Annotated in this window: 49 protein-coding genes, 1 pseudogene and 1 other annotated feature (2 of these 51 running past the window's edge); of the genes and pseudogenes, 26 read left to right on the forward strand and 24 right to left on the reverse strand. The window is 38.9% G+C overall.

The window, feature by feature from the left end:
• The 6 genes from PSE83_RS04805 to oppF all read left to right on the forward strand — a co-directional run.
• A protein-coding gene (locus PSE83_RS04805) for an ABC transporter substrate-binding protein (RefSeq protein ID WP_197932659.1) crosses the window boundary here: on the forward strand, nt 1–531 show its final stretch. The gene continues 1,083 nt to the left of window position 1, outside the view; the window shows 531 of its 1,614 coding nt (coding positions 1,084–1,614); its start codon lies off the left edge, out of view; its stop codon occupies nt 529–531.
• Between the two features lie 93 nt (nt 532–624).
• Entirely contained in the window at nt 625–2,265 is a 1,641-nt protein-coding gene (gene oppA / locus PSE83_RS04810) for an oligopeptide ABC transporter substrate-binding protein OppA (RefSeq protein WP_036957693.1), read from the forward strand.
• 71 nt (nt 2,266–2,336) lie between these two features.
• Nucleotides 2,337–3,257: an oligopeptide ABC transporter permease OppB gene (gene oppB, locus PSE83_RS04815; RefSeq protein WP_094960523.1), complete on the forward strand. Its 921-nt coding sequence runs from the start codon at nt 2,337–2,339 to the stop codon at nt 3,255–3,257.
• Nucleotides 3,258–3,271: 14 nt separating this feature from the next.
• Nucleotides 3,272–4,180, forward strand: a complete 909-nt coding sequence (gene oppC / locus PSE83_RS04820) for an oligopeptide ABC transporter permease OppC (protein ID WP_004254117.1) — start codon at nt 3,272–3,274, stop codon at nt 4,178–4,180.
• 10 nt (nt 4,181–4,190) lie between these two features.
• A complete protein-coding gene (locus PSE83_RS04825; protein ID WP_036957694.1) occupies nt 4,191–5,180 on the forward strand; it encodes an ABC transporter ATP-binding protein in 990 nt (329 codons plus the stop codon).
• A complete protein-coding gene (oppF, locus tag PSE83_RS04830) occupies nt 5,177–6,178 on the forward strand; it encodes a murein tripeptide/oligopeptide ABC transporter ATP binding protein OppF (protein ID WP_004254119.1) in 1,002 nt (333 codons plus the stop codon). The genes PSE83_RS04825 and oppF overlap by 4 nt, the downstream gene beginning before the upstream one ends.
• A gap of 101 nt (nt 6,179–6,279) precedes the next feature.
• On the opposite strand, the gene PSE83_RS04835 is transcribed toward oppF, so the two are convergent.
• Both PSE83_RS04835 and cls read right to left on the reverse strand, forming a co-directional pair.
• Nucleotides 6,280–6,612 carry an HI1450 family dsDNA-mimic protein gene (locus PSE83_RS04835; RefSeq protein ID WP_004254123.1) on the reverse strand — a complete coding sequence of 111 codons (333 nt, stop codon included), beginning with the start codon at nt 6,610–6,612 and terminating at the stop codon, nt 6,280–6,282.
• 22 nt (nt 6,613–6,634) lie between these two features.
• On the reverse strand, nt 6,635–8,095 hold the full coding sequence (gene cls, locus PSE83_RS04840; protein WP_094960524.1) for a cardiolipin synthase: 1,461 nt from the start codon (nt 8,093–8,095) through the stop codon (nt 6,635–6,637).
• 287 nt (nt 8,096–8,382) lie between these two features.
• Between cls and PSE83_RS04845 the strand changes: the two genes are divergently transcribed.
• Complete coding sequence (locus tag PSE83_RS04845) at nt 8,383–8,556, forward strand: YciY family protein (protein WP_004254127.1); 174 nt, start codon at nt 8,383–8,385, stop codon at nt 8,554–8,556.
• A 127-nt stretch (nt 8,557–8,683) separates the two neighbouring features.
• A complete protein-coding gene (locus PSE83_RS04850; protein WP_036957695.1) occupies nt 8,684–9,403 on the forward strand; it encodes a TonB family protein in 720 nt (239 codons plus the stop codon).
• A gap of 82 nt (nt 9,404–9,485) precedes the next feature.
• Here PSE83_RS04850 and yciA read toward each other — a convergent pair whose 3' ends face one another.
• Nucleotides 9,486–9,920, reverse strand: a complete 435-nt coding sequence (yciA, locus tag PSE83_RS04855; protein WP_004254136.1) for an acyl-CoA thioester hydrolase YciA — start codon at nt 9,918–9,920, stop codon at nt 9,486–9,488.
• Between the two features lie 290 nt (nt 9,921–10,210).
• On the opposite strand from yciA, the gene PSE83_RS04860 reads away from it, so the two are divergent.
• Nucleotides 10,211–10,408, forward strand: a complete 198-nt coding sequence (locus PSE83_RS04860) for a YqaE/Pmp3 family membrane protein (RefSeq protein ID WP_004254139.1) — start codon at nt 10,211–10,213, stop codon at nt 10,406–10,408.
• Nucleotides 10,409–10,467: 59 nt separating this feature from the next.
• Here the strand turns inward: PSE83_RS04860 and PSE83_RS04865 are convergent, their stop codons facing one another.
• Nucleotides 10,468–11,025: a septation protein A gene (locus tag PSE83_RS04865; protein WP_004254142.1), complete on the reverse strand. Its 558-nt coding sequence runs from the start codon at nt 11,023–11,025 to the stop codon at nt 10,468–10,470.
• A gap of 225 nt (nt 11,026–11,250) precedes the next feature.
• Here PSE83_RS04865 and PSE83_RS04870 point away from each other — a divergent pair, with 225 nt between their 5' ends.
• Nucleotides 11,251–13,053, forward strand: a complete 1,803-nt coding sequence (locus PSE83_RS04870) for a SulP family inorganic anion transporter (RefSeq protein WP_272660683.1) — start codon at nt 11,251–11,253, stop codon at nt 13,051–13,053.
• A 49-nt stretch (nt 13,054–13,102) separates the two neighbouring features.
• Here PSE83_RS04870 and PSE83_RS04875 read toward each other — a convergent pair whose 3' ends face one another.
• The gene (locus tag PSE83_RS04875; protein WP_096863786.1) at nt 13,103–13,855 is read right to left on the reverse strand and encodes a YciC family protein; all 753 of its coding nucleotides are present in this window, start codon (nt 13,853–13,855) and stop codon (nt 13,103–13,105) included.
• A gap of 404 nt (nt 13,856–14,259) precedes the next feature.
• Here PSE83_RS04875 and ompW point away from each other — a divergent pair, with 404 nt between their 5' ends.
• Nucleotides 14,260–14,898 carry an outer membrane protein OmpW gene (ompW, locus tag PSE83_RS04880; RefSeq protein WP_036957697.1) on the forward strand — a complete coding sequence of 213 codons (639 nt, stop codon included), beginning with the start codon at nt 14,260–14,262 and terminating at the stop codon, nt 14,896–14,898.
• 341 nt (nt 14,899–15,239) lie between these two features.
• Here the strand turns inward: ompW and PSE83_RS04885 are convergent, their stop codons facing one another.
• From PSE83_RS04885 to PSE83_RS04920, 7 genes and pseudogenes are all read right to left on the reverse strand, one after another.
• Nucleotides 15,240–16,922: a ShlB/FhaC/HecB family hemolysin secretion/activation protein gene (locus PSE83_RS04885; protein ID WP_004254154.1), complete on the reverse strand. Its 1,683-nt coding sequence runs from the start codon at nt 16,920–16,922 to the stop codon at nt 15,240–15,242.
• Nucleotides 16,923–17,456: 534 nt separating this feature from the next.
• Nucleotides 17,457–19,604, reverse strand: a complete 2,148-nt coding sequence (locus PSE83_RS04890) for a two-partner secretion domain-containing protein (protein ID WP_164455600.1) — start codon at nt 19,602–19,604, stop codon at nt 17,457–17,459.
• A 493-nt stretch (nt 19,605–20,097) separates the two neighbouring features.
• The gene (trpA, locus tag PSE83_RS04895; protein ID WP_272660684.1) at nt 20,098–20,904 is read right to left on the reverse strand and encodes a tryptophan synthase subunit alpha; all 807 of its coding nucleotides are present in this window, start codon (nt 20,902–20,904) and stop codon (nt 20,098–20,100) included.
• On the reverse strand, nt 20,904–22,094 hold the full coding sequence (gene trpB, locus PSE83_RS04900; RefSeq protein ID WP_094960531.1) for a tryptophan synthase subunit beta: 1,191 nt from the start codon (nt 22,092–22,094) through the stop codon (nt 20,904–20,906). The genes trpA and trpB overlap by 1 nt, the downstream gene beginning before the upstream one ends.
• A gap of 47 nt (nt 22,095–22,141) precedes the next feature.
• The gene (gene trpCF, locus PSE83_RS04905) at nt 22,142–23,533 is read right to left on the reverse strand and encodes a bifunctional indole-3-glycerol-phosphate synthase TrpC/phosphoribosylanthranilate isomerase TrpF (protein ID WP_172767168.1); all 1,392 of its coding nucleotides are present in this window, start codon (nt 23,531–23,533) and stop codon (nt 22,142–22,144) included.
• A 1-nt stretch (nt 23,534) separates the two neighbouring features.
• A pseudogene (gene trpD, locus PSE83_RS20405) lies at nt 23,535–25,169 on the reverse strand (bifunctional anthranilate synthase glutamate amidotransferase component TrpG/anthranilate phosphoribosyltransferase TrpD).
• Nucleotides 25,169–26,743, reverse strand: coding sequence for an anthranilate synthase component 1 (locus tag PSE83_RS04920; protein WP_004254166.1), 1,575 nt, complete (start codon nt 26,741–26,743; stop codon nt 25,169–25,171). The pseudogene trpD and the gene PSE83_RS04920 overlap by 1 nt, the downstream one beginning before the upstream one ends.
• 26 nt (nt 26,744–26,769) lie before the next feature.
• Nucleotides 26,770–26,871: a sequence feature (Trp leader region), on the reverse strand.
• Nucleotides 26,872–27,034: 163 nt separating this feature from the next.
• Here PSE83_RS04920 and rnm point away from each other — a divergent pair.
• The 4 genes from rnm (at nt 27,035) to aphA (ending at nt 30,902) form a co-directional block, all read left to right on the forward strand.
• Nucleotides 27,035–27,910 (forward strand): RNase RNM, encoded by an 876-nt coding sequence (gene rnm, locus PSE83_RS04925; RefSeq protein ID WP_198633359.1) that lies wholly within the window; start codon nt 27,035–27,037, stop codon nt 27,908–27,910.
• A gap of 146 nt (nt 27,911–28,056) precedes the next feature.
• Nucleotides 28,057–28,677 (forward strand): L-threonylcarbamoyladenylate synthase, encoded by a 621-nt coding sequence (locus PSE83_RS04930; RefSeq protein WP_036957701.1) that lies wholly within the window; start codon nt 28,057–28,059, stop codon nt 28,675–28,677.
• 200 nt (nt 28,678–28,877) lie between these two features.
• Nucleotides 28,878–29,795 carry a 23S rRNA pseudouridine(2605) synthase RluB gene (gene rluB, locus PSE83_RS04935; RefSeq protein ID WP_272660685.1) on the forward strand — a complete coding sequence of 306 codons (918 nt, stop codon included), beginning with the start codon at nt 28,878–28,880 and terminating at the stop codon, nt 29,793–29,795.
• A 393-nt stretch (nt 29,796–30,188) separates the two neighbouring features.
• On the forward strand, nt 30,189–30,902 hold the full coding sequence (gene aphA, locus PSE83_RS04940) for an acid phosphatase AphA (RefSeq protein ID WP_004254174.1): 714 nt from the start codon (nt 30,189–30,191) through the stop codon (nt 30,900–30,902).
• 270 nt (nt 30,903–31,172) lie between these two features.
• On the opposite strand, the gene PSE83_RS04945 is transcribed toward aphA, so the two are convergent.
• The 4 genes from PSE83_RS04945 to PSE83_RS04960 all read right to left on the reverse strand — a co-directional run bounded on the left by PSE83_RS04945 (nt 31,173) and on the right by PSE83_RS04960 (nt 37,844).
• Nucleotides 31,173–33,281, reverse strand: a complete 2,109-nt coding sequence (locus PSE83_RS04945; RefSeq protein ID WP_272660686.1) for a filamentous hemagglutinin N-terminal domain-containing protein — start codon at nt 33,279–33,281, stop codon at nt 31,173–31,175.
• Between the two features lie 498 nt (nt 33,282–33,779).
• On the reverse strand, nt 33,780–35,927 hold the full coding sequence (locus tag PSE83_RS04950; RefSeq protein ID WP_272660687.1) for a two-partner secretion domain-containing protein: 2,148 nt from the start codon (nt 35,925–35,927) through the stop codon (nt 33,780–33,782).
• A gap of 556 nt (nt 35,928–36,483) precedes the next feature.
• Complete coding sequence (gene cobO / locus PSE83_RS04955; RefSeq protein ID WP_036958117.1) at nt 36,484–37,074, reverse strand: cob(I)yrinic acid a,c-diamide adenosyltransferase; 591 nt, start codon at nt 37,072–37,074, stop codon at nt 36,484–36,486.
• Nucleotides 37,075–37,079: 5 nt separating this feature from the next.
• A complete protein-coding gene (locus tag PSE83_RS04960; protein WP_036957702.1) occupies nt 37,080–37,844 on the reverse strand; it encodes a YciK family oxidoreductase in 765 nt (254 codons plus the stop codon).
• A 177-nt stretch (nt 37,845–38,021) separates the two neighbouring features.
• Between PSE83_RS04960 and sohB the strand changes: the two genes are divergently transcribed.
• Complete coding sequence (gene sohB, locus PSE83_RS04965; protein ID WP_004254182.1) at nt 38,022–39,068, forward strand: protease SohB; 1,047 nt, start codon at nt 38,022–38,024, stop codon at nt 39,066–39,068.
• A 96-nt stretch (nt 39,069–39,164) separates the two neighbouring features.
• Here the strand turns inward: sohB and PSE83_RS04970 are convergent, their stop codons facing one another.
• A complete protein-coding gene (locus tag PSE83_RS04970; protein WP_004254193.1) occupies nt 39,165–39,422 on the reverse strand; it encodes a DUF2498 family protein in 258 nt (85 codons plus the stop codon).
• 290 nt (nt 39,423–39,712) lie between these two features.
• Between PSE83_RS04970 and topA the strand changes: the two genes are divergently transcribed.
• The gene (topA, locus tag PSE83_RS04975) at nt 39,713–42,319 is read left to right on the forward strand and encodes a type I DNA topoisomerase (RefSeq protein ID WP_004254195.1); all 2,607 of its coding nucleotides are present in this window, start codon (nt 39,713–39,715) and stop codon (nt 42,317–42,319) included.
• Between the two features lie 318 nt (nt 42,320–42,637).
• A complete protein-coding gene (sodC, locus tag PSE83_RS04980; protein WP_004254197.1) occupies nt 42,638–43,162 on the forward strand; it encodes a superoxide dismutase family protein in 525 nt (174 codons plus the stop codon).
• A 319-nt stretch (nt 43,163–43,481) separates the two neighbouring features.
• Here the strand turns inward: sodC and PSE83_RS04985 are convergent, their stop codons facing one another.
• Complete coding sequence (locus PSE83_RS04985; RefSeq protein ID WP_136135095.1) at nt 43,482–45,515, reverse strand: M13 family metallopeptidase; 2,034 nt, start codon at nt 45,513–45,515, stop codon at nt 43,482–43,484.
• Between the two features lie 315 nt (nt 45,516–45,830).
• On the opposite strand from PSE83_RS04985, the gene cysB reads away from it, so the two are divergent.
• The 3 genes from cysB to PSE83_RS05000 all read left to right on the forward strand — a co-directional run bounded on the left by cysB (nt 45,831) and on the right by PSE83_RS05000 (nt 50,503).
• The gene (gene cysB, locus PSE83_RS04990; RefSeq protein ID WP_004254202.1) at nt 45,831–46,805 is read left to right on the forward strand and encodes an HTH-type transcriptional regulator CysB; all 975 of its coding nucleotides are present in this window, start codon (nt 45,831–45,833) and stop codon (nt 46,803–46,805) included.
• Between the two features lie 275 nt (nt 46,806–47,080).
• Entirely contained in the window at nt 47,081–49,753 is a 2,673-nt protein-coding gene (gene acnA, locus PSE83_RS04995) for an aconitate hydratase AcnA (RefSeq protein WP_004254205.1), read from the forward strand.
• 306 nt (nt 49,754–50,059) lie between these two features.
• Nucleotides 50,060–50,503: a hypothetical protein gene (locus tag PSE83_RS05000; RefSeq protein WP_036957705.1), complete on the forward strand. Its 444-nt coding sequence runs from the start codon at nt 50,060–50,062 to the stop codon at nt 50,501–50,503.
• A 110-nt stretch (nt 50,504–50,613) separates the two neighbouring features.
• Here PSE83_RS05000 and hemB read toward each other — a convergent pair whose 3' ends face one another.
• Complete coding sequence (gene hemB / locus PSE83_RS05005) at nt 50,614–51,591, reverse strand: porphobilinogen synthase (RefSeq protein WP_036957706.1); 978 nt, start codon at nt 51,589–51,591, stop codon at nt 50,614–50,616.
• Between the two features lie 189 nt (nt 51,592–51,780).
• Nucleotides 51,781–52,377 (reverse strand): GTP cyclohydrolase II, encoded by a 597-nt coding sequence (ribA, locus tag PSE83_RS05010; RefSeq protein ID WP_272660688.1) that lies wholly within the window; start codon nt 52,375–52,377, stop codon nt 51,781–51,783.
• A 213-nt stretch (nt 52,378–52,590) separates the two neighbouring features.
• On the opposite strand from ribA, the gene PSE83_RS05015 reads away from it, so the two are divergent.
• From PSE83_RS05015 to yciH, 5 genes are all read left to right on the forward strand, one after another.
• Nucleotides 52,591–53,313, forward strand: coding sequence for a phosphatase PAP2 family protein (locus tag PSE83_RS05015; protein WP_164565274.1), 723 nt, complete (start codon nt 52,591–52,593; stop codon nt 53,311–53,313).
• 145 nt (nt 53,314–53,458) lie between these two features.
• Nucleotides 53,459–53,776: a LapA family protein gene (locus PSE83_RS05020; RefSeq protein ID WP_004254219.1), complete on the forward strand. Its 318-nt coding sequence runs from the start codon at nt 53,459–53,461 to the stop codon at nt 53,774–53,776.
• Nucleotides 53,777–53,782: 6 nt separating this feature from the next.
• Nucleotides 53,783–54,955 carry a lipopolysaccharide assembly protein LapB gene (lapB, locus tag PSE83_RS05025; RefSeq protein WP_004254221.1) on the forward strand — a complete coding sequence of 391 codons (1,173 nt, stop codon included), beginning with the start codon at nt 53,783–53,785 and terminating at the stop codon, nt 54,953–54,955.
• 44 nt (nt 54,956–54,999) lie between these two features.
• Nucleotides 55,000–55,725: an orotidine-5'-phosphate decarboxylase gene (gene pyrF / locus PSE83_RS05030; RefSeq protein ID WP_036957709.1), complete on the forward strand. Its 726-nt coding sequence runs from the start codon at nt 55,000–55,002 to the stop codon at nt 55,723–55,725.
• A complete protein-coding gene (yciH, locus tag PSE83_RS05035; RefSeq protein ID WP_004254225.1) occupies nt 55,722–56,048 on the forward strand; it encodes a stress response translation initiation inhibitor YciH in 327 nt (108 codons plus the stop codon). Before pyrF ends, yciH begins: the two co-directional genes overlap by 4 nt.
• A 72-nt stretch (nt 56,049–56,120) precedes the next feature.
• On the opposite strand, the gene nadS is transcribed toward yciH, so the two are convergent.
• The 4 genes from nadS to PSE83_RS05055 form a co-directional block, all read right to left on the reverse strand.
• Nucleotides 56,121–56,405 (reverse strand): NadS family protein, encoded by a 285-nt coding sequence (gene nadS / locus PSE83_RS05040; protein WP_096863771.1) that lies wholly within the window; start codon nt 56,403–56,405, stop codon nt 56,121–56,123.
• A 1-nt stretch (nt 56,406) separates the two neighbouring features.
• Nucleotides 56,407–56,739 (reverse strand): type II toxin-antitoxin system RelE/ParE family toxin, encoded by a 333-nt coding sequence (locus PSE83_RS05045; protein WP_036957715.1) that lies wholly within the window; start codon nt 56,737–56,739, stop codon nt 56,407–56,409.
• A 151-nt stretch (nt 56,740–56,890) separates the two neighbouring features.
• Nucleotides 56,891–57,109 carry an osmotically-inducible lipoprotein OsmB gene (osmB, locus tag PSE83_RS05050; RefSeq protein ID WP_036957717.1) on the reverse strand — a complete coding sequence of 73 codons (219 nt, stop codon included), beginning with the start codon at nt 57,107–57,109 and terminating at the stop codon, nt 56,891–56,893.
• Between the two features lie 201 nt (nt 57,110–57,310).
• Nucleotides 57,311–57,671, reverse strand: partial view of an exoribonuclease II gene (locus PSE83_RS05055; protein WP_272660689.1) — the 3' end only. Its footprint extends 1,583 nt past the window's final position; only the last 361 of its 1,944 coding nucleotides appear in the window; its start codon lies beyond the right edge, outside the window; the stop codon is at nt 57,311–57,313.

Below are 57,671 nucleotides of genomic sequence, written 5' to 3' on the forward strand. Positions count from 1 at the left end.
CGTGCTAAAGATTTGCTTGCTGAGGCCGGATATACTAAAGAAAACCCATTGAAATTTGCTTTACTGTACAACACATCAGATCAAAATAAGCAGCAAGCTATTGTTGCGGCGTCCATGTGGCAGAAAAATATTGGTGCGCAAGTGACGCTGCAAAACCAAGAATGGAAAACATCATTACAAAGCCGCCATGAAGGAAATTATGATGTTGCCAGAGCAACGTGGTGTGCCGATTACAACGAGCCAACCGCATTTTTGAACATGATGCTGTCTCAAAATAGTAATAATACCACTTTTTATAATAATCCAGCGTTTGATGCCTTGCTTGAGCAAGCGCTAACAGCACCGGACTCTTCATCTCGCCATACAATTTACCAGCAAGCGGAAGCCTTGCTAGACAATGATTCGGCTATTGTTCCTGTTTATTATCGCGTCAGTGCTCGAATGATAAAACCGAGTGTTCGTGGATTTAAAGGTAATGACCCTCTTGATTATACGGATATTAAACGGTTATATATAAGTGAACCTAATTAATAATATCTAAATAATTATAAAAAGTGTTCATCTACTGGGTGAACATGTATCAACACACAATCATAATAATTATGTATGGGAGTAACCGATAAGATGAGTAAGTTAATCAATAAATCGATTATTGCGCTTAGTGTAACGGCTGGGCTGGCAATGGGCTCTATAGCAACAAGTTTTGCAGCAACGGTTCCTGCGGGCGTTGAACTGGCTGAAAAGCAAGTGATGGTTCGCAACAACGGTTCTGAGCCGCAATCGTTAGACCCTCATAAAATAGAAGGGGTACCGGAATCTGCTTTAGCAAGAGACCTTTTCGAAGGGATCACAATAGTGGGGCCTGATGGCGAAATTTTACCTGGCTCGGCAACAAGCTGGGAAAATAAAGATTTTACAGAATGGACATTTAAAATTCGCGATGGCGCGAAATGGTCTAATGGTGACCCTGTCACGGCAGAAGATTTTGTGTATAGTTGGCGACGATTGGCTGACCCTGATACTGCATCGCCTTATGCAAGCTATTTACAATATGCCCATATTAGTAATATTGACGATGTTATCGCTGGGAAGAAAAAACCTGAAGAACTTGGTATTAAAGCTCTTGATGACAAAACTTTAGTTATTACACTGAGTGAAGCCGTTCCTTATATTCCTAAATTATTAGCTCACTCATCCATGTCGCCAGTCAATAAAAAAGTCATTGAGCAACATGGTGCTAAGTGGACGCAACCACAGAACTTTGTAGGTAATGGAGCATATAAATTAAAGGATTGGACGGTAAACGAACGTATTGTATTAGAGCGTAGCCCAAGCTATTGGGATAATGCGAATACCATTATTGACCAAGTGACTTTTTTACCGATTTCTTCAGAAGTCACTGATGTAAACCGCTACCGCAGTGGCGAAATTGATATGACATACAGTAACTTACCTATTGAGCAGTTCAAAAGTTTACAACAAAACATGCCAAATGAGTTACGTGTGAACCCATATCTATGTATTTATTATTATGAAATTAATAATGAAAAACCGCCATTTAATGACCCTCGTGTTCGTGAAGCATTAAAACTATCTATGGATAGAGATACGATTACGTATAAAGTCAAAGCCCAAGGGGATATTCCTGCGTATGGATTCACTCCACCATTTACCAGTGGAATGAAAACAGAAAAACCGGATTGGTATGCGAATATGACCCAAGAGCAGCGTAACGAAAAAGCGAAACAGCTGCTAGAAGAGGCGGGATATAACAAAGCCAACCCTCTAAAATTCAATTTATTGTATAATACTTCAGACTTACATAAGCGTATTGCCATCGCCGCTTCTTCTATGTGGAAGAAAAATATTGGCGCAGAAGTGAAACTAGAAAATCAAGAATGGAAAACATTCTTAGATAGCCGACATCAAGGTAACTATGATGTGGCCCGCGCAGGCTGGTGTGCGGATTATAACGAACCTTCATCTTTCCTCAATATGTTACTTTCCTACAGCAGTAATAATACTGTTCATTATAAAAATACAGATTTTGATGCAGTGATGAAAAAAACATTGCAAGTCAAAACGGATGATGAACGTGCTGAACTCTATCAACAAGCCGAAAAATTACTCGATAAAGACTCAGGTATTGTTCCTCTTTACTACTATGTTAATACGCGTTTAGTGAAACCTTATGTGGGGGGGTATAGTGGCAAAGATCCATTAGATAACCTGCATACTAAAGATCTGTACATTATTAAACACTAATATAGTTGTTCTGGCTCCATTTATTGGAGCCAGATGTTCGCCTATTTAGGCAATAGAAGTAGGAAAGAGCGATGTTGAAATTTATTATTCGTCGGTTGTTAGAAGCCATTCCGACTCTTTTGGTTCTGATTACCATTTCATTTTTTATGATGCGATTAGCCCCAGGGAGCCCGTTTACGGGTGAACGGAAATTGCCACCGGAAGTGATGGCAAATATTGAAGCTAAATATCATTTAAATGATCCCATGTATAAGCAGTATTTTAATTATTTAATTCAGCTTTCCAAAGGTGACTTTGGCCCATCATTTAAATACAAGGACTACAGTGTTAATGATTTAGTGGCTAAAGCATTTCCTGTTTCTGCAAAATTAGGGGCAACGGCATTCATTGTTGCTGTTCTATTTGGGGTCTCTGCAGGGGTGATAGCCGCACTCAACCAAAATACCAAATGGGACTTTACAGTCATGGGGTTTGCCATGACGGGGGTTGTTATCCCAAGCTTTGTTGTGGCACCTTTATTGGTGCTGATTTTTGCCATTCATTTGAAATGGTTCCCTGGTGGTGGGTGGGATGGTGGAAACCTAAAACACATGGTGCTACCAATGGTTGCACTTTCACTTGCTTATATTGCAAGTATTTCCCGTATTACACGCGGTTCGATGATCGAAATTATGCATTCTAATTTTATTCGTACTGCACGTGCTAAAGGGTTACCACTAAGAACTATCATTTTACGCCATGCGCTTAAACCAGCGTTGCTTCCTGTGCTTTCCTATATGGGTCCCGCTTTTGTGGGGATTATTACTGGCTCGATGGTAATTGAAACTATTTTTGGGTTACCGGGGATCGGTCAGCTCTTTGTTAACGGCGCACTTAATCGTGATTACTCACTGGTATTGAGTTTAACAATTTTAGTTGGGGTACTGACAATTACGTTTAATGCGATTGTCGATGTTTTGTACGCAGTTATTGACCCTAAAATTCGTTATTAAGTCGGAGAAACACGATGCTATCGAACCAAAAAAATAGTGAAGCTCTGGCAAACTTTTCAGAGCAGCTAGATATTGAAGGGCGCAGTTTATGGCAAGATGCAAGGCGCCGTTTTATGCACAACCGTGCGGCAATATTTAGCTTATGCGTATTGTTGTTAATTACTCTATTTGTGATTTTTGCTCCTATGATGTCGCCTTTTTTGTACGACGACACCGATTGGGAAATGATGTCAATGCCACCGGATATGGCAACCGGGCATTATTTTGGTACGGATGCTTCAGGCCGAGACCTATTAGTGCGTGTCGCGATAGGTGGGCGAATTTCCTTAATGGTGGGCGTTGCCGCAGCCTTAGTCGCAGTCGTGGTAGGCACTTTATACGGTTCATTAGCGGGTTATGTGGGTGGAAAAGTGGATTCCATCATGATGCGTATATTAGAAATTTTAAATTCCTTCCCATTTATGTTTTTTGTGATCCTCCTTGTCACGTTGTTTGGGACCAATATTTTACTGATATTTGTGGCGATAGGAATGGTGTCTTGGTTGGATATGGCGCGTATTGTTCGCGGACAAACACTCGGATTAAAGCGTAAGGAATTTATTGAGGCAGCGCTTGTTTGTGGTGTTAGTACGCGGCAGATTATTCTACGTCATATTGTACCTAACGTTTTAGGTGTAGTAGTCGTTTACGCGTCATTATTAGTTCCAAGTATGATTTTGTTTGAATCATTCTTAAGCTTTTTAGGTTTAGGCACACAAGAGCCGTTAAGTAGCTGGGGAGCGTTATTAAGTGATGGGGCGAACTCAATGGAAGTGACGCCATGGTTGCTACTGATACCAGCCGGTTTCTTAGTCATTACGCTATTTTGTTTTAACTTCATCGGTGACGGGCTACGAGATGCGCTCGACCCGAAAGATCGCTAGAGGGAATAATATGTTAAATAACTCAATGAAAAGCCCTCTGTTATCCGTGAAAGATCTCAGTGTGACATTTGCAACTCAAGATGGTGAGGTTACCGCCGTAAACAAATTGAACTTTGAATTAAGTGCGGGGGAAACGCTTGGCATAGTTGGTGAATCAGGCTCAGGAAAATCACAAACTGCTTTCGCACTCATGGGCTTACTCGCCAAAAATGGCAGAATTAATGGCTCTGCCATGTTTAATGGCCGTGAGATTTTGAATTTAAGAGAAAAAGAATTAAACCGTATGCGAGCGGAAGAGATTTCAATGATTTTTCAAGACCCAATGACATCATTGAACCCTTATTTGAAAATTGGTACACAGCTGTCGGAAGTTCTCATGTTACATAAAGGCATGAGTAAAAGAGAAGCTTTCGAAGAATCAGTTCGTATGTTAGATGCCGTTAAAATGCCTGAAGCACGTAAGCGTATGAATATGTATCCACATGAGTTTTCAGGAGGAATGAGACAACGCGTCATGATTGCAATGGCCCTGTTATGCCAACCAAAGCTGTTAATTGCTGACGAACCCACGACAGCACTTGATGTGACTGTACAAGCGCAAATCATGACGTTGCTCAATGAGTTAAAACAAGAGTTTGATACTGCAATTATTTTGATCACCCACGACCTTGGGGTCGTCGCAGGGGTATGCGATAAAGTCCTAGTGATGTATGCAGGACGTACGATGGAGTACGGTACTGCGAAGGATATCTTTTATCATCCATCTCATCCATATTCACTTGGCTTGTTAGCTGCTGTTCCGCGCCTAGATGGTGATGACGAAAGTTTAGCTACCATTCCCGGCAATCCGCCTAATTTATTACGTTTACCCAAAGGCTGCCCATTTTCACCTCGTTGCCAATATGCAGTTCAGCAATGTGTTGACCAAGAACCTGCATTAACCACATTTGGTCAAACGCGGTTACGTGCCTGCTTTAAGCCACTGGAGGAATTGGTATGAGTACCCATGAAAATAGGCCAGTTTTACTCGAAGTGAATGACCTTAAAGTCCATTTTGAGATTCGAGATAAAAAACAGTGGTTTTGGCAACCAAACAAAAGTCTTAAAGCGGTAGATGGCGTAACACTTCGTTTATATGAAGGTGAAACATTAGGTGTAGTCGGGGAATCAGGGTGCGGTAAATCCACTTTTGCTCGAGCACTTATTGGGTTAGTTAAAGCAACGGATGGTACAGTAAGTTGGCTGGGGCAGAATTTATTAGGTAAAACTGATAAAGAGTGGCGCAGTGTTCGCAGTGATATTCAAATGATTTTCCAAGATCCACTGGCTTCGCTTAATCCGCGAATGACCATCGGTGACATTATCGCTGAGCCATTAAAAACCTATCATCCTAAAATGCCACCATCACAAATCACAGAAAAAGTGAAAAAAATGATGATGCGGGTTGGCTTATTACCAAATTTGATTAACCGCTACCCCCATGAGTTTTCGGGAGGGCAATGCCAGCGTATTGGTATCGCAAGAGCATTGATTTTAGAACCTAAACTCGTGATTTGCGATGAGCCAGTTTCTGCATTAGACGTGTCAATTCAAGCACAAGTTGTTAATTTATTGCAAGAATTACAACGTGAAATGAAATTATCGCTAATCTTTATCGCGCACGATTTGGCGGTTGTTAAGCATATTTCTGACCGTGTCTTAGTGATGTACTTGGGGCATGCCGTAGAGCTTGGTACCTATGATGAGGTATACAATAATCCCTTACATCCTTATACACGCGCATTGATGTCAGCAGTGCCCGTTCCTGATCCCGATAAAGAAAAAAATAAGGTAATAGAACTTTTAGAGGGTGAATTGCCATCACCCATTAACCCACCTTCAGGTTGCGTATTTAGAACCCGTTGCCCATTAGCGGATGAAGAGTGTGCAAAAACAAGGCCATTATTAGAAGGGAGTTTCAAACATGCGGTGTCTTGTTTGAAAATTGACCCATTGTGATTGTTTTCTCATGATGGGCGAAAGGGAATGGTGTCTAGGGGGCTTCTACTTTAATTAATCCAAAAGGGACGAAAAAGGGACGAAATGTCCCTTTTAATCAACTATTTCTTCCAAAAAATATGGTGAAACGGTTTAGAAGGGTGGCGGCTAATTAATACGCGAGCAAAAATATCGTCTAATTCGGCGTCAGGGCTTTGAGCTAACCCAATAACCACTTCACTTAATTGGTTTAAATTAAGCTCTTCAGTAATCATCTCTTGCCAATTAAGGGTAACAGGAACAATTTCTGCGGCACCTAACTCTTCAAACTGCAAAGCAAAAATTAATTGGTCAGCGGGCTCTAAATTATCCATTGCCCCTTCAAGAAAAAGGTCATAAGCCATTTCAATGATGTCATCTTCATCGATTAAAGGTGTATTTTGTATTTCAGTCATGACCTTTCCTAATTAACTTAATTTATAACAATGGGCTAAAGAAGTAGCAAATGCGTTCAACGACACGGTTCCAGAACGGACGTTGTTCCCATTCTTCAATTTCTAAACGAGTTGAACGCGCAATATAATCATACTGAACTAGCGTGAGATCGCTACCAAAACTTTTATCATCAATGACCACTGTTATTTCAAAATTGAGCCATAAACTGCGCATATCAAGATTTACTGAACCAACAAGGCTAAGCTCGCCATCAACCAAAACACTCTTCGTGTGTAATAAACCATCTTCAAATTGATAAATCTTAACACCAGCAGCTAATAATTCACTGTAAAATGAGCGGCTTGCCCAGCGAACAAGGAATGAGTCATTCTGCCTTGGCATAATAATACTGACGTCGACACCTCGCATTGCTGCTGTACAAATTGCATGCAAAAGGTCATCACTAGGCACAAAATAAGGGGTGGTCATGATCAGTTGTTTGCGCGCAGAGAACATCGCGGTCATCAGTGACTGTTGAATCAACTCATCAGGGAAGCCCGGTCCTGAGGCGATAATTTGTGTTGTATGCCCATTCGCTTGTTCAAAAGGCATAATATTACTGTCAGGCGGTGGTGGGAGTACGCGTTGGCCGGTTTCCATTTCCCAGTCAAAAGCATACACGATACCTAATGTGGTACTCACAGGGCCTTCCATACGTACTAAAATGTCAACCCATTCACCAACCCCTGAATCTTGTTTAAAATAACGAGGGTCAACCATATTCATACTGCCTGTATATGAAATATAGTTATCGATAACCACTATTTTACGATGTTGACGTAAATCCATTCGACGCAAGAAGAAACGCATCAAATTAACTTTTAATGATTCTACAAACTCAATACCTGCAGCACGCATTTTTTCGGGGTAATCGCTACGGAAAAAATGCCAACTTCCCGCGGAGTCCACCATAATCCGGCACTTAACACCGCGTTTAGCGGCATTAAGTAAGGCTTCGGTAACACCGTCGACTAAACCACCCGGTTGCCAAATATAGAAGACCATTTCAATCGAGTGCTGGGCATTGTTGATGTCGTTGACTATCGCTTTTAATGAGTCTTCACAGGTAGTTAAAAGTTGAATTCTATTACCTTTAACACCAGCAATACCCTGGCGCTTTTCAACTAACTGAAATAATGGTTCAGCGACGGGGCTATTATCAGTGGCGAAGATATGTTTTGAAGTTCGTAAGTTTTCTAACCATGTCGCGACGGAAGGCCACATATCATGAGCTTTATCGACTCGACGTTTACCGAGGTGAAGTTCACCGAAGGCGACATAGGCAATAATCCCGACTAATGGCAGAATATAAATGATCAGGAGCCATGTCATGGCTGAGGTGACCGGCCTTCTTTTGACTAAAATGCGGACTGTAATTGCTGCAATAATTAGCCAATATAGGAAGAACAGAAGCCAACTCATAAGTGTATAGACGGTTGCCATAACGGGTCAGATGCCTCACTGATAAGAAAAAGGTTCAAAAAAAGATAGTTTAGCTAAAAAAACTGTTAGTAAAATATCAACTTAATAGAATTTAGCAAAATTCTGCAGTAAAAGCTTCGTGAAATAGAGTAATTTGTTAGGAAAAATAGTTTTGTTAATTGATTTTATCATCATGAAATTAAAAGCAGTGCACCGAAATGACATAAAAAGTTCCTCTTGGTTCTTTTTTTCAAAGGAATATAATATTTTTTTCTAATAATTTTTAGACGATAAAAGGACACAATTAAATGAGACGTAGTAGGCATGAAGTAGGGCGTTGGCGTATGTTAAGACAATCCCTACGTCGCCGTAGACGCTGGCTAGAAGGGCATTCAAGGCGAAACATGCGCATCTATGCAATGCGTAAAATTGACATTTACCATCGTCGGCATTCCCTGCTTTTTACCCAATGGATTGAGTAAGGTTATTACAGCGTACACTCACATTTTTCACTTTGTATGACAAACCTTATTGAATATGATTGCTATTTGCATTTAAACTATCAGTCATATTCTTTTTTGGTAGACAGGTGTAGGGTAGAAATTGCATATGCGTTGGATGCGTTGGACTTTAATTATCGTCGTTTCATTATCTATTCATGCGGGTCTTGCAATGGCATGGATTTTTAATCAACCTAACTTGGTCAGAGACCCTGAACCATTGACGATTTCTATGATTGCTTTTGCTGCCCCTGAACCTGCTTCTGAGCCCGTTGAGCAGGTTGAAACACCGGTAGAGCCAGAACCAGAGCCCGTTATAGAACCTGAACCCGAACCGGTAGTTGAACCTGTTATTGCATTACCTAAGAAGAAACCTGAGGTAAAGAAAAAGCCTAAGCCAAAACAGGAAGAAAAGAAAAAAATTAAAGAAGATGTTAAGCCAGTTGAAAAGCAATTGGCGATGAATAATCTTAAATCAGACGTTACTGCGCCGAAAACGAATAACAGTCCAATTAAAACTGCAAACAATACAGGGGCAAGTAATAGTCAATCGACTAAGAAAGGCGGCCCGAGGGCTCTGCATAAACAAGCTCCTTCCTATCCTGAACGCGCGCGTCGCTTAGGTAAAGAAGGATATGTGAAAGTTCGTTATGATATTGATGATGGTGGACGAGTGACAAATATTGAATTTGTCGAAGCCTCACCTAAAGGTTTATTCGAGCGGGATGTTAAACGTGCAATGAACCGTTGGACTTTTGAAAAGCAACCTGCAAAAGGCTACGTGACTGAAATTTATTTCAAATTAGATGGCACTGTTAGCCAAGTCTAATGGTTAACATTAGGTTGTATAAAAAAGCACCATAGTAATGATGGTGCTTTTTAGTTTTTACATAATGAGTGGAGCAAAAAACTTATGCTTCGTTAGTTTTTTGATCTGAACTCGCTAACTGAAAATGTTGTTTTTCTTTGGGTAATGAACGTGAGGTACTATCATCATTAACTGCGACATAAGTAAATACCGCATCAGTAGCACGGTAACGTTGCCCAACAGGCTCCGTTGCGACTTTTTTTACCCAAACTTCAATATTAATGGTAATTGAGCTTTTTCCTGTTTTTAAGCAACGTGCATAGCAGCAAACAACATCACCAACTGCAACGGGCTTTTGAAACTTAATGCCATTAACTGCCACAGTAACAACTCGTCCGAGCGCTATTTCTTTTGCTAAGATAGCCCCACCAATGTCCATTTGTGACATTAACCAGCCACCAAAAATATCACCATTCGCATTAGTATCTGCGGGCATGGCTAATGTACGTAAAACCAACTCACCGTTCGGCAATTGCATATCTGACTCTTATTAAAAGGGTTATTACTTTTGATTTTGCATTTATAACAAATTACATATGCAATAGTAAACCTGAACCATACAGTTATTGATTGATAATAGCTATTTGATTGAATTGCTGCAAAAATAAGACAAATATGGTACCCATTATTAATAAACGGTGTCTAATTCTTGGTAAAAAGATCAATTTTTGCAAAGAAAAAGCAAGAAGTGTTTTTTATATTTAGTCAATTGATTGAATTGGCTATACTCAATAATATAAATTTTATTGATTAATTTAGAGGTATGAAATGAGATTGTTACTGGCAATATTATTACCTTGGTTGCAATTTTTTACGATAGGGCGCCCCTTTGCTGGGGTCATTTGCTTAATTCTACAGATCACGTTAATTGGTTGGCTACCCGCTGCCATATGGTCGGTATACGCATTATCACAGTACAATACAGATAAAAAAATTGAAAAAGCATTTGGTGACAAGCGCTATTAATAAGAAAAAAAACCTGCTAATCGATAGACAATTAGCAGGTTTTTAACTCTAATTTTTAATTATTCTTCGTGTTTTTCTGCAGGCTCTTTAACCATATTTTTAAAAATATAGACCACACTCAGTACTGTAAATATTAATGTTCCCGCTGTCAGACCAAAGACTTTGAAATTTACCCAAATATCTTGCGCCATCCAGAAAGCAACATAAATGTTCAGTAATGCGCAGAAAATAAAGAATATTGCCCATGCACTATTGAGTTTGTTCCAATAACTATCTGCTAATTTTATTTCTTGATTACTGCCTAACATGCGCTGAATTAGGGGCTTTTCAGTAAACCATTGGCTAAAGAGTAATGCGCCAGCAAACGCAGCATAGATGATAGTGACTTTCCATTTAATAAATGCATCACTGTGGAAAATAAGGGTTAACGCAGCAAAACTCATCACAATTGCACAGGTGATTTTTGCAACTTTCTCAACTTTTTTATAAATAAGGTAGGTTGCTAATAACGCTAAAGGAGTGGTAACCATTAACGCGCCACTCGCATAGAAAATATCGTATCTTTTATAGACTATAAAAAAGATTACCAAAGGAATAAAATCAATAAGTTGTTTCATAACAGTGAATACAGCGCCTCAACGTAAAGATAATGGAGTAGTTTAACCGATTTTGGCTTTAATTGTTAAAAGTTTGCACCTTTTTACCAATAAACATGTTTTGTTACCAATCATATTTGCACTATTTTACGATTATTTGACTTACTTCTAGATAAACTTTATTAGTTCGGATATAAGTAATACATAAAATAATTTAACTTGCTAATTTATAGGTACTTTTCTCCCATGATAAAGGCAAAGCTATTTGTCTGGATGCCAGGTTTAAAAACGCTATTTAACTATCAACGTACAGACTTAGGTCCTGATATTAAAGCGGGTTTGTCTGTCGCTGCAGTTGCTTTGCCAGTGGCTATTGCCTATGCCGAATTAATGGGGGTGAATGCCATTGTCGGATTATACTCATGTATTTTACCGATGTTTTTCTATGCGTTATTTGGGACGTCGAAACAATTGATTATCGGGCCTGATGCCGCAACATGTGCTGTAATTGCAGCCGCAGTCGCACCACTCGCAATGGGGGATGAAACCGTTCGTTGGCAACTGATTATTGTCATGAGTTTTATGACTGGGGTTTGGTGTTTGATTGCAGCAAGGTTTCGTTTAGGTACCTTTGCTGATTTTTTATCGAGGCCGATATTGCAAGGTTTACTAAATGGGGTAGCTCTTACGATTATAGTCAGCCAAATCAGTAAAATATTTGGTATTACGACTTTACCTTCAGGGTTTATTGAACGCTTAATAGCGTTTCCATTAGCGCTAATGGAAACACATATTCCGACATTATTAGTGGCTATTGCAACATTGGTAATCACCTTAGTGATTAAGCGAGTAAGGAGTAAGTGGCCGTCCCTATTAATTGCAATGGTTTTGGCTACAGCAGCCAGTATTCTATTTAATCTTGAGCAATATGGCATTAGCACGGTTGGGGATTTAGGTGAAGGACTTCCTTATATACCTATGCCAGATTTTCCACCAGGGTTACTCAGAGATCTTGTCATTCCATCATTAAACTTAGCAGTGATTAGCTTTGTAAGCTTTATGATGACAGCGCGAAGTTTTGCAAGCAAAAATGGCTATACCGTGGATGCAGACCAAGAATTAAGAGCGTTAGGGATGGCAAATATTGCTTCTGCTTTTGGTCAAGGTTTTGCAGTGAGCGCTGCGAGCAGCCGTACAGCAGTTAATGATATGATGGGAGGGAAAACACAGTTGGTTTCCCTCGTTGCCGCGCTGACCATCTTAGCTGTTTTACTTTTTTCTATGAATTTATTGGAATATATCCCCATGCCTGCTTTAGGGATGGTTTTAATTATTTCAACTTATTCTTTGCTTAGTTTCCGCAGTATTTTATCAATGCGTAAACGCAATAGAGAAGCTTTTTTCTTGTGTGTTTTTACTTTATGCGCAGTGTTGGTAGTTGGTTTGATTAGTGGTGTAGGCTTAGCCGTTTTATTAGGTTTATTACAGTTTATCCGAATTATATTTAGGCCAACAGATCAACTATTAGGCGTTGATGAGCATGGTATGTTGCACTCGATGACATCAGAAAATGATATTCAAGAAGTTGATGGTGTCCTAATTTATCGTTTCAATTCTCCGCTTACCTATTTTAATGTGAATTACTTTAAAGAGCGGCTAAATAAACATTTAGATAATCAACGTAAAAGACCCGCTTGGGTGATTGTTGATGCTGCTGTCAGCTTTACGCATAATGATGTGAGCGTATTTTCCACATTGAATGATATTGTGACATCTTTGAAGGCGAAAGGGGTGACTTTGGTATTAGCTGGGCGTAGAACTTCTCTTAATCGTTGGTTAGAACAAAATAAAATCAACCGTTCAGATGATGATTTATTAGTGGTACCGGATATTTATTTTGCGATCCGTTTAATTCAAAGTAAGCAGCAAATTCAAATGAAATGTGTGGAAGAAAGAAAGACACAAGAGAGCGGGAAGGACCCAGGCTCATTAGAATATGATTGCGAAAATCGAATTAGACCAACGAATATTAACTCAGATAAAGTTTAAAAATAACGTAAATAAAAAGGTATCAAATGATACCTTTTTATCAGCGAGATCAATTTTTTGTGATTAGCATATATAAACGATAAAAGTAAATTAAAGCAAATGCGGCTACAACATTATTGAGTAAAAAGGAGATACCATTAATCGCAATATGATTCATATTAAGGTTACCCAATAGAACACTGATAAGCATTTGAACGGCCATCCAAATTAAAATCATCGGTAAAGCGACACGCCAATTTGCATAAGCCAATTTCCAGCTTTTTCCCATCGCACTAAATGGGTTGGTATTTTCTGTCATTAAAATTGCTGGCGCTAAGGAAAAACCAATGGCTAGCACGATACCAGGTAGAACCATAATTGTGATGCCTAATTGGATAAGCAGCGAGCAAACGACCAACAGAAGAAACATAGAAGGCGCTTTGTTCAGTGATGATGTTATCGCTTGAAGTCCTGTCATATCTTCGCCACGAGACATCCCTGAGATATAGGATAATGTGCCACAAATAAGGAACAAACTGCCAAGAGTGACGGAGAGAATCAATCCAAAAGAAACACGCAAAATACTACTTTTATCTTCTTCAGATAGATTTAGAATCCAGTCTTGTAACCCCGAATTACCAGATTCAATCATTTTACTTTGTGCTTGAGCAAGAACACCTATCATCTGTTCACTAGGGATCATCATCGCATAGATGACAAGGCTTACCACGGTGGCTAAGAGCACAATGGTGAGGAGGCCACTCAATTGGTTTTTAAAGAAATTGATACTATCACTGATGAGTGAGTTGGCCGAAATGGACATGACACTGCTCCTATCTACAAACGGGATCAAAATTTTAATCTAATTGTAACCGAGTATCACGCCTAGAGGTAGAGAAAGATAAGAAAATTCGGGAGGTTAAGAAAAATATATTGCTCATGATGATCGAATGTAATTAACCCAAGAAATGAATTTATATAAATTGTATTTTTTATGCATGTTTAAATTTTGAAATAAATATCTATATTTAGAAATCAAATTTTTATTTTGTTAGTTACTTTATAAAAATTGATTTAAATCAAAAATAAAAAAACAATAAATGAAATAATAAATCTATATTTATTGGTTTACCTATAAATTAGTAAAAGATGTGATCTTGATTTGAACATCAATTTAAATAATACGGTATATTTTCCTAAAATAAAAACATAGGAATGGGATTGATAATGAAAAAACTCACTGCGCTTGTATTAGCTGCTGCAACTTTAGCTCCAGCAGTTTCTATTGCTCATGAAGCTGGCGACTTTATTTTCCGTACAGGTACTGCAACGGTACGTCCAAATGCGGGTTCTGAAAATGTATTAGGTTTAGGTTCATTTGATGTTAATAACAATACTCAATTAGGTTTAACTTTTGGGTATATGATCACTGATAATATCGGTGTGGAATTATTAGCAGCAACTCCGTTTGAACATAAAGTTGGTGTAGGGCCTTTAGGTACAATTGCAACTGTTAAACATTTACCACCAACTTTAATGGCGCAATATTATTTTGGTAGTAAAGAAGATAAATTACGCCCTTATTTAGGTGCCGGTGTTAACTACACCTTCTTCTTTGATGAGAAATTTAACTCTACCGGAAAAACTGCAGGCTTATCTGATCTAGATTTATCAAGCTCTTGGGGCTTTGCGGCGCAAGCAGGTATGGACTACATGCTGACTGATAACTGGATGTTAAATGCCTCTGTTTGGTGGATGAATATTGAAACAGATGTGAAATTTAAGCATGAAACACTAGGTAACCAAAAAATCGATACTCGTTTAGACCCATTTGTATTTATGTTCGGTGCGGGTTACCGTTTCTAAGAATTTGATAGGATGCAATACAGGTAATACCTGAATTCTGAAGGACTAGAGAGAAGTAGGAAATCCGAGAATATTCGTATTCTCGGATTTTTCAATTACCATTAAGCTTGAACATATATTTAACAAATGGTCATCATAAAAAAACAAATTATGATAATGATATTTATAATATATTAATTAGTGTTATAGGGTGATAATAAAGTAAAGGTACTTATTCATTATCTTTATTTAGGGTAATTAATAAAAAAATAAAAATATTGAGACTAATTACCTTGAAATAAAAAAGCCGAATACAGGGGCGTATTCAGCTTTAAGATATTATTCAAATTTACAATATTAAATTACCAAAACCATTGCACGTTTAACCCAGCATTGACGCTACTGGTTTCATATTCGTCTGGCTTATAAAGTGGGGCACCTAAGAATAAGTCATAACTAAATATATTAACATTACCTCTCATGCCTATAGCCATTCCTAATAATTGGTCATCAGAATAGAGACCTAACGGATAAACACCGCCGAATACACGTCCATAGTCAAGAGCATAGTATGGATAGATGGAGAAGCCAGGAATATAAAAGTTAAACTCATTGCGTAAGTAAAAACCTTTATCACCTATTAGGGAAAATTCTTCGTCAAAACCACGAACCGTCCAACGGTTACCTAACGAAAATTGATCTTGAATGGTTAAGCGGTCTCGTGAGTATTGTATAAACAGTTGTGGATTATAACTCATAATAAAATTATCAAAGGCGAAGGGGAACATTCCTGAAATATCGGCAGTATAAACACGGCTCATTTTGCTGACATCGCCATATTTCATATCCCAGCTTTCTTCGGCACCAAACCAAGGTACATTACGTTGATAATATATTGAAGCATCGATAGTTGAATTATTGATGTTTTGACGGTGGCTAACACCGAGCTTAAGGCTGGTAAGGTCACGTTGTTGGGAAAGTAGGGCGACATCCTCTAATTTATATTTTGATTTTCTTTTAATTAATTGAATTGATGCAGTGTCTTTGAACGTTTGCCCACGCAAGAAAACATTACTCGCCGTAGCATTATAATATTTACTATCACCATAATACTTATAGCTAAATACGGAGTCATTAATAGTTTGTTTATAGTCGCTTTTGCTTGCATACAATGAAAAAAGCCAGTAGTTGTAAGGTACGGCATAATAAATTGCAGTATTACTGGTGCTGTAGCGGGCTTGGTTTTTTAAATTTTTTCCTGCTGAAACATATATTGTGTCGTTTAAACTCGTTAAATTGTTAGCATACAAAGTCACTCCGACTTGATCTTTACCCGTTTGGCGGCTTCCTGAGTTATTGTAATATCCACCTACGTTAAAGTGAGATGATTTTTCTCTTTGTATGGAAATATCAGATGTGGAAAACTCTTTACCCGGTGCTAGCTCTATATTCACTTTAGCACCCGGTATCCGCTCAAGGTTCTCTAAGCCTTGTTCGATGTCACGAATATTCAGAATATCCCCTTCTTTAGCAGGCATAATCGCACCTAATGTAATATAGGTGTCGCTACCTTCTGCAAGTTTTACATTCGCAACTTTACCTGGAATAATCTGGAGCGTTAAAATACCCTCACTGATGTTTTGTTCTGGAATATTAACTCGTGTTGTGACATAGCCTGATTTAATTATTTTATCTTGTAAGCCCTTTGCTAAAGTTTCAACGCCATTAATACCAATGCATACACCAACAACTTGGTTTGCATAAGCTTCTAGAGGTCGCATAGAAGGGAGTTTAGGCTCAGAGAGTAAGATAACCTGTTTCATTTGAAAACAATCTTTCTCATCATCAAAAACTAAAATATTATTTGAACGCTCTCTAGTTTTACCTAAGGCATCTTTAGCTTCTAATTGAGTCTGTTGTTGGCGAGAACGATCTTGGCTAGCTTGGTTATTAATTTGTTGGTCAATAATTTGTGCGGTATTAGCTGATGCAGCTAAAGGCAAAGAAGTTAAAGTTGATAATAGAAAAATAAATCGAAAATTCATGTGCACCACATTAATTTTAATAAAGATTAAAGTTATTTTTATGATATAAAGACTAATAAATTGCCGATATAATTATTTATTAATTAAATACATCAGAATTTTCTTGTTTAATCTCCATCAGTCCTTTGTTTTGAAATGAGTACATGTATATCCCTATAACAAACCTATTGTTAATTTTCTTATTTTACATAATTTAATTATGCGTTAAATTTATAATAAATAAAAATTAATTAAATTGATTGAGTTAGTGTAAATGCTTTTGGGGATTACTACTGAAAATATAACTAATATAATTTAATCTTTGGTGGTTTGGTTAATTCTTAATGAAATCAATGTTTAGTAAATACACTAAATTAGATTAAATAAGTTTTTTTACTTAGAGTTAAACTATTTTGTCTTGCTTTAAAAATAAGTAAACATTAGAAAGCTTTAAGGTTTGTCAATGATATTAAAATAATGGTGTATACTATTTTAATATCACTCCGTATTGGCGTAATAAAATAAGGAGGCTAGTAGCCTCCTTATTTGACTTAATTAATAATAATAAGGTGTATTTAAAACAATCATTGAACCTAGGATTTGTCCAGTAGGGCTATTGTAAATTATAGGACTTGTAATCGTAGTTTTGTTCATTGAACTTAAGCGTCCAGTGTTATTATCTACGCGAGTAAAGGCATCAATGTTTAAATCTTTGCCAGCATGAATTGAACCTGATTTGGTATTATCTAGCTTATTAAGATCTAAATTGACATCATTAGCACCTTGAATTTTTCCACTACGGTTATCAAGGTCATTTCTTAGTGTAATATTAATATCGCCTTTATTTCCAGCCTTTTCCTGTGCATCTGAAACAATCACACCAGAGTTGTTATTTATGCCATTTGCTTTGATAGTAATAGAACCATCTTTGGTATAAATACCACCCGTTTGGCCGGAAACACCGTATTTGCTAGCATAAGCATTAAAACCGCTAGCATAGCTGTTATCTACAGTTGTTGCATTAACTACGACATTAGAATCAGCAGAAATTAAACCTCTTAGGTTGTTTAAGTAAGTTGCTTTAATGTCTATATTATTTCCTTTGATAAAACCATATTGGTTGTTAAGGGAATACACATCAAACTTGGACTTACCTGCACCAGAAATTAGTGAACCTTGGTTATTAACAACATGAGCATTAATATTTAAGGCTTTTCCACTATCAATTGAAGAATAACCATTATTTACTAGGTTACTTCCCAAGGTGATATTGATTGGGCCATTGTTAGATTTAATCAATGAGTTACTATTTTGTAACGTAATAGTATCTATATCGATTCTTCTTTTTGCTGAAATTTGAGAGTTATTATTATTAGTGACAGTATTACGAGCATTTATTGTAATATCACGACCTAATAATGTTGAGTTATCGTTTGCTAGGGTGGTTGTTTCTATAGTTAAACTACCATTACCACCTGCTCGAATTCCTCGTTCGTCTGCATTAACAACATTACTACGTAAGGTATAGTTGTTATCAATCTTCCCTGTTGCACGAATTGCAATATCGCCACTATTAGTTTTGATTGAACCATTAGTATTAACAACATTTGCAGTTGAGATATTCATGTCTTTTTGAGCATGGACAATACCATTTCGGTTATCAATACTCGAAGCTGAAGCGAGTTTGAGATTACCGCCATTAGACTTAATCTGTCCATTCACATTACTTAGAACTAATCTTTGAGAATCAATATCAACATCGCCATTAGCTATAATAGTAGAATTATTATATAAACCATTGGCTTTTATATTGATGTTGCCATTGGCATTTACTTTTCCGCGTTGGTTATACACTAAGCCAGTTGAATCAATATTAACTCCACCGATTCCGGCAGCTAGGTTTCCGTTATTGGAAACACCAGTTCCACTTTCAGTTGAAATTAAGGTAATTTTGTCAGCATACATACCACCCATGGCGGCTACATCGACACCAATTCGAGTTGCATTTCCAACGCCTTGAACTTTAGTCACGAAATTACCTTTGGCATCGACAAAGTTATTACCTGCGACGACATTAATTTCTTTAGCGTGGATATCACCTTGGATCACCGCAGAACGAGCGATGATATCCGTCGGGGAGTCTGATTTTAAGCGGCTATTAATAATAATTTGGCCTTTTTCAACGTTATAGCCAAGAACTTCACCGCCAGCAACAATTGGTTTACCCGTTGTTAGAGTTACTCGGTCTGTGTTGATAAAACCACAATTATTACATGTGATACCAGATGCGTTAGCAACGATAACTTGTGCTTTATCACCTGCAACTTCAATCATTCCGCCTAGGGTACTTGCCTTATATGAATTAACTTCATTCAAAATGACTTTTGCAGGGCCATTACCATTATTTAAATTTAGGTTTCCATTGATTTGTCCGCCTAAACTGGTATTCGTATTTGTTGCGCTATTATTTAAAATAACCCCTTTTTGGTCAACATCAAATTGGCTATAAATGTTATGTGAGACACCTTTGTCACTAGCTCCTTTAATATGAACGATAGTCGGGCCATTACTTTGATTTATTACACCAGCACCATTTGTATTAACAACGGCGCCGTGAGCAACAGATATTGACCCTAAAATAACAGATACACTTAAAAAGAGTGGTTTGATTTTCATCATAGGATGAGTGGTAGGCTGTTTCATAAATATCCCTAAAATAGACTATAGATAAAATTAAAAATAGCTAAATAAAATTCCATTAAAGCATGAAGATTATCCGTGATATTTGTTTTTATTAAAATTTAATTGTACTTAAGTTGAATCATACGGGTGCAAATAGCTTAAAATAATTATATTTTGATATAAATGGTGTTTTATATACAACGGTTGATTATTCTTAGTAAAATCAATTGGTAAGGTTTACTCTGCTGTGGATTTGATAAGGGGATTTACCAGTGTGTAAGTACGTAAGTATTATTTTTGATATTAATGGATTCGATTAGTAAATATTATGATTATTAAATTTTAGCTATTTAATCAATAGCTAATTAATAGTTAATTGATATCTATTATATTTAAATTGGTTTAAAATTTAATTATAGAAGGCTAGGTAAAGTTTATTTAAGACTATTTTTTATAATTTTAAGTAACCAAGCCATTAATTTTAAATATGACTTGATTACTATTTATTCCTTATCTATTTTTGTGTTGCTGCTTTCATTTTTGCAACGAATTCAGTTAATGATTTAAGCATAACGTCAGGGCGATGTAGGTTATTTTCAATAATTTTAACCACAGCTGAACCTGAAATTGCGCCTGCAGCACCATTTTTAATCGCATCTTCGACTTGCTCAGGTTCTGATATTCCAAAACCTTGTAGGGCGGGAGCCGCTTTATATTGGTTTAATTGACTCAATAAGTGAGTCAATGGCATTTCTGCTCTTTTTTCAGTACCTGTCACGCCTGCACGAGATAATAAATAAGTATAACCTTGGCTATATTTCCCGATCTGTTGCAGTAGCTCATCATTAGCATTTGGTGGGCAAATAAAAATGGGTGCAATATTGTTAGCTAGCGCCGCTTCGCGAAATGGTTTTGATTCAGACATAGGGACATCTGCAACTAATACAGAATCAACACCTGCTTTTTCGCAGCGAATATAAAAATTTTCAATACCATTCGTAAAAACTAAATTTGCATAGACTAATAAGCCAATAGGAATAGTAGGGTGTTTTTCTCGAATACGACGGAGTAGTTCGAAACAAATTGTTGGGGTAATTTCACTTTTAAATGCACGCAAATTTGCATTTTGGATAGTTGGGCCATCTGCCAGTGGATCAGAAAATGGAATACCAATCTCTAATGCATCAGCACCACCAGCAATCAAAGCATCGACAATTTTTAATGATAACTCAGCATCTGGGTCACCTAAAGTGACAAATGGAACAAATGCGCCTTGGTTATTCTGAGCTAAACGTTCAAAAAGTTGGGTGTAGCGTTCCATTAGATTTCTCCTTTGCTGGCTAAAATATCATGTACCGTAAAAATATCTTTATCACCACGGCCAGACAAATTGACGATTAATAACTGTTCTTTATTAGGTTCTTGCTCTGCCATTTTTAATGCATAAGCGAGTGCATGAGATGATTCTAATGCAGGAATAATTCCTTCCTTACGTGATAATAATTTAAAAGCATTTAAGGCTTCATCATCGGTAATGGAAACATATTCAGCACGACCAATACTGTTTAAATGGGCATGCTGAGGGCCGACAGAAGGGAAATCTAATCCTGCAGAGATAGAATAGGATTCTTCAATTTGACCTTCATTGGTTTGCATCATTGGCGATTTCATACCGAAATAAATCCCGACACGGCCATGCTTTAACGGGGCACCATGTTGGCCGGATTCAATACCTAATCCAGCAGGTTCCACACCGATTAGTTTCACATCTTCTTCTGGAATAAAAGAGGCAAATAAGCCGATTGCATTTGAACCACCACCAATACAGGCAACGACAGCATCAGGTAAACGGCCTTCTTTTTCGAGAATTTGTTGTTTTGCTTCATCACCAATCATACGTTGGAACTCACGTACAATTGTTGGGTAAGGGTGTGGCCCCGCCGCGGTTCCTAATAAATAATGAGCTTTATCATAGCTGCCAGACCAGTCCCTTAATGCTTCATTACAGGCATCTTTCAATGTGGCTGAACCGCTGTAAACTGGAATAACTTCAGCGCCCATTAATTTCATTCGAAATACATTGGGAGACTGGCGTTCTACATCTTTGGCGCCCATATAAATACGGCATTTCATGTTCAGTAATGCACAAGCCAGTGCTGTCGCAACGCCGTGCTGCCCAGCGCCTGTTTCTGCAATTATTTCAGTTTTCCCCATTCGCTTAGCAAGTAGTGCTTGGCCTAATACTTGGTTAGTCTTATGGGCACCGCCGTGCAGTAAATCTTCCCGCTTTAAATATAATTTTGTTTTTGTACCTGCGGTTAGATTTTTACATAACGTTAGCGCAGTAGGGCGACCTGCATAGTTTTTTAGTAAGTCGTGAAACTCACGAATAAATTCATCATCATTCTGTGCGTCGATAAACGCGTCTTCTAATTGGTTTAATGCAGGAATAAGAATTTCTGGGACATATTGCCCACCAAACTCGCCAAAATACGGATCTAATTTGCTCATTATTTATTGTCCATTTTATCAGTTACATTAATTGGTGTTGGAGTCTTTCATTTCGTTGTGTATTGATGAGCCGTTGATTTGGCTAACAACGTTGACAACACCAAATTTATTTTTTGTTGACTTTTTATACCTGGTTCAATTTCAACCCCTGAATTAAAGTCTAATCCGTTGCACAATAACTTAGCTGCGTCTAGGCAGTTATCAGGGGTAAGCCCCCCCGCTATCATTAATTTCTGTGTTGTGGACGAGGGGATTGCTGACCAATCGAAGGTTTTGCCAGTACCACCAGAGCCATTATCCAGCAATAACACATCAATACCTTGTGTATCGTAGTCATTTAGAGTTGTTCGTGACATATCAAGCGCCTTCCAAACTTCACAGTAGTTTGGTAAAAATGTTTTTAACGTATTGATATAAGAAGTATCTTCTTCACCATGTAATTGTACCGCAGATAATGCAAGTTGCTTGGCGATATGAGCAACAAAATCCGCGGACTGATTGCGGAAAACACCGACATATTTTAAAGGCGCTGCATGGATGATATTCTGCGCTTGTGACAATGTCACTTTTCTAGGGGAAGTTTCAGCAAAAATTAATCCACCATAGTGTGCTCCCGCTTCAAATGCGGCTTTTGCATCTTGCTCGCGGGTTAAACCACAGACTTTATGTTCTCCCACTAACAAGTTTCGAATGGCTTTATCTAGGTCAGCTTGCTCCATTAAGGCGCTACCGATTAAAAAACCATTCGCAAATTGTTTCAGCGACTGAATATGTTGGTGTTGATGAATACCTGACTCACTGATCACAATGGTACCCTTCGCTAAGCGGGGTGCGAGTTCACGAGTTCGGTTTAAATCAATAGAAAGGTCACGTAAATCACGGTTATTGATACCAACAACCTTGGCTTGTAACCGAATTGCTCTCTCTAATTCTTCTTCATTACTGACTTCCGTTAATATTCCCATATTAAGTTGATGAGCGACCTCTGCTAACGCTTTATATTCATCATCATTTAAGACAGATAACATGAGTAAAATGGCATCCGCTTGGTAGTAACGTGCAAGGTAGATTTGGTATGGGTCAATGATGAAATCTTTGCATAACACGGGTTGTTTTACGGTATTACTGACAATCGTTAAGTAATCCATATTCCCTTGAAAATATTTTTCATCAGTAAGAACGGAAATCGCGGATGCGTAGGGCGCATAAGTTTTAGCTATCACAGCGGGGTCGAAGTCAGCACGAATCAACCCCTTTGAAGGCGATGCTTTTTTGCACTCTAAAATAAATACAGGGCGTTTTGCGCTTAGTGCGTTATAGAAACTACGCTGGCTAGGTTGAATACCAGCAATAAAGCTTTCTAATGGCTGCTTGGCTTTGCGTTCGATTAAATAATCAACTTTATCATTAACAATTTTTTGTAAGACTGTCGCTTTCATTTTATTGGTTCCTTGCCGCGAGTGCTGTGACGCGGTCAAATGCTTTACCGCTACGAATAATTGCGAGTGCGTGTTCGCTGTTTTGTTTTAAGTCTTCATGGCCATTAATACGCATCAACATGGCGACATTGGCCGCTACAGCAGCTTCGTGAGCAGCTTGCCCATGGCCTTGAAGCAAGTTACTAAGTAACACGCGGTTTTCATCTGGTGTTCCGCCTTCTAAGTCACGTAATTGATACGGTTCTAACCCAAAATCATCTGCAGTTAATTGGTAATGTTGTACTTTGCCATCTTTTAATTCAGCGACTTGAGTCACTGCATGTAATGAAACCTCATCCATCCCTCCACTGTGTACCACAGCTGCACGGGTGAAACCAAGCATCTGTAATGTTTCAGACACCGGTTTTACTAATGATTCTTGGTAAACTCCGATAAGGGCAATTGGCGGACGAGCCGGATTAATTAATGGCCCCAATACATTAAATAACGTTCGGGTTTTTAATTGAGTGCGTACAGGGGCCGCATGGCGGAACCCACTATGGTATTGCGGTGCAAATAAAAAACAAACACCAAGCTCATCTAAAGCGTCACGAGCGCTTTGCGCACTGAGATCAAGAGCGATACCAAAGGCAGCCAGTAAATCTGAAGAACCTGAACGGCTCGAAACACTACGATTACCATGCTTGGCTATTTTAATACCACATTCAGCAGCAACAAAGGCACTTGCTGTTGAAATATTAATACTATTTGCACCATCTCCCCCTGTACCAACAATATCACTGAATAGGTAGTCAGGGCGGGGAAAGGGTTGTGCATTTTCTAAACAAGCTAGAGCGGCACCCGCAATTTCTTGTGGTTGTTCGCCACGCATTTTCATACTGATTAACACAGCGGCTAACTGAGGTTCTGTTAATTCACCTTGAATAATGGCATTAAACAAGTACTGGCTTTCTTGTTGAGTTAGCGGCTGCGCTTTAAATAATTTATCATAAATATTTTGCATAATTGGCTCTTTAGTATTCCGTTAGTGCGAATGAGTGGATTCGATTGCATTGGGAGTAGAAAGAGCCCATGCCACGGTGTTTTCTAACAACTGTTTACCTTGAGTTGTTAAAATGGATTCTGGGTGAAATTGGAATCCACAAACTCTATCGCTATCATTACGTACAGCCATGACCATGCCATTTGACTGGGCACAAATGGTCAAGCTCTTCGGAATTTGGCTACCAACAAGAGAGTGGTAGCGAGCCACTGATATTGGGTTTTCAAGATGGTTAAACATGGCTAATCCATCATGTGTGGCTATTGAGGATTTACCATGCAAAATTTCACCTGCAGCAGAGACAGTTCCACCATAGGCCTCAACAATAGCTTGGTGACCTAAGCAAATACCGATAACAGGAATTTTGCCTTTTACGCGCATCAATATTTCTGGCATTGAACCTGCTTCACTAGGTTTTCCTGGACCGGGTGATAAGACTAAAATAGGTGAAACCATTTGATTTAATACAGATAAAATATGTTCTGCACTGACGGTATTGCGATAAATAACCACCTGATGTCCACCCGCACGCAGTTGGTCTACAAGGTTATAAGTAAAGGAGTCAACGTTATCGAGCAGTAAAATATTCGCCATTAGAATAACTCCTTAACTTGGTGTGCTTGGGCAATTGCACGGATCACAGCACGTGCTTTATTACGGGTTTCATCTGCTTCTGCTTGAGGTATGGAGTCTAGAACGACACCACCTCCCGCTTGTACAGTGGCAATGCCATTTTCTACGTAGGCGGAGCGAATAACGATGCAAGTATCAAAATCACCATTTCCTTGAAAATATCCCACAGCCCCCCCGTATGATCCTCGGCGCTCTTGTTCATATTGCGCAATCAGCTGCATTGCTTTTACTTTTGGTGCACCCGTTAACGTTCCCATATTCATACAGGCTTGATATGCATGAAAAACATCTAAATCTTGGCGTAATGTTCCCACGACATGAGAAACCAAATGCATCACGAAAGAATAGCGGTCAACCTTAGTTAGGTTAGCAACGTAACGGCTACCCGCTTCACAAATACGCGCTAAATCGTTACGTGCTAAGTCAACGAGCATGATGTGTTCAGCAAGCTCTTTCTCATCAGAACGCATGGAAAGCTCAATTCGGCTATCTAAATCAAGGTCTAATTCACCTTGGGCATTTCGTCCACGAGGGCGAGTTCCGGCGATTGGATAAATTTCCACTTTGCGATTTGCTGTCGCATATTTGAGTGCGCTTTCGGGTGAAGCCCCAAAGAGTGTGAATGCGTCATCTTGCATGTAGAACATATAAGGGCTTGGGTTTTGTGCTTTGAGTTTTTGGTACGCAATTAAGGGATGTGAGCATGGCATCGTAAATTTACGAGAAGGCACAACCTGAAAAATATCCCCACGGTATATGGCTTCTTTTAATGAGGTAACAATTTCCCCATATTCTGGGTCATTTTTGTTTACCGAGACGGCAAAGTCAGGCGCAGTTGCTAAAGGAAGCGCTGGCAAGAACGGCCGGCACGAAGCGATAATTTGAGCGTGACGCTGCGTAACAGTTTCGACATCTTGCTCATTTTGCGTAAATAGGCAACTTTTTAGACGTGCAGCCTGATTTTGATGGTCGATCACTAAATAATGCTCAGCAACAAAAAAACAGTAATCAGGGCAGTGATTAACGGTATTTACCTTGGGTAAATCTTCAAAGCTCGCGACTAAATCATAAGCAAACAACCCACCAACAAACAGATTTTCAGGTTTTGTGGAATAGGCTTGTGCAAGAGCGGGTAGTGCACGTAAAACGTCTAAGCTAGATGCAGCCTTCAGGCGGCTGTCTTCGTCTAAATCTTGTCCAGGCTGGCTGAACGTTACCGTCAAACTATTTTCTTGCATGCTATGATGCATGATTAAATCTGTTAATTGAGCTAACAGTTTAGGTAATAAGGCCTGGCCATTTGGCGTCAACGCTTCTATTTCAACTTGCTGGCCAAAAGCACGAATACGTAGCGCGCTGTTGACAATCAATAAGCTTTGCAAGTTGGCTTTATTATTAATTTCAGCGGATTCCAACAGCATTGTTGATGGAACTTGATGACACAAATGATTAAATAATAATGTTGGGTCAGGCTGATAATTAATTGGGCTATCCAGATACTTAAAATGTGCTAATGTGGTGTTTTGTTCGTTCATTATGTTGCCTTACGCTAATTTTTGACATAAAAAAACCCGCCGAGGAAGGGCGGGTTTGGCACTGAAACATACAATAACTATGCGCGTGCGGCTTCCGCCCAATTTGGGAAGTCACGCCACCAACGATTTGATAAGTTTAATAAAGTCATTGTATGCCTCACTGGATAAACTGATTATTTTTAGCTTTAGCCGTCTTGCGTACTAGTTAACTGGATCGCGCTATTTATGTCAAGGACTTTATTAATTTATTAGGAAAAATAGTTTTTCATGGAAATAGGAGAAGATATCAATATGTCGACAGCCTCGCCGCCATTAGTGACTCGCTATGACTTACATAGCCATACAAATGCTTCGGATGGTGACCTCACTCCTGCTGAGTTAATCGAACGTGCGGTTGAAAAAGGGGTTAATATTTTAGCGATTACTGACCACGATACCTGTGAAGGTGTATTAGAGGCTCGCCGCTATCTTGCTGAACATGAGCGGCCAATTGAGCTAGTCAATGGCGTTGAAATTTCGACACTTTGGGAGAATATTGAAATACATATAGTGGGCTTAAATTTTTCGCCTTCACATCCCGCGATGGTTCAATTGTTAAAAACACAATCTGAGCATCGTTTAGAGCGTGGTATTGAGATGGGCAGGCGGTTACAAAAAGCAGGCATTGACGATGCATGGGAAAATGCACAACGTATTTCTGGCGGTGGGCAGGTAACGCGGGCACATTTTGCACAATATATAGTGAAAATAGGTAAAGAAAAAACGATTAATAATGTATTTAAACGTTTTTTATCGAAAGGGAAAACAGGGTATGTGCCTGCGAAGTGGTGCACAATTCAAGACTCAATTGACGCAATCCATGCCGCAGGGGGAATGGCGGTATTAGCGCATCCGTCTAAATATCAATTATCCAATAAATGGTTAAAACGGTTGGTTGCGTATTTTAAACAGTGCGGTGGTGATGCTATGGAGGTTTCTCACTGCCAGCAACCGCCAAATGAAAAGCAATATTTAGCAGAATTGGCCAATAATGCTAATTTGTATACATCCGTTGGTTCAGATTTTCATCGGCCTTGCTCTTGGATAGAGCTTGGCAGAAATTTATGGTTGCCCGATGATGACAAGGCTGTTTGGACACTTTGGGATACAGTAAAAACAGCTAATTAATTGATGTATTAATAATGCAGTGTAAAATAATTATTATAAGTGATGATTTATTAATGAGTAAGTCATCTTATGGAATTCAAAGATAGTAGCATTTATAGGTATTTTTGCCGGGTGATGCTGTCGATACCCAAAAATTAGAGGTATGTATGAGCCAGTTTTTTTATATCCATCCGGACAATCCTCAGGCAAGACTTATTAGCCAGAGTGTTGAAATTTTAAATAAAGGCGGAGTGATTGTTTATCCTACAGATTCAGGATATGCCATTGGATGCCGTTTAGAAGAAAAAGATGCTTTACAACGTATCTGTCGGATTCGTCAGCTTGATGCTAACCATAATTTCACATTAATGTGCAGAGATCTCTCTGAGCTATCGAATTATGCGCATGTTGATAATACTGTCTTCCGTTTAATTAAAAATAATACACCAGGTAATTACACCTTTATTTTGCGGGCAACGAAAGAAGTTCCACGGCGTTTAATGAATGAAAAACGTAAAACTATTGGTTTACGTGTACCGTCGAACCCGATAGCTCGAGATTTACTCGAAGCTGTTGGTGAACCGTTGATGTCAACTAGTTTGATTATGCCAGGTGATGATTTCACTCAATCAGACCCTGAGGAAATCCGCGATTTACTCGATAAACAAGTCGATTTGGTGATACATGGTGGTTATATTGGGCAAAAACCAACAACTGTGATTGACTTTACTGATGATACGCCTGTTGTGGCGCGAGTCGGAACAGGGGATCCAACGCCTTTTGAGTAGGTATAAATATATCGAAGCTTAAGGTTCAGTACTGAACTAACTAAAATTGTATTGAATGTGCAATATACAGATAAGTAATAGGGGTTCAGGATAAACCTGTGTATAATGCGCGGGTTTTCAAATTCATTATTGTTTGGCGCGGCAAAAATAGCGCGCCAAAAAGATATTTGACGCCTGTGAAGGCGACAGCAGAGGGTTACATGAGCGTAAAACCGCAAAAAACTGAAAAATTACAGAAAATCCTTGCTCGTTCAGGGCATGGTTCTCGTCGAGAAATCGAAACATTCCTGCAAGCGGGTCGTATTAGTGTTGATGGCAAAATTGCGACACTAGGGGACCGTGTTGAAGTCACACCAGCAACAAAAATTCGTTTAGATGGTCGTTTATTAGCAATCAAAGAGCCTGAAAAGGAAATCTGTCGTGTAATGGCTTACTACAAGCCAGAAGGTGAGTTATGCACACGTCATGATCCTGAAGGGCGTCCAACTGTTTTTAACCGTTTACCACGGTTAACAGGGGCGCGGTGGATTGCTGTTGGCCGTTTGGATGTTAACACTAGTGGTTTATTGTTATTCACAACAGACGGTGAGCTCGCTAACCGTTTAATGCACCCTAGCCGTGAAGTTGAACGTGAATATGCAGTGCGTGTGTTTGGTGAAATTAACGATGCAAAAATTCGTCAATTAACACAAGGTGTACAGTTGGAAGATGGCCCAGCCTCTTTTAAAACGGTTTCTTACCGTGGCGGAGAAGGGATGAACCAATGGTTTAATGTCACCTTAACTGAAGGACGTAACCGCGAAGTTCGTCGCCTTTGGGAATCTGTTGGTGTACAAGTCAGCCGTTTAATCCGTGTGCGTTATGGTGATATCGACTTACCTAAAGGCTTACCGCGTGGAGGATGGACGGAACTTGGTTTAGAGCAAACCAACTATCTCCGTGAGCTGGTGGAACTGTCGGTGGAAACGGAAAGTAAGGTTGCGGTTGAGCGCGATCAACGTCGCATTAAAGCAAACCAAATTCGCCGTGCGGTTAAACGCCATACACAAGTCGCATCGCGTCCGGCATCAAAACGTCAATCATCAAGACCAACAGCGAAACGTCGTACTCGCATCTAAATTTGCTATTCTTTATTCAGTATAAAAACGCAGAGCGTAATTTCTCTGCGTTTTTTTATGTGATCACGCCAATAATCATCCACTCCAGTAATCATCAATCTTATAAACTCATCTTTCAGTAACAGCTATATGCCATATAGATAATTAGAAAATTAATGGTCTAGTTCACATTATTATGAAACCTATCAATAATAGATAATGTTTATGAGATGTTTGTCTCATTTTAATGTAATAAAAAGTCTTAGTATGCCCATTCTTATGAGATGTAACTCACAAAATGTTGGGTTGCTAACTGATAATAAAGATAAATTTACAGATAAACCTATTACTTACCCAGTTTATCCAGATAAATAAAGAATGGTTTAAGTGGATAAACCTGAATAAGGACAAAACATGAAAAAAATAACACTGACTTTGAGTGCGATTGCATTGGCATTGAGTTTTACGGCAACCTCTCAAGCAAAAATTCCAATGCCAGAAACCGTAAGCCCCGGCGTTACCGTTGTTGAACTTGCTCAACAACAGCCTATTCATTGGGTTTCCATCGAACAAATTAAACAAAGCCTAGAAGGGAAAGCACCTATGGCTGTTGGGTTTGATATCGATGATACGGTGTTATTTTCAAGTCCAGGTTTTTACCGTGGTAAATTAGAGTTCTCACCTAACGATTTTAGCTACCTCAAAAATCAACAATTTTGGGAAAAAATGAATAATGAGTGGGACAAATTCAGTATGCCAAAACAAGTGGGTATTGATTTAGTCAAAATGCACTTAGAGCGCGGTGACACTGTTTATTTCATTACTGGCCGTACGAAAACAAAAACGGAAACAGTGACGAAATATGTTCAAGAAGGTTTAGCGATACCTGCGGATAAAATGCAACCTGTTATTTTTGCGGGTGATGAACCAGGGCAAAATAATAAAGTGAGCTGGATGCGTGATCACAAACTTACCATATATTATGGTGATGCTGATGCCGATATCGCAGCAGCACATGAGTTAGGTATTCGCGGTGTTCGTATTTTACGTGCGGCAAACTCATCTTACCAACCATTACCAAAAGCAGGTCGCTTTGGTGAAGAGGTTGTGATTAATTCAGAATATTAATTCAATAAGTGCAATGCAAATAATAAATATCCTCCGACTAATGCCGGAGGATATTTATTCAAAAATGAGTGCAGCAGAAAGGAGGCCAGAAAAGGGCTGTAAATTCTTTTGGCGGGAAAATCTGAACAGACTCGAAAGCTGGCTAAGTAACATAAAAAATCCGTAATCTTGGGATAATTACGGATTTTTGTAGAACTGTAGGGTCGTTAAACTGATTATTTAGCTCTTAACTGATCGGCATTAGGTAAATTGACCCCTTTATTGCATAACTTAATAATAATTGTCTGTATTGATGATTACTTCACCGCCTAATATTTTACCATCTGGGCTGTTATAAACCATAGGTGCAGTGACGCGAGTTTGATTTTTTGATGAAATAGTACCGTAAGGATTAAATAAAGCAGTTTTTGCATTTATAGTTGCGTTATAATCAGCACTAATTAAGCCGTGGTATCCGTTATCAATAATATCTGCATTTAATTTTAAATTATTAAAAGCTGAAATTGTACCGTTTGAATTATACAGATTTTCATTGATATTCATTTGAACATCACCAGAAGCTAACGCTTTTTCAGTCCAGTTAGTTTTAACCTCTCCTATATAATTGTTAAAGGTATTTGCTTTAATATTGATAGAACCATCAACTGCATTTATTCCTGCTTTATCATCTGTGACACCGTATTTTTGGGCATGATTGGAAAAATCTGAACTCCAACGGTTGTCTAGTTCGTTTGTTTTGATTACTAAATTACCATTTGTACTAATTAAGCCTTCTTTATTAATTATTTTATTTGCTGCATTAATATCTAAATTAGTTGCGTTGATATAACCTGCAGTGTTATCTAATTTATCGGTATTGATGGTAGATTTACCCGCCTTGGAAATAATAGCACCAGAGTTGATAAGTGATGGCGTCTCGATAGTTAAAAGACGACCACTTTCAATCGTTGAGTCTTTACCATTGGTTAATGACTTTTCTGCAACTAGATCCATTCTTCCATTCGTAGTTTTGATTGAAGAAGTGCGGTTATTTATTTCCTCACTTTTTAAGTTCATACGTCTTTTTGCATTGATTAACGCATTATTTTTGTTTTCAATAGAAACAGCTGCCTCAATTGTAATATCACGACCAGTAAGTAAAGCATCATTATTGTAAACAATGCTACCTGAATTAATGTTTAATTCATTACCGGCTGAAATTACACTTTTAATAGAATTAGGAAACATATTGGATGAATTTTCAACATTATTAACTGTTTTGATGTTCATATCACCTTTGGTGGCCTGTATTTTGCCGCCATAGTTGCCAATCATGTTAGCATCAGCATTTAAATTCTGATTTGCAGTGATCTCACCACCAGAATAGTTAAGGATATAGCCATCAGTATTGATATTAATATCGTTGTTTTTTGATTTAATAGCACCGGTGTTTTCAATTCCGCTTAAATTGTGAACATAGGCAGGATTACTGGTTGCGGTAATATTTACGTCACCAATAGCATCCATTGTTTTATAATTGAAAATATTACCATTACTGGCAATTCGTAAACCATCATCACCAGCGGAGATAATGCCTTTATTGCTAATAGCACTATTATTTCCAGTGGATATCAGCGTAATTTTATCTGCGTACATTCCACCTAATGCTGAAATATCGATAGCAATATTTGGGGTGTTAGTATTGGAACTGGCAGATTTTATAAGTTGTCCATTTTTACTAATAACATTGGTACCTGTAATTATATTTATCTCATCAGCATTCATCTTGGCTGATATAGCAGCCGTTTTTGCTAAGATATCAGTAGGTGAGTTTGAATTAAATTTATCAGTAATGACGATTTGACCTTTGTCAACATTGATAGTGAAATCACCATTAAGTTGTGGTGTTATTTTCCCTGTCGTGAGTGTTGCTCTATTTGTGTTAATGAAACCACAATTATTACAAGTAATACCTGAAGCATTGGCAACAATAACTTGAGCACTATTACCAGCAACTTCAATCATTCCATTTAATTGGGTTGCTTTATTAGAATTAACTTCATTTAGAATAACAGTTGCAGCATTACCTTGAAGATTGCTGTTGGCTTTAATATTACCCGCTAATTGCGTATTGATATCTGCTTTACTGTTATTGAGTACGACACCTTTTTTGTCAACATCAAATTTACTATAAATATTATGAGAAACACCATTATTAGATGGGGTCTTTATATTTACAATAGTTGCGCCATTTGGTGCTTTAATGACACCAGCGCCATTGGTGTTAACAATATCTGCTTGCGCAATAGAAATTGTACCTAAAAAAATGGAAATTCCTAAAAAAACAGATTTTAATTTTAGGGTAGGATGGTTGTAATATTCTTTGTTATTTTGTTTCATATTAATCTCTAATTTATCGATAGATATAAAATACGTAGATGATAAATAAAATAAGCTATAGGATTGTACGTTAATAAAAATTTAAATAAAAATTAATTCTTTTTAAGACTATGCAATTGACGTCAATTAGATGTTATATCTATAAAGGTGAAAAAATGGGTATTTATCACTTGGCTTGTAAAATTTCCTTGTATATTCAATATGTAAACTTTACTCTAAAATGGAGATCGTATACGTTATTACTTAAGTGAGTTCTCCTATCTATTGTGACTTTACAATAAGCATAGATAAGATATGTTTAACACTTATTATTATTGTTGTTGGGTAGTGGCATTTGGCTGTTATATATTAGGTTTTAATTTCGCCACTTATTAATTATTTGTTTGTGTTTGTTTCGGTAGATATAGTGTGAGAATATTATTTAGGCGCGGTCGGTAATAAGCCCTTATAGGGCTAGAATAAACCACCCGCTATGCGAGTGGTTATGATTGTAATATATTAGTTTGTCACAACTGCATCAATAATCACACGGTTACCCGTGATACTTCCAGCCGTTCCATTACTTACTATAGGGCTGGTGACTTTAGTCGTGTTAGTAGAACGTAAAGCACCATATTGGTTGTTAATACGATTTTTTGAATCAATGGTGAGATTTTTCCCTGCGGCCACTGTTCCTGAATAGTTTTCTAATGTGCCAACATCCAGTTTCTGGCTATTAGCGCTTTTGATTTCTCCATAATTATTATTGAGTGTTGCTTTGAGCTTAACGTCAATATCATTACGTGCAGCGGTATTATTTTCTACATTTGCAGCAATAGAACCATAGGTATTATGTAACGTATCACCTTTAACTTTAATAGTTCCATTATTGGTTTGTAGGCCACCATTTTGGTTTGTTAGTCCAAATTTAGTATTAATGAGTTTAAAGTCACTACTGTAACTGTTGTTCAAATAACTGGTTTCAATATCGAGATTATTTTCTGCATTAATTAACCCTGCTTGGTTATCAATACTATAGGCTTTAATCGTAAGATTTTGTCCTTTGATATAGCCAGAACGGTTGTTCATTGAATTAGCATTAATAACGGATTTGCCGTTATTCGAAACAATCGCTCCGGTGTTATTGAGCTGGTTAGCATTGATATTCATCAAGCGACCACTATGAATGGTTGACGTTCCCGCATTAGTGAGTGATACCGACGCATCTAAATTCATCTGGCCATCAATGGCATTTATTTCAGAATTAGTTTGCGTTAAGTACATCGTACTGATGTCTGCATGGCGTTGTGCAGTAATTTTGCTATTTGATGTGTTATCAATTGCGGATTGCGTGCTGATTTTGCTATCTCGCCCTGCAGTAATATTGGAGTTTTCATTCACAACACGAACGGCATTAATCGTTATATCACGCCCAGCATTGAATCCTTTTACTGGATCATTTGGATTGGCGAGATTGTCCCTGTTGTAAATTGTACTCATGGAATGAATGTCGATATTACCTTTAGTAGACTGAACGATACCATTATCATTTACAAATGAATCAGAGAGTGTATTAACATTCTGCAGAGCGATTATCGAACCACGATTGTTGCTTAGTGTACCTAATGTACTTAGATTAATATCATTGTTATAGGATGTGATATCACCATTATCATTATTAATTACACCCGTTCCTGCAACGGTAATATTGACGTTTTTATTACCCGCAATGCGACCGTTATTGGTAAGGCTTGCTGCTTTAATATCAATATCACCCGCTGCGTTCATATTACCATTGGTATTATTCACCGTTCCTGCGGTATCAATAGAAATTGCGCCATTATAGGTACCAATATCCCCTAAATTACTGACACCAACGCCAGTTTCAGTGGCTATTAATGAGATTTTATTGGCATACATACCGCCAATCGACGAAACATCAATCCCAACAGTGGGTTTTGTTCCAATTGCAGCGGCTGTACCCGTCACATCCCCAGCCGAATTGACGTGATTACTTCCAGCTATCAAATTGATGCGCTGTGTATCAATAATGCCATTAATGGCCACCGAACGTGCAATTAAATCTGTCGGAGAATTGGTATCTAATCTCCCATTGATGGCAATTTTACCTTGCTGCACATTATAGTTAGCAATGGAGCCATCATTTGCTAGCTCTACTTTACCGGTTGTCAGTGTTGTACGATTGGTGTTGATAAAGCCACAGTTGTTACATGTAACTCCGGACGCATTAGCAACGATTACTTGCGCTTTGCCGCCTGCAACCTCAATCATGCCATTTAATGTGGTTGCCGCATTTGAATTTATTTCGTTTAAGATAACTTTAGCTCGCCCGCCAGCAACATTGGTATTGCCACCAATTTTGCCGCCAATGAGCGTATTAGAATTTTTTGCACTGTTATTTAAAATAACGCCTTTTTGGTCAACATCGAATTGGCTATAGGTATTATGAGAAACACCAGCCTGGCTTGGTTTATTAATATAAACGACAGTCGGTCCATTACCTTGATTTAATATACCAGCCCCATTAGTTGGTGTAATTGCCGCTTGAGCAACAGTAGTAGTTCCAACGATTATTGAAACACATAAAAAGAGTGGGTTAAATTTCATTTTTGTGAAATTCAAATGAGAATTTGAAACGTTTTTCATATATATCCCTTAAATAAAATAGAAAAATCTAAGATAACTAACAATCCATTATTGCAGTTTAATTATGCTTAAATAGAAAACTAAATAAAATTAATAATGTTAACATGGGTAAATATATCGTTATTCATTGATAACTAACTAAAACTGAATAAAAGCGGAGTAATATCTATTTTTATAGATTAGTTTGTTTTTTTATCAATAGGTTGTGTTTACGCATTTTTAGCCTGTTAGGAGGATTTTACTCACGTAGCAATACGTAATCATTTTAATTAAAGAGGAGGTTTTCAATAAATAGCATTAATTATTTTTATATTTATTCTTTATCGTTATAAAATAATTGTGATACTTGATGAACAAAAGTTAGCAAAAAAATTCATACTACCAAAAAATATTTTCCAATATGGAGTTCACACTAAATTAGTGTTACCAATGAAAAGTATTAAATAACTTTTTTATAGGTTAACTGATGGCTTAGTTAGAAAAATAGCTAGTGAAATAGATTAGAAGTGCAATAATAAAAAATAACGCCTTATTATTGCACTTTGTTATCGGATGATTACCAATCAATCCCTTTTTGAGCTTTAATCCCAATATCAAATGCATGTTTCACTGGGCGCATTTCTGTTACTGTATCAGCTAATTCGATTAAATCTCGGTGGCAACCTCTGCCAGTGATCACAACAGATTGATTGGCAGGGCGGCTTTGTAATGCTTGGATCACTTCTGCTAATTCGAGATAATGGTAACTTACCATGTAGGTGAGTTCATCTAAAATAACTAAATCGTACTGTGGGTCACTTAATAATTGTTTGGCGTAGTGCCAAGTTTCTATACAGGCGAGGGTGTCTGTCTCTTTGTTTTGAGTTTCCCAAGTGAACCCTGTGGACATAACATAGAAGGGAACGCCTTGGGGTTCTAACAGCTCACGTTCACCATTATCCCAGCCACCTTTAATAAATTGAACAACAGCGGCTTTTTTACCATGGCCTACTGCACGGCAAACAGTACCAAATGCCGCTGTCGTTTTGCCTTTTCCATTTCCAGTAAAGACAATAACGATACCCCGTTCAATTTGAGCGGCTTCAATTCGTGCATCCACTTTTTCTTTTAAACGTTGTTGACGTTCTTCGTGTCGGCTTTGAGACATCATTTTTACTCCGCAGCACCGGGCTTGCGTCCGGGTTGTGCATCATAGCTACTTCCTGTTTTACGCAGGCTATCATCACCCATCAAATAGATATAAATAGGCATGATATCAGCAGGAGTTTTCAATTTAAGAGGATCTTCGTCAGGGAATGCGCTTGCTCGCATAGAGGTTCGAGTTCCACCTGGATTAATACAATTTACACGAAGATTACTGTGCTTATACTCTTCGGATAGAATTTGCATTAAACCTTCTGTCGCAAATTTAGAGACAGAATAAGCTCCCCAACCGGCTCGACCTTGTTTACCTACACTTGAACTGGTAAAAACTAACGAGGCATTAGGCGCTTTAAGTAATAGAGGGAGCAAAGCTTGAGTTAGCATGAATGTGGCATTAACATTTATTTGCATCACATCATGCCATAGGTCACTGGGTTGCTCAGAGATAGGGGCTACTACACCAAGTATTCCCGCGTTGTGTAAAACGCCATCCAAATAAGGCGTTATTGACGCAACTTGCGAAGCGAGTGTATGGCAGTCATCAATTGTTGCGGTTAATAAGTCTAATATAAAGCAAGGTGGATTCTTTCCATCTAAAGCCGCTATTTCATCACTAACTGATTGTAATTTATGCAGTGTTCTACCAACAAGAATAAGGGATGCACCATAGCGCGCATAAGTGAGAGCGGCTTCACGGCCAATGCCATCACCGGCACCTGTCACGAGAATAGTTTTACCTTTCAATAGGTCTTGTCTAGGCTGATATTGGAGCATATTCTTTCCTACTATTGTGATTAGCATGTATGGTTATCATCGCACTGATTGTGATAATTGGCTAATCTAACATAGTATTAACAAGGTTTGTCGTGCCAACTCTGTTTTTTTCTGGTTGTTTGCGCGTAATCGTGAGATTATTTTTGTATTGAAGATAAATATCAAAAGGATCAGATTGTGGAGTATTTCTCATTGTATGGGCTATTTTTAGCAAAAGTCGTTACGATTTTGGTAGCGGTGGTTTTGCTGGCTGTTTTTGTGTTTGGCGTAGGTATGCGCAGACAAGGAGCAAAAGGTGCTTTGAAAATCACAGATTTAGGTGAAAGCTATCGTGAGCGTCAGCGCCAAATGCAACAGATAAAAATGAATGAATCAGAACATAAGGCATGGCTAAAAGCATTTAAAAAACAGCAAAAAGCAAAATCAAAAAGTGAGAAAACTGGGGCTAAATTAGGCCAAACAGGGGTTAAAAAGCCTTGCTTATATGTCTTAGACTTCAAAGGTAGTATGGATGCACGTGAAGTTGCCTCTTTACGTGAAGAGATCAGTGCAATTCTCGCTGTTGCAGACCAACAGGATGAGGTTTTGTTAAGACTTGAAAGCCCTGGTGGGATGGTTCATGGTTATGGCTTAGCGGCTTCACAATTACTAAGAATCAAAGAAAAAAATATCCCACTGACTATTGCGGTAGATAAAGTCGCTGCGAGTGGTGGATATATGATGGCGTGCATCGCAGATAAAATTATCGCAGCGCCATTTGCCATTATTGGTTCGATTGGTGTTGTCGCTCAAATTCCAAATATTCATCGGTTATTAAAAAAGCATGATGTTGATGTTGAACTTCACACCGCTGGCGAATATAAACGTACATTGACCATGTTAGGTGAGAACACGGAGCAAGGTCGTAAGAAATTTGTTGAAGATTTAAATTCAACACATGAATTGTTTAAACAATTTGTTCATCAAAATCGCCCATCTTTAGATATTTCTGCAGTTGCAACAGGGGAGTATTGGTATGGTTCACAGGCGCTTGATAAAGGGCTTGTGGATAATATTGGTGTGAGTGATGATTTTATTATTAATGCGATTGATACTAAGGAAATAGTTAGTATCCGTTATGTATTAAGTAAAAAAATGATGGATAAGTTTATGGGAAGCGCGGCAAAGAGCGTGGATAATTTATTATTGCGCTGGTGGCAGCGTGGGCAAAAACCACTCTTGTAATTTCGAATTTTGCCTAGCGAATAAGCGTTTTTAAATCTACTATTAATTTACCGGCTTTTTAGCCGGTAAATTATATACAAAGAGCAAACGTGTTAATTAGTTATTATCACTCAATTGGTATTGTTCTGATAGTACATGAGCAAGGTGTTTGTACATATTAAAAGCAGCGGTACTCTTTAAGGTAGGGATACTGTTCTCATCTAAGAAGAACTCCCCTTTAAATACCAATGTACCTCGATGCTGCTCTACAGTATCAACAAACATACCATGAATATAATCATCATGTTTCTTTATGATATCATTAGCTTTTTCAAGTAACTCTTTTTTTGTGATGAACGGTAAATTGTCTTGCATAACTTGGCTTCCTTGAAAAAATAATTGGTTGCTTCTAGCATTTTATCAGGTAGAGTGTGTGGTTTTCAATTGTGACTAAACATCTTTATATGGTTAAAATCAGTCGACTAGAAGACACTTTGTGCCTTTTAGAATAACGTGATTGAGTTTATAAGTTTTGTTTCAACACAAATAATTGTTTAAAAATATATTGATATATTGTGATTGTGTCGCAATATAAAAAAGAGATTCTCATTTTGCGCATTTTAATGTAGAAATGCGCCATTGTTGATATTTAGGTAAAGGTAAATATGGGTAAAGCTCTTGTTATAGTGGAGTCCCCGGCAAAGGCCAAAACGATTAATAAGTATCTTGGCAGTGGCTACGTTGTAAAAAGCAGCGTTGGCCACATTCGTGATCTGCCGAAAAGCGGCTCTGGTTCACAAACCGGCTCACAAAAGAGTACAGGCTCATCTACCGACAAAACAAAGAAAGTGAAAAAAGATCCGCGTGACGCATTAGTTAAGCGCATGGGGATTGACCCTTACCATGGTTGGAAAGCGAATTATCAAATTCTACCAGGTAAAGAAAAAGTGGTCTCTGAACTTAAATCACTAGCGGAGGATGCTGATCACATCTACCTCGCAACGGACTTGGACCGAGAAGGGGAAGCTATTGCGTGGCATTTGCGTGAAGTGATTGGTGGAGACGATTCTCGTTTTAGTCGTGTTGTATTTAATGAGATCACCAAAAATGCGATCACTCAGGCATTTGATAGCCCTGGGGAATTAAATATAGATAGAGTTAACGCACAACAAGCGCGTCGTTTTATGGACCGAGTTGTGGGTTACATGGTTTCTCCACTGTTGTGGAAAAAAGTGGCTCGTGGCTTATCTGCTGGTCGTGTTCAATCAGTTGCAGTGAAACTGATAGTTGAACGTGAACGGGAAATTAAAGCCTTCGTTCCTGAAGAATATTGGGAACTGCATGCCGACTTAGCCGATAAAGATATCGCTAATTTGCGTATGGAAGTCACTTCACAAGGTGGTAAGGCATTTAAGCCAGTCAATAAAGCGCAAACAGAGGCGGCGGTTAAATTACTGGAAAATGCCCGTTTTGCGGTTACTGACCGTGAAGATAGGCCGACATCCAGTAAACCGAGCGCACCGTATATCACCTCAACGCTACAACAAGCTGCTAGTACCCGTTTAGGTTTCGGCGTGAAAAAAACCATGATGATGGCTCAGCGTCTTTATGAGGCGGGTTACATCACTTATATGCGTACTGACTCAACAAACTTGAGTCAAGATGCACTCGACATGGTTCGTGGCTATATTAATGATAATTTTGGCGCGAAATACCTGCCAAAAGATGCCAATGTGTATAGTAGCAAAGACAATTCGCAAGAGGCACACGAAGCCATTCGTCCTTCTAGTGTCGATGTTTTACCTGAGTCACTAAAAGACATGGAGAACGACGCGAAAAGGTTGTATCAATTGATTTGGAATCAGTTTGTGGCTTGTCAAATGACACCTGCGAAATATGATTCAACAACCTTAACAGTCAAAGCAGGGGATTTTGAACTAAAAGCCAAAGGGCGTACTCTGCGCTTCGATGGTTGGACGAAAGTCATGCCTGCACTGCGTAAAAATGATGAAGACAAAACGCTGCCACCAATACAAGTTGGTGCGGAGTTGTCTTTGGTTGAGCTATTGCCTAGCCAACACTTTACTAAGCCGCCGGCACGTTTTAGTGAAGCGTCCTTAGTTAAAGAGTTAGAAAAGCGTGGTATTGGCCGTCCTTCAACGTATGCAGCGATTATTTCGACGATCCAAGACAGAGGTTATGTCAAAGTTGAAAACCGTCGTTTCTATGCAGAAAAAATGGGTGAAATCGTCACAGACCGCTTAGAGGAAAACTTTAACGATCTGATGAACTATGATTTTACTGCACGTATGGAAGACCAATTGGACCATGTTGCAAACCATGATGCCGAATGGAAAGCCGTATTAGATGAATTCTTCTCTGATTTTAGTAAGCAGCTCGATGTTGCTGAAAAAGAACCAGAGGAAGGGGGAATGCGCACCAACCCAATGGTAATTACCTCAATTACCTGCCCTGATTGTGAACGCCATATGGGCATTCGTACCGCATCAACTGGGGTATTTTTAGGTTGCTCTGGTTACGCATTACCACCCAAAGAGCGTTGTAAAAAAACGATTAACCTTATCCCTGAAGACGAAGTCCTTAATGTCCTTGAAGGGGATGATGCGGAAACTAATGCGTTAAGAGCCAAACGCCGCTGTCCAAAATGCGGCACCGCGATGGACAGCTATTTGATTGATAATGGCCGTAAATTACATGTTTGTGGTAATAACCCTGCGTGTGAAGGTTATGAAATCGAAGAAGGCGAGTTTCGTATTAAGGGTTATGACGGCCCAGTCATTGAGTGTGACAAGTGTGGTTCAGAAATGCACCTGAAAATGGGGCGTTTTGGTAAGTACATGGGTTGCACCAACGAAGAGTGTAAAAATACGCGTAAAATCTTACGAAGTGGTGAAGTGGCACCACCGAAAGAAGATCCAGTGCCATTGCCGGAACTTCCATGTGAAAAATCTGATGCGTATTTTGTGTTACGTGATGGGGCTGCTGGCGTTTTCCTTGCGGCGAATACATTCCCTAAATCACGAGAAACACGTGCACCACTAGTGGCAGAATTACAGCGTTTTAAAGACCGTTTACCTGAAAAACTCGCTTATTTAGCTGAAGCACCGGCTGAAGACGGTGAAGGTAACCCAACTGTCGTCCGTTTTAGTCGTAAAACGAAACAACAATATGTTTCTTCAGAGAAAAACGGCAAAGCAACGGGTTGGAGTGCATTCTACGTTGACGGTAAGTGGGAAGTAAAAGAAAAGTAATAGCTCTCTTTTGTTTCCAAACAAAAAAGCCAATCATTTAATTAGATTGGCTTTTTTATTAACTTGTCAATTTCATATCAATGCCTATCAGTGAATAACCCGCTGTTATACTGTCCATTCCTTTATTTCTTATCGTTCACTGTGATACAGCCACCAATTTTTAACTAAACTCAAATGTAGCACCAAAGTGATAACTAATTTGTGTTAACTTAAGATAGAGTCGTTGTAGTTATCAATTGGCAGTAATAATCCTTACCTTGCTGAAATATTTAGGTAAGTCGATGGAATGATAGATAAAAGTTATCCACCGGAGGCAAAATGAAGTTAAAAATGTGTTTACTGGCTGCATTATTGACAGCGGGGACAGCGTACGCTGCTCAGTCTACTGTTGTATTAAAAGAAGCGACACCCACAGGTGATGGTAAAGCAATAGGTGAGGTTGTTATCTCAGAAACGGAATATGGATTACTGTTCACGCCTAAATTAACAGGACTACAAGCAGGCATTCATGGCTTCCATATTCATGAGAACCCAAGCTGCGAACCTGCAGAAAAAGACGGTAAATCGGTACCTGCATTAAAAGCAGGTGGTCATTTAGACCCAGCCAAAACAGGCGTTCATAAAGGCCCTTATGATAACACAGGGCATTTAGGCGATTTACCCGGCCTAGTTGCCGATAGCCAAGGTAATGCTAATTATGCGGTACTAGCGCCACGTTTAAAATCACTCAAAGATGTTCAAGACCGCGCATTGATGGTGCATGTGGGTGGTGATAACTATTCTGATAATCCAGAAGCGTTAGGCGGTGGTGGGGCTAGGATGGCCTGCGGCGTCATCAAATAATACGCGTCATATTTCAAGCTGTGGCGTTGTTAGCTGCGCTTGCTAACCCTAGTCACATACTTATGTATGCTCCTAGGGCTTAGCGCCGCTTGCTGCCTAGCCACAACTTGAACTATTTAGCGTATTGTATTGATTATAAAGTAGTTTAAAAGACAGTATTGCATTGATTAGAATATGATTTAAACAGCAGAATTGTTATCTGGACTTACTAATGTTAATTACATACTGATGTATGCTCCTAGGGCTCAGCGCCGCTTAATGCCTAGTCATAAAAAGAAGGCTCACGCTAAATTTCGAGCCTTCTTTTGTCATTGATAAATTACCAAATACGAATACGCTGTTCTGGTGCCAAATACAGGGCGTTATTTTTATCAACACCGAATGTTTCGTACCAGTCATCAATATTGCGTACTACGCCATTTGCGCGAAATTGGTTAGGGCTATGAGGGTCCGTCATAATCTTATTACGTTCAGATTCTTTATTTGACAGCTCTTGCCACGTGCGTGCCCAAGCAATGAAGAAACGCTGTAACCCAGTTGTTCCGTCAATAATTGGAGCCTCACCATTTGGGTAATTTTCTTTGGCAAATTGCTTATAAGCACTTAAGGCGATATTTAACCCACCGAGGTCACCAATATTCTCCCCTAATGTAAGCTCACCGTTCACCTTTAAGCCATCAACAGTAAAGCCGTTATATTGTTCAACAAGCTTAGCGGTTTTCTCTTTGAAGTGGGTTTTAGCGCTCTCACTCCACCAATTACGTAACTGCCCGGTTCCGTCATATAAACTGCCTTGGTCGTCAAAACCATGGCCCATTTCGTGGCCGATGACTGCACCTATTGCGCCATAGTTATAGGCTGGGTCAACATTAGGGTCAAAGAACGGTGCTTGTAAAATTGCAGCAGGGAACACAATTTCATTTTGAACAGGGTTGAAATAGGCATTAACTGTTTGTGGCGTCATTCCCCATTCCCATTGACGAACAGGCTGACCAATTTTGCCAATCATATCATCATATGACCAAGCTAAAACTTGCTTATAATTATCTAATAATGAATCGGGCTTGAGGTTAATCTCACTGAAATCATTCCATTGGTCTGGATAACCCACTTTAACCGTGAATTGTTCCAATTTTTTAAGGGCTTCTTGACGAGTAGGCTCATCCATCCAGTCATTGACTTTTAAGCGTGAATTAAATGTTCCTCTCACATAACTAACCAAATCTTTAATTTTTTCTTTAGCTTGAGGGTCGAAATATTGTTCGACGTAAATTTGCCCTAATGGCTCGCCTTGGAGTGAGTTAACGGTTTGCAAAGCGCGCTCTTGGCGGGTGCGTTGCTTCTCAATACCATTGAGTTTTTTCGAGTAAAAATCAAACTGTGCATCTGCGATGGTTTGGTTTAAATAACGTGCGTGCTCACTAATATACTGAAAGGTTAAGTAATCTTTTAATGTCGAAACTGGGGTATCTGCAAAAATCTTTGCAGTTTGTTCAACTGCGCTGTCCGTTTCAACGACCACTTTCGCAAGTTGCTTATCAGTTAACTTGCGGCTAGTAATAAAGCTATCCCAATCAAAACCTTGGGTATGGTTTTTCATTTCAGTTAAGGTCATTGCATGGTAATTTTTGATAGTGTCACGGCGGGCCTCAGGGCTCCAATGTACAGTTGCAATCGCTTTTTCTAAATCAAAAATTTTCTGTGCTTTTTGTGTGACATCTTTTTCACCGGCTAGCTCTAACATGGTAGCGATATAAGCGATATAACTTTTTCGAATATCTTCCATTTGCGGTGTGTTATCGAGGTAATAAGTCCGATTAGGTAGCCCTAAGCCACCTTGGCCGATATAAAGCACATAGGTATCCGGTGCTTTAGCATCTAAGTCTACCCAATAAGAAATCAATGATTTGTAGTCGGGTTGGGTCATTAACTGGCTAATATCACTATGGCTTTTAGCTTTCTTAATGGCATCTAAATCGGATTTTATTGGGGTAATTCCTGCCTGCTCGATAGCCGTTTCATTCAGGTAACTAAGATATAAATTTCGAATATTTCGTTGATTATGCGTAAGTTTGTTTTCGGGGATCTGCTGTAGCTGGTCAATTATCGATTGAATTTGTTTTTCTGTATTTAAGTATAATTCTACAAAAGAGTTAATACGTGGCATACCGGTAGGGATTTGCGCTTTATTTACCCAATCTTCATTCACATAACGGTAAAAATCATTGCCGGGTTCAATCGTGTCAGACAAAACAATTTTTTGTTGTCCATAACTAACTTCTTTTGCCAATAGTGACGGGGCAAAAGAAATAGTCGACATACCAATAATTAAAGCCAAAACATTTAAACGCATGTAACCACCTCTCTTCGTTGAGAATTACGATATCCACTCTAATACGTTAAACCTTGGAGCGAGTGTTCTGCAAAATTTATTTCACTTATTGAACCACATAATGAAATAAAGTTAATCCGTCTTTGCAGTACCTTACTGCTTTTCTTCATTGTAGAGGGGATTTAGATGAAATTTTATCATCATACTGTTTATTCTTCAGAGAATGATGTTATATTGGTTATATCAAATAAATCAATTATAACTATTAGCTATATGTAATATTCTTTAGCTATAGATAGCAAATGCACATTATTCCTGTATGAGGTAGACTGAAATATGAAATTGCAGCAATTACGTTATATTGTTGAAGTGGTTAACCATGACTTGAATGTCTCCTCAACCGCTGAGGGGCTTTTTACGTCACAGCCCGGTATCAGTAAACAAGTGCGGATGCTTGAAGATGAGCTTGGGATCCAAATTTTTGCGCGTAGTGGTAAGCACTTAACGCATGTTACTCCCGCAGGGGAAGAAGTGGTACGGATCTCCCGAGAAGTGCTATCAAAAATAGAAGCGATCCGCTCGGTTGCTGGGGAGCATACTTATCCAGATAGAGGTAGCTTGAGTATTGCCACGACACATACACAAGCTCGTTATGCTTTACCTCCGACAATAAAAGGTTTTATTGAGCGTTATCCACATGTTTCATTGCATATGCAGCAAGGGTCACCAACGCAAATCGCTGAGGAAGTGTGCAAAGGTAACAGTGATTTTGCGATAGCAACCGAAGCATTGCACCTTTATAACGATTTGATTATGTTGCCATGCTACCATTGGAATCGCTGTGTGGTCGTGCAAAAAGACCATCCACTTGCAACGAAAAAAAATGTCACTATTGAAGATATCTCTGAATATCAAATTGTAACCTATACTCATGGGTTTACTGGCCGTTCAGAATTAGATGTGGCATTTCAGAAAATTGGTCTTGAGCCCAAAATTATTTTTACTGCAACCGATGCTGACGTGATTAAAACCTATGTTAGATTAGGGTTAGGGATCGGTATTATCGCGAGTATGGCCGTTGACCCTGTTAGTGATAGCGATTTAGTTGTGATTGATATGCGTGATAAGTTCAGCTATAGCACAACCAAGATTGGTTTTAAACGTACTAGTTTCTTGCGTAGTTATATGTATGATTTTATGTGGCGTTTCGCACCGCATCTAACCCGTGATGTGGTAGATAAAGCGGTTGCTATACGTAACAATGAAGAAATTGAAGAGTTTTTTAAAGATATGAAACTGCCTATCATTTAATTTCTTTATATTTTTGCCTTGTCATAATTTGTAAGTAGGAACCCTAGTGATCGTATTTCTAGGGTTTTTATTATTACCGAGTTGGTGTACTTGGTTTTTTCCTGACTTATTTCCCTTCTTATCTTAAATTTCCTATTATTAATAGAGAAAAATTCAATATTTGGCACAAAATCTATAAATCAAATTTCTAGAGCAACTATGATTACAATTGGTTAACAAAAAATAATGGTGGTAAATACAAATATTGCCATAGCCATAAAAACCAAGGAGGAGTTATGTCGTTGAGTCTAAAAACAACGAGTGCTTCGACACTCAATGTTGGAAACAAGCAGTATAATTACTTCAGTTTAGCGCTTGCTGAAAAAAAGCTCGGTGAGGGGACTAAATTACCTAAGTCATTAAAAGTTTTACTCGAAAATTTATTACGTCATATTGATGGCACCTCAGTTGTCGAACAAGATTTACAAGCAATAATTGACTGGCAAAAAAACGCGCATGCAGATAGAGAAATTGCTTATCGCCCAGCGCGTGTTCTCATGCAAGACTTCACGGGTGTTCCTGCTGTTGTTGACCTTGCCGCTATGCGTGAAGCAGTTAAATCCCTTGGCGGCAATGTTGAGCAAGTAAACCCGTTGTCACCTGTTGATTTAGTGATTGACCACTCAGTGATGGTGGATGAGTTTGCAACCGAATCAGCATTTGGCGATAACGTTGAAATTGAAATGGCGCGTAACCATGAACGTTATTTATTTTTACGTTGGGGCCAAAAAGCATTTAATCGTTTTCAAGTGGTGCCGCCGGGTACCGGTATCTGTCACCAAGTTAATTTAGAATACCTTGGCAAGGCAGTATGGTATGAAGAAATTGACGGTAAATTATATGCTTATCCCGATACTTTAGTGGGTACGGACTCTCATACGACGATGATCAATGGGTTAGGTGTGTTAGGTTGGGGTGTCGGTGGTATTGAAGCTGAAGCCGCGATGTTAGGCCAACCGGTTTCAATGCTGATCCCTGATGTTGTTGGTTTTAAATTAACAGGGAAATTATCCGAAGGGATAACGGCAACCGACCTTGTATTGACGGTAACACAAATGCTACGTCAACATGGTGTTGTGGGTAAATTTGTTGAATTTTATGGTGATGGCCTAGCGGATTTACCATTAGCAGACCGAGCAACGATTGCGAATATGTCACCAGAATATGGCGCAACTTGTGGTTTTTTCCCTGTTGATGAAGTGACGCTATCTTATATGCGTTTAACTGGGCGCAGTGATGATGAAATTGCGCTGGTGGAAGCTTATAGCAAAGAACAGGGTTTGTGGCGTTATGCAGGTGATGAACCTATTTTTACCAGTACACTTGAGTTAGACATGTCGACGGTTGAATCCAGCTTAGCAGGCCCTAAACGTCCGCAAGATAGAGTTGAACTCAGCCAAGTACCAAAAGCATTTCGCGGTGCAGTAGAGTTAGAAGTTAATAAAAAAATTCAATCGAGCTATCCTTCTGTTAAATATCAAAATAAAACTTTTGAGTTAACCGATGGTGCAGTCGTTATTGCGGCAATTACATCTTGTACGAATACGTCGAACCCAAGTGTATTAATGGCCGCAGGACTATTAGCGAAAAAAGCCGTTGAAAAAGGGTTAGTCCGTCAGCCATGGGTTAAATCATCATTGGCACCGGGTTCAAAAGTTGTCACTGATTATCTTGCTGTCGCGGGTTTAACGCCTTATTTAGATAAGCTCGGATTCAATCTTGTCGGATATGGATGCACAACCTGTATTGGTAACTCAGGCCCATTACCAGAACCAATAGAAGAGGCGATTAAACAAGCGGATCTTACCGTTGGCGCTGTGTTATCGGGTAACCGTAACTTTGAAGGGCGAATTCATCCATTGGTGAAAACCAACTGGTTAGCATCACCGCCACTTGTTGTTGCATATGCTCTGGCGGGTAACATGAATATCAACTTGAAAACCGATCCTATCGGTGTCGATAAATCAGGTAACGATGTTTATTTGAAAGATATTTGGCCATCGAGTGCTGAAATTGCCCAAGCTGTACAGCAAGTTAAAACAGACATGTTCCGCAAAGAATATAATGCGGTCTTTGAAGGTGATGACGCTTGGAGAGCATTGAAAGTTGAAAGCTCTTCAACTTATCACTGGCAAGAAGACTCAACTTATATTCGCCATCCACCTTTCTTTGAAGGTATGCAAGTTCAGCCAGCACCGGTCAAAGATATTCATGGTGCAAATATTTTAGCGATCCTCGGCGACTCGGTAACTACTGACCATATTTCTCCTGCAGGGAATATCAAAAAAGAGAGTCCAGCGGGGCGTTATCTGCAAGAACACGGCGTTGCTGTTGCAGATTTCAACTCTTATGGCTCGCGTCGTGGTAACCATGAAGTGATGATGCGAGGAACATTTGCAAATATTCGTATTCGCAATGAAATGGTGCCAGGTGTAGAGGGGGGATATACCTTACATATACCGACAGGCAAACAAATGGCGATTTATGATGCGGCAATGCAGTATCAACAAGAAAATCGCCCATTAGCTATAATCGCCGGTAAAGAATATGGTTCAGGTTCTAGCCGAGATTGGGCAGCTAAAGGCACGAATTTATTAGGAGTAAGGGTCGTTATTGCTGAATCATACGAGCGTATTCACCGTTCTAACTTGATTGGTATGGGGGTTATACCTTTAGAATTTAAAGATGGGGTATCCCGTAAAACTCTCGGGCTAAAAGGTGATGAACGCATTGATGTTACAGGGCTGCAGTCAATTACTCCAGGGCAGGATATCAGGGTGAAAATCACGTATGGCAATGGGGATATAAAAGAAGTTATAACCCGCTGTCGTATTGATACCGCAACGGAGATGGATTATTACCGTCACGGTGGTATTTTGCATTATGTGATAAGGCAGATGCTACATTAATCATTATTAATCATTAAATTATGACACTTCAACGCCTGTAAGATTGTATCCTACGGGCGTTTTTATTTTTTAATATTTAATCTTATTTATCAATCTTGTTTTTTCTCAATATTTTTGATGGCAATCTACGTTATGGTGTTAAATAGACGGTAAATTAAAGGAGAAAATAGTCGCAACTAGGCTAAATGAAAATAGGGTGAAGTTCGCCATAAATAAGTTTCTTTGTGCAAAATAATTGAATGTAATAGCTTTAGCATGGGGCACCATGTGACTGAGCTTATCGAAAACACTATTAAGGAAATGAGTATGGCAGATATCAATGAAACCGATTTCTATAAAGGGGCATTGTGGGCAGCAGATATCTTATTAACCACATCCCATTTTGATGGTGCGAACGAAGAGGTTCGTGACATTTTGGAGCACATACCTAACTTATATTCTATTGTGATGAGAACACCTGAAACGGAAGTCCATGATTTGCGTTTATATGCAGACAAAGAATTTCCACTCGGCTTAAATGCAGATTATACCGCCATTACCATTGCGCCATTACAAGACTACTTTGATATTCTGCCGATGCCCGATCAAAACCCTGAAAGTATTACGGTTGAAGTTGATTACTGGGGAGTGGTCGCAACAACATCTGCGGGTAAACAAGATTTATTGATTGCTGGTTTGGCAACGGCAGAGCAAGCACAGCATTATGCGCAAACACTAACTCAACAACTTGAATTGCAAAGAGCAAAATAGCCATTTGGTTGTTAATTGGTCGATTTAAGTATTATTATTCAACAAAAATGACAAAAACCCGCACCACTGTAACTATATACAGTGGTGCGGGTTTCTTTAACTGAATGAGATTATAGCGCGTTGGCTTCGGCTAATTGTAAAGCAAAATAAGTGAAAATAAGATCAGCACCTGCGCGTTTGATTGACCCCAGTGTTTCAAGAGCCACACGAGTTTCATCAATTGCACCCGCTTGAGCAGCAAATTTAATTTGTGCATATTCGCCACTGACTTGATAAGCACCGATAGGTAATTGGGTATGCTCGCGTAAATCACGAATAATATCCAAATAAGCCCCAGCAGGTTTAATCATTAGCGCGTCAGCACCTTCACGTTCATCAATTAGTGATTCATGTAGTGCTTCACGGCGGTTCATTGGGTTCATCTGATAGGTTTTTCTATCCCCTTTAAGACATGAACCCGCTGCATCTCGGAATGGGCCATACAGTGCTGAAGCAAATTTTGTGGAGTAAGACATAATGGCGGTGTCTGTAAAACCAGCTTCATCAAGTGCATGACGAATTGCGGCAACTTGGCCATCCATTGCAGCAGATGGGGCAATAAAATCAGCACCTGCGCGTGCAGCGGCAACCGCTTGTAAACCTAGGTTATGAATGGTTGCATCATTATCAACGATATGGCCGTGCATGACACCACAGTGACCATGGGAGGTGTATTCACAGAAACAGGTGTCAGACATCACTATCATTTCAGGGACGGTTTCTTTACAGATACGTGACATACGTGCCACTAAACCATTTTCTTGCCATGCATCACTACCATTATCATCAAGATGATGGGAAACCCCAAAGGTCATCACTGATTTTATTCCTGCATTTGCGATACGCTCAATTTCATAAGCAAGGCGTTTTTCAGGAATACGCATAACACCCGGCATGCTGTTGATTGGCATATAGTCGTCGAGTTCTTCTTCAACAAAAATTGGCAAGCAAAGGTCATTAATAGAAAGGTGAGTTTCTTGGAATAAAGTGCGGAGTTTTTCAGTTTTACGCAATCTTCTCATGCGTTGAATGGAATGCAGGTTGTTCACAGTATCTCCTGGTAGTATGCGGAATAAACCTCAAAAACTCAGTTTATTCGTCAGGGTAATCAGATGGCTAACAGTATAAACCTTATGGAAAGAAAGTGAATATAGCCGTGGATAAATGGCACACTTTGAATGGTGATAATGAAATAGGAAAAATAAAGGGAAGAGCAGAACACTCTTCCTTTGCTGAGGTCATTGGTGCTTAAATAGCATATGGCCCATTTTTTCTGCTTTAACGTCAAGATAATGTTCATTACTTGGGTTGCGGCCAACGATCAACGGAACACGTTCTACCACGTTAATTCCAGCTTCACGCATAATATCGATTTTTCTCGGGTTATTCGTCAATAAGCGGACTTCATTTATCCCCAATAACTTATACATATCAGAGCATAAGGTAAAATCACGTTCATCCGCTTTAAAGCCTAACTTAATGTTAGCTTCAACCGTATCTAAGCCTTGATCTTGCAATGCATAAGCTCGGATTTTATTCAGCAAGCCAATATTTCGGCCTTCTTGACGATGGTAAAGTAATACCCCTCGGCCTTCTTTACTAATCTGAGAGAGTGCGGCTTCTAATTGAAAACCACAATCGCAACGTAGACTAAATAACGCATCTCCTGTTAAACATTCGGAGTGGATCCGGCTGAGTACCGGTTCCTTTCCTGAGATATCGCCAAAAATTAACGCTACATGATCACGACCGGTTGCGATTTCTTCAAAACCCACCATCAAAAATTCACCAAAAGGTGTAGGAAGTTTTGCTTCGGCAACGCGTTTTAGCTGCATATTTTCTTTCATTAGTTAAAGTAACTCTTGCTTAATTAATAACGTTTATCGATATAAAGTAGCTTAACTATAATACATCGATGCTATATGACGTTTAGCATATAGAGGTTGGTATTCTTTGCACACGACCAACGCTGTATTACTATAACAGAGTTAATAATAGGTGAATGGAATATTTGTATATTTAATAGAACTTTATTTGGAACACGTTGAATGAAAAAAACTGTTTTGGTCGTTTGTACTTTTGCATTGTTATTAATTATGCCTCCCATGGTGATGATAGTTACAGGGTGGCATTGGTCACCAGAAACCCAGTTTAACTCAATGAAATGGATACTCTGGCTGACAGACACTGCGGGAGCACCTTATAGTATTTTAACGTCTCTGTTATTTCTTGGAGCTGTTGTATTTATCTTTCGTTCAGAAAAAAAACAGCGACTGAAAATATTGCTTGTTCTTGTTGGCATTGTATTACTGCAGCAAGGTTTGAAGACGGCATTAAAAAGTACGTTTAAAGAGCCTCGCCCTTATGTGGAATGGCTAGCAACCGAATATCAAATTCCTTCATCAGACTTTTATGCGTTAAAACGTATTGAACGAGCAAAATTAATTAAAGACACCGTCAAACAAGATGAATATATAGCGAAATGGCAGCGTAAACACTGGCAAGCAGAAACTGGATATTCTTTTCCTTCTGGTCATATGTTATTTGCGGCTGGCTGGGCATTGTTTTTAATTGCGCTTTTTTGGCAACAACGTTTATACGCTTTATCGATAGGGCTCGCTATTTGGGCTGAGGGTATTGCATTTAGTCGTATGTTGTTGGGCATGCATTGGCCTATTGATATAATTACTTCAGTGATCATTAGTGCGTGTTTTGCCTTATTTGGTTATTATATTTTGCGAGCATGGGGAATACTGAGTAAAACCGATTAATCTTTCATCAAGTTAACCATTATTAGGGGAGATCTGACTTAAATCTCTCATTGTATAAAATAAATTGCTTTGTCTGAATGCGTTGGAAATGCTACCTTAACAGGTAGATATTATTGGATGAATAGAACTGATAACGGGAATAAATGTGAAATATTTTCTGATTTTATTACTAGCGGTCGCTTTTTTTATTATTTCGATTACGCTAGGTTCAAGCAATGATCAGGTTATTACATTTAACTACCTGATTGCAAAAGGGGATTTTTCATTATCGACCCTTCTTGCATCACTTTTTGGTGTCGGTTTTGTGCTAGGTTGGCTAGTTTGTGCTGTGTTTTATTTACGAGTCATTGTTAGCCTGAAAAACGCACGTCGTAAAATTAGACGTTTAGAATCACAATTAGGTGCTGGAGAAAGTCATATTTCCGATTCAACCTCATTAGTGACGACTCAGAACAAGGAATAATCCTGTATGTTCGAGTTGCTGTTTCTGCTGCTACCAGTTGCTGCTGCTTACGGTTGGTACATGGGGCGCAGAAGTGCTCAACAAGATAAGCAACAACATGCGAATCGCTTGTCACGTGATTATGTGACAGGCGTTAACTTCCTATTGTCTAATCAACAAGATAAAGCTGTCGATTTATTCCTCGATATGCTGAAAAATGAAGATAGCTCTGCTTTTGAAGCACACCTCACGTTGGGAAATTTATTCCGTTCTCGTGGTGAAGTTGAACGCGCCATTCGTATTCACCAGTCGCTGGTGGAAAGTGCCGCTTTATCATTTGAACAACGCTTATTAGCAACTCAACAACTCGGTCGAGATTACATGGCTGCTGGGGTTTATGACCGAGCAGAAAACATGTTTCAACAATTGACGGATGAAGTCGATTTCAAACAAAGTGCCTTACAATCCCTGTTAAATATTTATCAATTAACCAGTGATTGGACAAAAGCTATTGAAACGGCAGGTAAACTGGTTAAATTAGGGCATACAGAACTACGTGAGCAAATTGCACATTTTTATTGTGAACTAGCGACTCAACAACTTGCTAGCGATGATCTCGAAGATGCACTGATCTTTTTAAATAAGGCAGAGCAAGCCGACAACCACTGCGCTCGGGTCTCAATTATGAAAGGGCGCTTGTTCATCGAACAAGGTAATTACGACAAAGCAATTCATGTCCTAAAACAAGTCTATGAGCAAGATAGAGAGCTCGTCGCTGAAACGCTACCTTTGCTGTTTGATTGCTATCAACATACTGGCCAAGCCGATGAGTGGGAAGATTACCTACGTCAGTGTGTTGCGGGTAACTCAGGGGCTATTGCAGAGCTTTATTTAGCGGATATTATTGTTGAAAAGCAAAATCACGAAGCCGCTGCAAATTATATTAATGACCAAATTCAACGTCATCCTACCATGCGTTTATTTTATCGTTTAATGGATTACCATCTTGAAGAAGCTGAAGATGGAAGGGCAAAAGAAAGTTTGATTTTGCTACGAAAAATGGTAGGGGAGCAAATTCGTACCAAACCCGATTATCGTTGCCATAAATGCGGGTTTACATCGCGTGCATTATATTGGCATTGCCCATCTTGTCGCTCGTGGGACACGATTAAACCTATTCGTGGGCTAGATGGGCAGTGACAGCGTCACTTTTTAAATAATAACGACTCTTTAAAGGCTAAGAAATGATTTCCTCAACTGAGAACCACACACATTCACCAATTATTGTGGCACTTGACTATGAAAATGCTAATGAGGCTTTGGCTTTTGTGGATCGCATTGACCCACGTGATTGTCGCTTAAAAGTAGGCAAAGAAATGTTTACTTTTAATGGTCCTCAATTTGTTAAGTCACTCCATGATCGTGGTTTTGATGTTTTCTTAGATTTGAAGTTTCATGATATTCCAAATACTGTTGCCCGAGCGGTTGCAGCTGCGGCTGAAATGGGGGTATGGATGGTTAATGTTCATGCAAGTGGTGGTGCTCGTATGATGGAGGCGGCACGCCAATCTCTTGAGCCTTATGGTAAAGAGGCGCCATTACTCACAGCAGTAACCGTATTAACGAGTATGGATGAATCTGACCTCATTGGTGTTGGGATTAATCTGTCACCAGCTGCTCATGCAGAGCGTTTGGCCTTATTAACCAAACAATGCGGGCTAGATGGTGTTGTTTGCTCTGCTCATGAAGCCCAACGTTTAAAACAAATTTGTGGTGCCGATTTCAAATTAGTTACCCCAGGTATTCGCCCAATGGGAAGTGATGTTGGGGACCAACGCCGCATTATGACACCACAAGATGCAGTGAAGGCGGGTGTGGATTATATGGTGATTGGTCGTCCGATTACGCGTAGTGAAAACCCAACTACCACATTACAACAAATCAATCAGTCTATTGAGGGTTTGCTATGAGTGATTCAAATAGTCGTCTTGTTTACAGTACAGAAACAGGGCGTATTGCTGAAGATAAACCCAAAATTGAAAGGCCTAAAGGTGATGGTATTGTGCGGATCCGCCGTGAGACATCAGGTCGTAAAGGAAAAGGGGTTTGTGTTGTAACTGGACTTGACCTTGAAGACAGCGAATTAGCTAAATTAGCGGCTGATCTTAAAAAGAAGTGTGGCTGTGGCGGAGCTGTTAAAGACGGTAACGTTGAAATTCAAGGCGATAAACGTGATGTTATCAAACAGTACCTTGAGGCGAAAGGTTTTCAAGTTAAGTTAGCTGGTGGCTGATAGGTTCGAAAATTTTACTGTTTGTCATGAGTGGCTACTTAGAAAGCCACTCATTTTATAACGAAGAAGTGGTTAAATTGCTGCTAACTCAGCAAATAAAGCTGGGTTACGTTTAATGGCGATAAGTATTTTAGCTGCTAGCCCTGTTGGGTTTCGTCGTTTAAGTTCCCAACTTTTAATTGTATCGAGGCTAGTTCCTAGTGCATGAGCTAATTCGCTTTGGGAAACATTCAGTTGTTCTCGAATAGCTTTGACATCAGTAATTTCGTAACGAGTAACATTAGCGGCTTTTTGATGGCCTTGTTTTATTTCAACAGCTTCTTCTAAAGAGGCTTTTAATTCGTTGAATATACTCATTTTATACCTCATTTTTTAGTAATTTCGTTAGTTTCTTTAATTCTGCTTTTTCTAAGTCATTTAGCGTATCTTTGACATTTTTTGGATAAGCCATTATAAAATAAATAATTTCTGCTGTAGCTAGGAAATAAATAACTCGTACACTTGCACTTTTTCCTTTATTACCAGTTGCCATCCTAATTTTACGAAGCCCACCCGTTCCTTGGATGATATCGCCTTTATCTGGCCATGCGATAAGTTCATTTTGTAATATCCTAAGTTCTTCTTGTGTGGCGATAGATTGGATTTGTTTGGTAAAAAAGCTGGTTTCAATAAATTCAATTGCGTGACTCACAGGGTTCCCTCCCTTTGTATTAATTGCAAGTGTACTTTGTACACTTTTTGCCGTCAATAGTTTAATAGATTATCGGATATAAAAAATAAAATAGCGTTCATAATGAACGCTATTTTAGATTAAGGAGAGCGACTAAAGGATATTATGAGATTTATTTGCCTACTTGGTGGCCAATAATTCCGCCAATAGCCGCACCACCTACGGTTCCTATGGAACTTCCGCCTGTCAATACAGCGCCACCAACAGCTCCAACACCGGCACCAATCGCTGTGTTTTTATCGCGTTTAGACATATTTGAACAGGCACTGACGCTGATAGCGACAGTAGCTATCACCATGAATGATAAAATACGTTTGCTTACTGTGTTCATTTTAATGACCCTTAATACAGATTTAACAGTTAACAAAATATCATGATAGGTAAATTTACGAATAAGAATAATCAGGAAAAAATATGGAAAAGTGTTTGCAGTTTAACGTTTAATGCGAATTTTAGGTTGTAAAAAAGTAGATAGAAAAATAAAAGACCATAGGTTTCAAACTATGGTCTTTAAAGAGTAGCAGAAAAGCTGTTATTCGGCTGGTCTAGCGACGATATTACGTGTTTCCATACGAACTTCATTAATGGTGACATTGATAATATCGTTAAGTTGGTAAGCTATTTCACCTTTAACAAGTACATTACCTGTTTCTTGGCTACATTGGATCTCATCACGAACACTATGAATAAAAGGCGCAGGAACAAAAGCTACAGCACCATTATCTACCAAACGGACTCTTACGCCACCACGAGTGATATCAATAATTTCAGCTGGGAATTTGGTATCCGTACCTTCAAAAGGTTTTAAGTAACGAGAATAGAGCCAATCACCTACATCACGTTCAGCCATGCGGTTTGCACGACGACGTTCGGCTAACTTGATTGATAATTCT

This window comes from Providencia sp. PROV150, assembly GCF_028481025.1.
Classification (GTDB): domain Bacteria; phylum Pseudomonadota; class Gammaproteobacteria; order Enterobacterales; family Enterobacteriaceae; genus Providencia; species Providencia hangzhouensis.

What these genes read in the sequence shown, in the direction of transcription:
- PSE83_RS04825 (WP_036957694.1), top strand. Translation starts at nt 4,191, where the DNA reads ATGTTAAATAACTCAATGAAAAGCCCTCTGTTATCCGTGAAAGATCTC.
- topA (WP_004254195.1), top strand. Translation starts at nt 39,713, where the DNA reads ATGGGTAAAGCTCTTGTTATAGTGGAGTCCCCGGCAAAGGCCAAAACG.
- oppA (WP_036957693.1), top strand. Translation starts at nt 625, where the DNA reads ATGAGTAAGTTAATCAATAAATCGATTATTGCGCTTAGTGTAACGGCT.
- PSE83_RS04890 (WP_164455600.1), bottom strand. Translation starts at nt 19,604, where the DNA reads ATGAAACAGCCTACCACTCATCCTATGATGAAAATCAAACCACTCTTT.
- PSE83_RS04985 (WP_136135095.1), bottom strand. Translation starts at nt 45,515, where the DNA reads ATGCGTTTAAATGTTTTGGCTTTAATTATTGGTATGTCGACTATTTCT.
- PSE83_RS04865 (WP_004254142.1), bottom strand. Translation starts at nt 11,025, where the DNA reads ATGAAACAACTTATTGATTTTATTCCTTTGGTAATCTTTTTTATAGTC.
- PSE83_RS04885 (WP_004254154.1), bottom strand. Translation starts at nt 16,922, where the DNA reads ATGAATTTTCGATTTATTTTTCTATTATCAACTTTAACTTCTTTGCCT.
- PSE83_RS04850 (WP_036957695.1), top strand. Translation starts at nt 8,684, where the DNA reads ATGCGTTGGATGCGTTGGACTTTAATTATCGTCGTTTCATTATCTATT.
- PSE83_RS04835 (WP_004254123.1), bottom strand. Translation starts at nt 6,612, where the DNA reads ATGACTGAAATACAAAATACACCTTTAATCGATGAAGATGACATCATT.
- PSE83_RS04875 (WP_096863786.1), bottom strand. Translation starts at nt 13,855, where the DNA reads ATGTCCATTTCGGCCAACTCACTCATCAGTGATAGTATCAATTTCTTT.
- PSE83_RS04960 (WP_036957702.1), bottom strand. Translation starts at nt 37,844, where the DNA reads ATGCTCCAATATCAGCCTAGACAAGACCTATTGAAAGGTAAAACTATT.
- PSE83_RS04920 (WP_004254166.1), bottom strand. Translation starts at nt 26,743, where the DNA reads ATGAACGAACAAAACACCACATTAGCACATTTTAAGTATCTGGATAGC.
- ompW (WP_036957697.1), top strand. Translation starts at nt 14,260, where the DNA reads ATGAAAAAACTCACTGCGCTTGTATTAGCTGCTGCAACTTTAGCTCCA.
- PSE83_RS04950 (WP_272660687.1), bottom strand. Translation starts at nt 35,927, where the DNA reads ATGAAAAACGTTTCAAATTCTCATTTGAATTTCACAAAAATGAAATTT.
- cobO (WP_036958117.1), bottom strand. Translation starts at nt 37,074, where the DNA reads ATGTCTCAAAGCCGACACGAAGAACGTCAACAACGTTTAAAAGAAAAA.
- PSE83_RS04970 (WP_004254193.1), bottom strand. Translation starts at nt 39,422, where the DNA reads ATGCAAGACAATTTACCGTTCATCACAAAAAAAGAGTTACTTGAAAAA.
- acnA (WP_004254205.1), top strand. Translation starts at nt 47,081, where the DNA reads ATGTCGTTGAGTCTAAAAACAACGAGTGCTTCGACACTCAATGTTGGA.
- osmB (WP_036957717.1), bottom strand. Translation starts at nt 57,109, where the DNA reads ATGAACACAGTAAGCAAACGTATTTTATCATTCATGGTGATAGCTACT.
- cls (WP_094960524.1), bottom strand. Translation starts at nt 8,095, where the DNA reads ATGGCAACCGTCTATACACTTATGAGTTGGCTTCTGTTCTTCCTATAT.
- PSE83_RS04860 (WP_004254139.1), top strand. Translation starts at nt 10,211, where the DNA reads ATGAGATTGTTACTGGCAATATTATTACCTTGGTTGCAATTTTTTACG.
- lapB (WP_004254221.1), top strand. Translation starts at nt 53,783, where the DNA reads ATGTTCGAGTTGCTGTTTCTGCTGCTACCAGTTGCTGCTGCTTACGGT.
- cysB (WP_004254202.1), top strand. Translation starts at nt 45,831, where the DNA reads ATGAAATTGCAGCAATTACGTTATATTGTTGAAGTGGTTAACCATGAC.
- yciA (WP_004254136.1), bottom strand. Translation starts at nt 9,920, where the DNA reads ATGCAATTGCCGAACGGTGAGTTGGTTTTACGTACATTAGCCATGCCC.
- PSE83_RS05000 (WP_036957705.1), top strand. Translation starts at nt 50,060, where the DNA reads ATGGCAGATATCAATGAAACCGATTTCTATAAAGGGGCATTGTGGGCA.
- pyrF (WP_036957709.1), top strand. Translation starts at nt 55,000, where the DNA reads ATGATTTCCTCAACTGAGAACCACACACATTCACCAATTATTGTGGCA.
- trpA (WP_272660684.1), bottom strand. Translation starts at nt 20,904, where the DNA reads ATGGAACGCTACACCCAACTTTTTGAACGTTTAGCTCAGAATAACCAA.
- PSE83_RS04945 (WP_272660686.1), bottom strand. Translation starts at nt 33,281, where the DNA reads ATGAAACAAAATAACAAAGAATATTACAACCATCCTACCCTAAAATTA.
- oppB (WP_094960523.1), top strand. Translation starts at nt 2,337, where the DNA reads ATGTTGAAATTTATTATTCGTCGGTTGTTAGAAGCCATTCCGACTCTT.
- nadS (WP_096863771.1), bottom strand. Translation starts at nt 56,405, where the DNA reads ATGAGTATATTCAACGAATTAAAAGCCTCTTTAGAAGAAGCTGTTGAA.
- yciH (WP_004254225.1), top strand. Translation starts at nt 55,722, where the DNA reads ATGAGTGATTCAAATAGTCGTCTTGTTTACAGTACAGAAACAGGGCGT.
- oppC (WP_004254117.1), top strand. Translation starts at nt 3,272, where the DNA reads ATGCTATCGAACCAAAAAAATAGTGAAGCTCTGGCAAACTTTTCAGAG.
- PSE83_RS05015 (WP_164565274.1), top strand. Translation starts at nt 52,591, where the DNA reads ATGAAAAAAACTGTTTTGGTCGTTTGTACTTTTGCATTGTTATTAATT.
- trpCF (WP_172767168.1), bottom strand. Translation starts at nt 23,533, where the DNA reads ATGAAAGCGACAGTCTTACAAAAAATTGTTAATGATAAAGTTGATTAT.
- oppF (WP_004254119.1), top strand. Translation starts at nt 5,177, where the DNA reads ATGAGTACCCATGAAAATAGGCCAGTTTTACTCGAAGTGAATGACCTT.
- rluB (WP_272660685.1), top strand. Translation starts at nt 28,878, where the DNA reads ATGAGCGTAAAACCGCAAAAAACTGAAAAATTACAGAAAATCCTTGCT.
- rnm (WP_198633359.1), top strand. Translation starts at nt 27,035, where the DNA reads ATGTCGACAGCCTCGCCGCCATTAGTGACTCGCTATGACTTACATAGC.
- PSE83_RS04930 (WP_036957701.1), top strand. Translation starts at nt 28,057, where the DNA reads ATGAGCCAGTTTTTTTATATCCATCCGGACAATCCTCAGGCAAGACTT.
- sodC (WP_004254197.1), top strand. Translation starts at nt 42,638, where the DNA reads ATGAAGTTAAAAATGTGTTTACTGGCTGCATTATTGACAGCGGGGACA.
- PSE83_RS04870 (WP_272660683.1), top strand. Translation starts at nt 11,251, where the DNA reads ATGATAAAGGCAAAGCTATTTGTCTGGATGCCAGGTTTAAAAACGCTA.
- PSE83_RS04845 (WP_004254127.1), top strand. Translation starts at nt 8,383, where the DNA reads ATGAGACGTAGTAGGCATGAAGTAGGGCGTTGGCGTATGTTAAGACAA.
- trpB (WP_094960531.1), bottom strand. Translation starts at nt 22,094, where the DNA reads ATGAGCAAATTAGATCCGTATTTTGGCGAGTTTGGTGGGCAATATGTC.
- aphA (WP_004254174.1), top strand. Translation starts at nt 30,189, where the DNA reads ATGAAAAAAATAACACTGACTTTGAGTGCGATTGCATTGGCATTGAGT.
- ribA (WP_272660688.1), bottom strand. Translation starts at nt 52,377, where the DNA reads ATGCAGCTAAAACGCGTTGCCGAAGCAAAACTTCCTACACCTTTTGGT.